Source organism: Planococcus notacanthi (assembly GCF_030407825.1).
Classification (GTDB): Bacteria; Bacillota; Bacilli; order Bacillales_A; family Planococcaceae; genus Planococcus; species Planococcus notacanthi.
Genome location: NZ_JASDCQ010000005.1, coordinates 57,287 through 114,957 on the forward strand (window position 1 = coordinate 57,287; position 57,671 = coordinate 114,957).

Genomic DNA, 57,671 nt, shown 5'->3' on the forward strand with positions numbered 1-57,671 from the left:
GAACTCGCCTGTGCCGTCCACTACTTCGTAACGGCGCGGTGTTTGGAAAATGGTTTTTCCTTCTGTTTCATGGAGCATCAAGGTTGTATTTTCACCTTGCATAAGGACCATCGTTTCTTCGGGGTGCTTGTCACGCATTTTTTTCATGAAATCGTATGTTCCAGTCGTCATATAAAGCTTCATTAAAATCCCTCCTGAAATAAATAATACATTCTTTATATTCTTCCCTTAAGAAAACTAGATGAAACAGGTTTGACGAACAAGTGAAAAGAGAAGCGTCTAATTTATGACAAATGCGCCGGCAATCTATACAATAAAGGGCGGAACGTCTATAGTATAGACGGATATGGGTAGACGAACAGAAAAGCAGAAGATTGAAGGGATGAAAAATTCATGACATTTAACGACACATACCTCCGCGCAGCACGAGGAGAGAAAACAGAACATACACCAGTTTGGTATATGAGACAGGCTGGACGTTCTCAGCCGGAATACCGCAAAATCAAGGAGAAATACTCATTAGAGGAAATCACGCATCAGCCGGAACTATGTGCATACGTGACTAAACTTCCTGTAGATCAGTATAATAACGACGCAGCGATCCTGTATAAAGACATTGTTACGCCATTGCCTGCAATCGGAGTGGATGTAAAAATTAAATCAGGCATCGGTCCCGTTATCGACAACCCGATCCGCAGTATGGCGGATATCGAACGTCTAGGCGAAATCAATCCTGAGCAAGATGTTGATTTTGTACTGGAGACGATCCGCATGCTGACGAAAGATCAATTGAATGTGCCGTTGATCGGTTTTTCAGGCGCACCATTCACATTAGCCAGCTACATGATCGAAGGCGGACCTTCGAAGAGTTACAATAAAACTAAAGCGATGATGGTTTCAGAACCAGCGATGTGGTTTGCTTTGATGGATAAATTGGCAGATACCATTATCCCTTATGTAAAAGCACAAGTCAAAGCGGGTGCCAAAGCGATTCAAATTTTCGATTCGTGGGTCGGTGCGTTAAACGTTGAAGATTACCGCATCTTCATTAAACCGGTCATGGACCGTATTTTTGCTGAGTTGCGTACTGAAGGCGTGCCGTTGACGATCTTTGGTGTCGGTGCAAGCCATTTGGCAAAAGAGTGGCATGAGCTTCCAGTAGACGTAGTCGGCTTGGATTGGCGCCTGCCGATTTCCGAAGCGCGTTCTATGGGCTTGACCAAAGCTCTTCAAGGCAACTTCGATCCGTCTTATTTACTGGCAGACTGGCCGGTAATTGAAGAACGGGCGAAAAAGATTTTGGATATGGGCTTACAGAACGATGGCTATATCTTTAACCTTGGCCACGGCGTATTCCCAGAAGTTAACCCGGATACTTTGAAACGTCTGACAGCATTTGTCCATGAATACAGTGCGGCTTATAAAAGTAATTTAAAATAGAATAAAATTCATTTCGAGGTGATTATGTTGAAGAAGACAATGGGATTATTAGTGATGGCGTATGGAACGCCTTATACAGAAGAAGATATTGAACGTTACTACACACATATCCGACGGGGCCGTAAGCCAAGCGAAGAAAGCTTAGAAGATTTGCGCAGCCGCTACAAAGCGATTGGCGGACTTTCACCGCTTGCAAAAATCACCAAAGATCAAGCACAAGGCTTGTGCGACCGTTTAAATGAAGTACAGGATGAAATTGACTTCAAAGTCTATCTTGGCCTTAAACACATCGAGCCGTTTGTTGAAGACGGTGTGGAAGAAATGAGAAAAGATGGCATCACAGAAGCCGTTTCAATCGTTTTGGCTCCTCATTTCTCTACTTTCTCGGTTAAATCATACAATGGCCGTGCAGCAGAAGCTGCTGAAAAAGCGGGCATTTCATTGACTTCAGTTGAAAGCTGGTACAAAGAACCGAAGTTCATCCAATACTGGAGCGAAAAAGTCAGTGCTGCATTTGCTGAAATGTCAGAAGAAGAACGTGCGAAATCTTGCCTGATTGTTTCGGCGCATTCATTGCCTGAAAAGATCATCGCAAGCGGAGATCCTTACCCCGACCAATTAAAAGAAACAGCTGAGATGATCCAACAAGCTACTGGTGTTGAAAACGTTGAAATCGGTTGGCAGAGTGCCGGACAAACAGGAGAACCTTGGATTGGACCGGACGTTCAGGATTTGACGCGTGATTTGTTTGAACAAAAAGGATACACATCTTTCGTTTACACACCGGTTGGCTTTGTAGCCGACCACTTGGAAGTTCTTTTCGATAACGATTATGAATGTAAAGTTGTTTGCGACGATATTGGTGCAACCTACCGCCGTCCAGAAATGCCAAACGTTCAGCCATTATTCATTGATGGATTGACTGACGTTGTATTGAGAAAACTGGCGGAAAAATAAAGCAATTGAAAGTGAGGATTAAACGTGGCCGAACAAACGCATAAAGTAATCGTCGTGGGCGGGGGCATCACAGGTCTGTCATCGGCATATTACTTACAAAAACTGGCGATAGAACAAGGTTTGGCGATTGATATTACAGTGATTGAAGCAGCCCATCGCCTTGGTGGAAAAATCCAAACCCTTCAAAAAGACGGTTTTGTAATTGAGCGTGGTCCGGATTCGTTTGTCTCACGAAAAAACAGTATCCAGCAATTAGCGAAAGAGTTGGGCATTGAAGACCAATTGATCCAAAGTGCTCCTGGCACCACTAAAGTGGCGGTCGAAAATGAACTTTATTCGATACCGGCAGGGTCTGTTATGGGGGTCCCGACGAATTTTGGGTCATTTCTTGCTTCAGGCATCAGTTCCTGGTCCGGCAAAGCTCGGGCTATGGGAGATTTCTTCCTGCCCACAACAACTTCTGTTGAAGACCAGCCGCTTGGACCTTTCTTGAGACGGAGATTTGGCAATGAGTTGGTCGAAAACTTGATTGAACCGTTGTTTTCAGGTGTATTTGCCGGAGATATCGACCGTTTGAGCATAAAGTCGACTTTTCCTGAATTGCTGGAAGCAGGAGAACAGCAACGAAGCTTGATTCGTGGCTTGAAGAAAAATCAAGTAGCCAATTACCGCGCATTTGATACCGAAAAAACAGGCATCTTTCAAACTTTTTCCAACGGCATTGAAACACTTGTGCAAACCTTGGAAAAAGAGCTGCATACATGCACCATTTTAAAAGGTATCAAAGTTGAAAAGCTGGTGCAAAAAGGCAAACAAGTGGAATTGCGTTTGAACAATGAAGCATCGATGATTGCAGATAGTGTCATTTTCGCTTTGCCGCATGCCAAGTTGATGCCGATTTTTGAACCTTTGGGTTTGCTGAAAGGCTTGAAAGACATGCCCTCCACATCCATTGCGACAGTATCGATTGCATTTCCCGAAGGGGCAGTAAAAAACCCTAAGGATTGTACGGGATTTGTGGTTGCACGAAACAGCGATTTCACCATAACAGCCTGTTCGGCTGCGCACCTGAAATGGCCGACGTTGATTCCGCCGGGCAAAGCTCTTTACCGGTCATTTATCGGGCGTGTCGGGGACGAGGCGGTCGTTGAGTTGTCTGATGGAGAGATTGTTAAAGCCGTATTGGAAGACCTGCACAAATTGATGGATATACAGGAAGAGCCTGAATTTACCATCGTCTCGCGTTGGAAAGAAGCGATGCCGCAATATCTGGTAGGTCATGGAGATCGGATTGCGGCAGCGAAAAAGGAAGTGCAGGACGCTTTGCCGATGGTGCAGATTGCAGGAGGTTCTTTTGAAGGATTTGGATTGCCTGCTTGTGTTGATCAAGGAAAAGCGGCTGCCGAACTATTGCTTGAACGATTTGTTGCTGAGTCACTCAGCATGGAGGGAACTGCAAAATGAAAAAAATGATGTGGCTTGGATTGCCATTTTTATTGTTGGCTGGCTGCGGATCGGAAGAAGCGGATTCTGCAGGCACTGGTGAGATGATTGAAGAAGTGATGGTGGAGTTCAATACCGAACCGCAAGCCGATCCGGCTGAGGAAGTCCTGCTGTCAGTAGCGTTGAGCCAAGGAGACGAAGCTGTGGAAGATGCAAGTGAAGTTGTCTATGAAGTATGGGAGTCGGGCGACCGCAACAACAGCGAGATGATTACTGCTGAACATACGAAAGATGGCATCTACGAAGCGGAAACCAGCTTTGAAGAGGAAGGTCTGTATTACATGCAGGCACATACAACAGCAAGAGGTATGCACGTTATGCCGAAACAGGAAATCACGGTCGGCAACCCAGACCCGGATTCCATTGTTCCGGATGACAGTGACGATTCACAAGGCATGGACAAAATGGACGGCCACTCTGGGCATTGATCCATTATTGAAAAAGCACCGCTTAGGCGGTGCCTTTTTTATGTGGAAAAGAGAAAGAGTAATATTGATAGATTTTAGTGAGGTTCTATAAGTCGCTTCGGCCGCTTTGGAGTGGGTTCCCACAATAAGCCAGGAAACGTAGAGAGGTAATAGTTTTAGTGAAGTTCTAAAAGCAGCTTCGACCGCTCTGGAGAGGACTCCCGCCATAAGCCGGGCATCGCTTCTCTTGCCAGTCCTATGGCTCCGTCCCCTCCTGGACGCGGCTCAGCCCGGGGTGTGGGGGATAAATAGTGAGCCATATTTGCATGGAGTAGTTAGGTAATGTGGAGTTTTGGAAACGCTCGGCAGCGGTAATGCACGCGCCTTCGCTTCGACTGGGTGAGGTTACATGTGGTTTTGTGGTTCTACAGGATAATTTGGTGTTTCTACATGAACTATGCAGGTTTCTACCGGGAGATGTGGCGCTTCTACATGAATTAGCTGCTTCTCTACATGAAGTTTCTGCGCTCCTACACGAATTTCGCGAAAAGTCATGCAAACTAGAATGCTCAATGGGTGAATAATCGATCCTGGTATGTGAGCCAAACTGTAACAGGAAGTGTCGCTGCCTATTCAGGCTGTTCGCACGGCGAACAGCTTCCAGTCCGAGCTTGACCTTTTATGAAACAGATGAAATGCAGGTAAGGATATGGATAGTGCAGGTAAAGGAGCGATTAGTTCAGATAGAAAGATATCATGTTCAGGTAGCTGCCCCAAATATTATGATAGCAAGAAGAGTTACCCAGATAGAAGCAGTTTTTCACCATTTGGATTCAATACAAAAAGAAACAGCGCCAGTAAGCGCTGCTTCGTTTTTTATAAGTATGTTTGCTGAATCTTATAAGTTGTTGCAGGAATCACATTGAGTACCATAACATTCATGCTGCTCTTCCATTTTTTCTCCACAAGATGCGCATTGTTTCGGGGGCAAGTTCTTGAAAAATTCGACTACGTTTTCAATCATAACTTCCATCTCCTTTTTGTTATAGTACTGTTGGTGTTTAGAACAGTGTATTATAACAGTTTAGATTCGTCAACCCTAAACCGTGAATTTATTTGAAAAATCCGTTAAACTAACAAAAGGAACGCAGCCAAAGGAGAGAGATTATGTATTTCGTAGATAATAAAGGCATTACAGACCCACGCATCAACTTGGCAATTGAAGAATACTTATTGAAAACGATGGATGTTGAAAAAGATCCGTTTCTTCTGTTCTATATCAATGAACCTTCTATTATTATCGGCAAAAATCAAAACACAGCTGAAGAAATCAATACTGATTATGTAGATTCAAATGGCATCCACGTCGTACGCCGTTTATCTGGCGGCGGAGCGGTCTATCATGACCTTGGCAATTTGAACTATAGCTTTATTACGGTCGATGACGGAAACAGCTTCCGCAATTTCCGTAAATTCACGGAGCCAGTGGTAAAAGCGCTTCAAAGCCTGGGCGTCAATGCTGAGCTTTCAGGACGCAATGACTTAATGGCAGAAGGCCGGAAAGTATCGGGCAATGCCCAGTTTTCTACAAGAGGCCGTATGTTCAGCCATGGCACGTTAATGTTTGATACAGAAGTGGATGCGGTGGTCTCAGCATTGAAAGTCAGCAAAGAAAAAATTGAATCAAAAGGGATCAAGTCGATCCGCAGCCGGGTGGCAAACATTTCCGAGTTTTTGAAAGAGCCGATGACCGTGACCAAATTCCGCAACGCGATTCTGCACTCGATATTTGAAGGGGAAGAAAATGTCCGCTACTACGAATTGACCGACGAAGATTGGAAGAAAATCCATGAATTATCAAAAGAGCGCTACGGCAATTGGGACTGGAACTACGGCAAATCGCCTAAGTTCAATATTAAGCATTCCCATCGCTTCCCGGTTGGCGGCATTGATGTTCGTCTCCAAGTGGAAAAAGGCATTGTTCAAGATGCCCATATTTACGGTGACTTTTTCGGGGTCGGCGACGTATCTGAAATTGAACAAGCCATCACAGGTACGAAATACGAACGTGCATCTTTAGATAAAGCGATTGCCGGAATTGATATCCCGAAACTTCTCGGAGGCATCACGACGGAGGAATTTTTGAAATTAATTTATTAAGAATTTCCGGGAGCCTGCTTTTATGCAGGCTCTTTTGTTAAAATGGAAAGAAAAAGGAAAGGGGGAATCATTGTGGCTGTTCAACGGATCTTCATTGTAGAAGATGATTTGAAAATAGCGGAGTTGTTGGCAGAAACCTTACGGAAATACCATTACGAAGTGGAGACCGCAAAAGATTTTGATCAAATCATCGAAGAATTCGAAGCTTTTGATCCCCATTTGATTTTACTCGATATTAATTTGCCTTCTTATGATGGTTATTATTGGTGCCGTCAATTAAGGCAGCAGACCACATGTCCGATATTATTCATTTCTGCCCGTTCTGGAGAAATGGACCAAGTCTTCGCTTTGGAAAATGGTGGAGATGATTTTATTACGAAACCTTTCCATTACGAAATCGTCCTTGCAAAAATAAGAAGCCATCTGCGCAGAGCCTATGGTGAATATGCACCAAAGCAGGAAGAACGATCGGTCAAAGCAGGCCGTATCGTGCTGTTCATGGAGCGCATGGAACTGCATGTCAAAACGGAATCGATTCCGCTGCAGAAAAAGGAATGCACAATAATAGAGCTGTTGCTGTCTCATTACCCGAAAGTGGTATCACGGGAGCAGCTGCTGGAAGAACTATGGGATGATCAGGCATTCGTTGATGAAAATACGCTTAATGTCAATATGACACGCGTCCGGAAAAAGTTGGCTGACTATGGCGTTAAATCGGTCATCGAAACGGTAAGAGGAGCAGGATACCGCCTGTTGTTGCATGAGGAGGAAGCCTGATGCTGCGATTGTTTTTGAAAGAACATGCGGCGTTCATTGTTTTCCAAATTGTGCTTGTGGCGTTTATCATGCTGCTGTATTGGCTGGATGGTTTCCGCAACGTGGATACGGCCATTTATTCCTTTGTGATCAGCAGCGTATTGGTGATTACGTTTCTGACGGCGCGCTTCGTCAAAAGGTATCAATATTATCAGCGGATTTTGGCGAAACCGCAAAGCATGGAGCATGCTTTGCAGCGGGAAGGGAAATCACCTGAACAGGTTCAGACAGAAATCTATCTTCAGGAGTTGTACCGGCTGTATCAGCACGAAGTGCAAACATTGTATGCCACTCAAAATCGGCACCTGCAATTCATGAACCAGTGGGTGCATCAAATGAAAACGCCGTTATCCGTCATGCATCTGCTGTTGCAGGAAGAACAGGAACTTGATAAGAGCAGCGTCCGTGAAGAAATGGATCGGTTAAAAGCAGGCTTGGATACAGTGTTGATGAATGCGCGTTTGGATACATTTGAACAGGACATGCAGATTGAACAAGTATCGCTGCGGTCGTTGGTCAGCGAAGTCACCAATGAAAACAAACGGTTGTTCATATCAAAGCGCGTCTATCCGGAGATTTCAATTGGAGAAGAGCATATCGTTGCGACCGACCAGAAATGGATGAAATTTATCATCGGCCAATTTTTGACGAATGCAGTCAAATACACCTTTGAAGCCAATAAAAAAGTGTTTATTGCTGCAGAATGTACAAATGGCAATACTTTGCTGACCATACGGGATGAAGGGATTGGCATTCCTTCATCTGATCTGCCGCGCATCACTAAGGCATTTTTCACCGGAGAAAACGGACGGAAGACTGGAGAATCTACCGGCATGGGCCTGTATCTGGCAAAAGAAGTTTGCCGCAAGCTGGGCCATGAATTGGAGATTTCTTCGGTTCAAGGAGAAGGGACGACCATCTCTGTTCTGTTCTTCAACCAAGATCTTGCAACACAGGAGGAAAACGATGACAGTAGTAAAAATCGACGAAGTGACAAAAGTATACGAGGGGAAAGTGGCACACCGGGCAGTCAACCAGCTGAGCTTCACAGTGGAAAAAGGTGAATTCCTGGCAGTGATGGGACCCTCAGGCAGCGGCAAAACGACGTTGTTGAACTTGATTTCAACCATTGACTCGTTGACTTCGGGAGAGATTTTGATTGATGGCATCAACCCGCATTTATTGGGTAAAAATGAGTTGGCCCTGTTCCGCAGAAGGGAATTGGGTTTTGTATTTCAGGACTTCAATTTGCTGCAGATGCTGACCGTTGAGGAAAATCTTGTGTTGCCGTTAACGCTCGATTATGTACCAATCGATGAAATGGCGCGCCGTGTACTGGTCATTGCCAAACGGCTGGGACTGACATCCATCCTTCATAAACGGCCAAACGAAATTTCTGGAGGAGAAGCACAGCGTACTGCAATCGGACGGGCGCTTATTCATCAGCCGGCATTGATACTGGCTGATGAGCCAACAGGAAACTTGGACTCAAAGTCTTCACGTGACGTGCTGGAGATCTTATCCAATGTGGCCAATGACAGTGAAACAACCATCATCATGGTGACGCACGATCCGATTGCTGCAAGTTACTGTGACCGTGTGCTGTTCATCAAAGACGGTGAATATTTCAATGAAATCTATGGAGACGACCGGCGCCAGACATTTTATCAGCGAATTTTGAATGTCTTGTCTTTGCTAGGAGGATCCGTGAATGACCTTTCGGCAACTCGCTTACCATAACGTTGTCCGCAATCGCAGAAATTATGCGGCTTTCTTTTTAGCCAGTGTTTTTTCAGTCATGGTATTCTTCGTCTACTCGATGTTCATTTTTCATCCGGCATTTGAAGAAGAAGGTCTGCGGCTATTGGCAATCCGCGGAATGCTGATTGCCGAAGTCGTTCTGTACATTTTCACTTTGTTTTTCCTGTTCTATTCCATGAGCGCCTTTTTACAGGCAAGGTCAAAGGAATTCGGGGTCTTGATGCATCTAGGAATGACGAAAAAGCAATTGAATAAATTGATTTTCTTTGAAATGCTGATCCTTGGGACGGTATCAACCGTAACGGGCATCGCTTTCGGCTTTGCTTTTTCGAAATTCTTTTTCATGGTCGGCCGTGAAATCATGGATCTTGATAGCTTGCCGCTGTATGTCTCCTGGGAACCTTTCCTGTTGACGATTGCAGCGTTTGCCAGTTTGTTCGTTATCATCTCTTTCATCAGCGTAGGCTTTATCCGTACGAAGCAAGTTGTCGATTTGCTGCAGGGATTTTGGAAAGTGGAAGAAGAGTCGAAATCGTCAACCGTGCTTTCTGTTATGGGCATTGTCTTTTTGGCTATAGCCTATACATTTGCTGCGAATGTTTCAGACCGTACTGTATACCAGATGATTTTCATTGTTCCGCCACTTGCCACATTCGGCACGTATTTGTTTTTCACCCATACGCTGCATTCATTATTGCGTTTATACAAGCGCAAAAAAAATGTCTATTGGGAAAAGACGAGGCTGGTGTCTTTAGCGGAAGCTTCAGTCAAACTGAAAGACAGTGCCCAGATGTTCTTTATCGTCACAATCGTGTCGACTGTTGCATTTTTGACAGTGGGTACACTGGCGTCTTTCATGTCGTATACAGGAGATTTCCGCGAATCAAATCCATTGGGGCTCGTTTATATTTCATTTAATGGCAACGAGCAGGAAACAGAGCATATCGAACGCCTTACCCGCCAATTGGAAAATGAACAATTGGCTTACGATATGGTGGAATTGACGGTCAAACGGCAAACTTCCGGTGCCACTGGAAACGATGTCGATATCTTAGCACTGTCTGAGTTTAATCGCTTGGCAGCCAGCCTCGGCTTTCAAGCGGCAGAATTGCAGCAGGGAGAAGGCATGTTTGTTCCATTTTCGTTGGATGCCTTAAAAGAGCTGGAGGAAACCAGTGTTGAAACGGTGCTGTTTGAAAGTGATGTTGGCTTATCGATTGAGTCGACGTATCCACATGTCGTCTTCCCGATCCATACTTTGAACATCAATACGATTGTTGTGAGCGACGCTGATTATGAAGCAATTGATGAACCCTTATTGGGATATGAACCCGGTGCGTCTGATTTCTCCTACTATGCTTTTGATGTATTGAATTGGACGGAAACAGTGAATGTTGGGAATCGATTAACGGAAACCGTCAACAACGCAGTGGAAAACGCTGATTTTAATGGAGTCAATTTCTTTTTTGAAAATCCAGGCGATGATTACCGTTGGTTTAAATCTTCATTCGCTTTGCTGTTGTTTATCGGGGTCATGGTAGCGGCCGTGTTCTTGCTGGCAGCAGGCAGCTTTATTTACTTTAAATTGTATACAGGACTTGAACGGGACCGGAAGCAATACAAGCTGCTGATCCGCATGGGCATGACCGACAAAGAACTGGGCAAAATCGTGAATCGCCAATTGATACCTCAATTCTTTTTGCCATGGGGCCTTGCTTTGCTGCACAGTGCATTTGCTTTTATCTCGCTGCAAGTCGTCTGGGAAGAATTTGCCGAGCTGTCAATCCTCATCGAGATGGCCATTGTGCTTGGCGGCTTTACCGTTGCCCAAATCTTATATTTCTTTTTGATCAGATGGCGTTATATAGCTCATCTTCAGGCACCGTAATTTTACGGTGCCTGTTGTATTGTCTGAAGATTTATTTTATAATGAAAACAGGGTAAAATATGAATGAGTATTCATTCAACACGAAAGAGGGATGGAAATGGATTTAATGTCACGTGTTCATGAAATTGCTGAACAGGATTCTTCCAGAATTGCGTACAGCTTTATGGGGAAAGATACGAGTTACGGCGAATTCGATCAGTCGATTGCAGTTTTTGCTGGAGCTTTAAAAGGTTTAGGCGTGGAAAAAGGGGACCACGTCGCATTTCTTTTGGGCAACACACCACATTTTCTGATTTCGTTGTATGCGACGATGCGTTTAGGCGCAACAGCAGTTCCGATCAATCCAATCTACAGCCCGGATGAAATCGCTTACATATTGAATAATAGCGATGCCAAAGTGGTTGTGGCACTTGATTTGCTTCTGCCGCTGGTTGAAAAAGCACATAAAGCGCTGCCAGCTGTTGAATCCTATATTATTTGTGAAACAGATCCGTCTACGCCGGAAAAAATGGCACAACTGCCTGAAGAAGTAGAAGGGAAAGTCCATTCATTCACTGGCCTGCTGGGCAAGTCAGCGCCTCATGCCGAATTTGCGCAAGTAGAAGCCACCGACAACGCCGTCATTTTGTATACGTCCGGAACAACCGGTAAACCAAAAGGCGCCATGCTGACACACGAAAATCTATACTCGAACGCACGGGATGTTGGGGAATACCTGCAGATTGGCGCAAACGACCGCGTAGTTGCAACGTTGCCGGTATTTCACGTGTTTGCTTTGACAGTTGTAGTGAATGCACCTCTATTGCAGGGGGCGACGATTATTTTGGTACCGCGTTTCAATCCGAAAGAGGTATTCGATGCTATTAAACATTACAAAGCAAGCGTTTTTGCCGGCGTACCAACGATGTTCAATTTCATGAATCAATTACCGGATGTCGATCCGGCGGATTTCGCATCTGTCCGATTGGCTGTTTCCGGTGGTTCGGCCATGCCGGTAGCTTTGTTGCACAGTTTTGAAGAAAAATTCAATGTCCGCATTTCAGAAGGATATGGCCTGTCGGAAGCTTCACCGGTTACTTGCTTTAATCCAATTGATCGGGAGCGAAAAGCCGGTTCGATCGGCACGTCCATTATCAATGTGGAAAACAAGGTCGTCAACGAATTGGGCGAAGAAGTGGCAGCCAATGAAGTCGGCGAACTGATCGTTCGTGGACCGAACGTTATGAAGGGGTATTACAAAATGCCGGAAGAAACAGCTTCGGCAATTCGTGAAGGCTGGTTGTACACAGGCGATTTGGCCCGTGTCGATGAAGAAGGCTACTTCTATATTGTTGACCGCAAGAAAGACATGATCATCGTAGGTGGCTATAACGTTTACCCACGTGAAGTCGAAGAAGTGCTGTTTGCGCATCCAGCGGTTTTAGAAGCTGCTGTAGTCGGCTTGCCGGACCCGGATTTCGGTGAAGAGGTCAATGCATATGTGGTACTGACCGATTCTTCTGTTACAGTAGAAGAATTAAAAGCTTACTGTGCAGAACATTTAGCGAAATACAAGGTGCCAAGACAGTTTGAAATTCTGCAAGAATTGCCGAAGAACACTACAGGGAAAATCCTGCGGCGGTCGTTGAAAGACCAGGCGATGCAGAAATAACCTGTTACATGTTTAGATCTTATGAATGATTGGAGAACTCTGGATGATTATTCCAGAGTTTTCTTTTGATTTGATTGAAAAAACTGACATTTTTTATTATAGTTAAGGAGCAGTATTACGATTTACGAAATAGTTGAATCCGAGGAGGAAGTAGTATGGTGAAAAAAGCAATGGAAATTAAGGATTTAACGAAGTTGGTATCAGTGACGGATCCCCGGATTTCACCGGATGGAACAAGAGCGGTGTTTATCCATACACAAATCGATGAAGAAGAAAATACATACAGAGCCCATCTTTACCACATCAACCTGGAAACGGGAGAACAAACCCAATGGACGTATGGCAAAGAACGCGTAAGTTCACCACGGTGGTCGGCTGATGGAACGGCAGTGGCTTTCTTATCGGATCGCAACGAGAAGAACCAATTGTTCGTTATGCCAGCCTTTGGAGGAGAAGCACGCTCATTGACTGATTTTGAAAAAGGAGTCAATGGGTTTGAATGGGCGCCTTGCGGAACAAAGATCTGGTTTAATGCCTTGGCCAAAGAAGGAAAAACCTTCACCGACAAGGAAGAAAAAGAAGAAAAGAAACAGCCTGAGCCCTACCATGTCGACAAAATGAAATACAAGATGGATGGAATGGGCCTGTTGCCGAAAGAGTTCCATCGCCACATTGGATCAGTGGATCTCAATACGAAAAAAGTAGAACAGCTGACAGAAGGAAATTATCATTACAGCCTGGAAACCGTCTCACATGACGGAACAAAATTGATCTATGGCGTGACGCGAGAAGAAAACTTGGATTTTGTATTCCGCCAGCCTCTTTATCTAATGGATCTCGAGACGAAAGAAGAATCCGTATTAATTGAAGAAGAAGGATACTTTGGCGGCGCTGCTTTCTCTCATGACGATACAAAAGTGGCTTTTGTCGGCAGCATGCGGCAATTTGAAAATGCCACACACACAGAAGTGTATGTGGCGGATTTAAAGGCGCATACTCGGATTTCCCTGACAGAAGGCTTGGACGTACCGGTGGGTGATTATGTCGTAGCTGATCATCAACAAGGAGCAGTTGCACCGGATGTGGTATGGACAAAAGATGATCATTTGTATTTTCAAGTTTCGACCATGGGTGATGTACGCCTGTACTTTGCTTCTCTTGATGGCATGATTTTCCCGGCGTCTCCAGACTTGGAGCATGTTTATGGATACGATGTTTCACGGAGCGGCGAATTCGCAGTGGCAGCCATCAGCAACCCAGTGAGCCCAGGCGAGTTGTATTTGCTGACGATTTCGACTGGCGAACGCCAGGCATTAACTTCATTTAATGAAGAATTCCTCAAACAGACGGAATTGGTTGAAGCACAGCCGATCATCACAAAAGGATCGAAAGACTGGGCTGTCCATGGTTGGCTGATGAAGCCTTATGGTTATCAGGAAGGCCAGAAGTATCCTTTGGTCGTCAATATTCACGGCGGTCCCCATGCGATGTATGCCAATACGTTTGTCCACGAAATGCAATTGCTGGCAGCCCGCGGTTTCGGCGTATTATACGTCAATCCGCGCGGCAGCCATGGCTACAGCCAGGAGTTTGTAGACGCGGTACGCGGTGATTACGGTGGGGGTGATTACGAGGACATCATGAATTCGGTCGAACAGATTGTGGAATCCAACGCCTGGATCGATACAGATCGTTTGGGCGTCACCGGAGGCAGTTACGGCGGATTCATGACGAATTGGATCGTCGGCCATTCAGATCGCTTTAAAGCAGCAGTGACGCAGCGCTCCATTTCCAACTGGATCTCATTCTTCGGTGTCTCGGATATCGGCTATTATTTCAGTGACTGGCAAATTGGCGCGGATATGACAGATGTTGACAAGCTATGGAAGCATTCGCCATTGAAGTACGCAAAAAATGTTGAGACCCCATTGCTGATTCTTCATTCTGAAAATGATTACCGCTGCCCGATCGAGCAGTCGGAACAATTGTATGTCACATTAAAAAGTATGGGCAAAACAACAGAGTTTGTCCGTTTCCCAGAAGCCGACCACAACCTGTCGCGAACAGGCAAACCGAATCTTCGCTTTGCACGTCTGGAACAGATTACAGGCTGGATGGAAAAATACCTGTAAACAGGAAAAACGGAGCAGCTATATCAGCTGCTCCGTTTCAGCCTGTAGACAAAAGAATATTTATGTCGTTCAAAGGGTGAATATGCAATTTATTGTCTTGCTATTGGATCCTGCACTCCAGGCGGACGCTTTCCTGCGGGCTTGCGCCGAACTAACTCGGACTGGCGCCCGAGTGGATTTCGGCACTTCGCTATCCCGCAGGAAGCGAGTCGGGCTGTGCCTGACTCGTTTGCGACGAAGCTAGCGAAGCGATGCAGGAGCATATCTTTGCCCTTCGCCGCCTTGCGCTACGGATCTTTGTATGAAGGAGTTACCAAGTTTATTGGGACGATGGTTTCTGGATCCTGACTAGCAGGTTATTTCCTTTGGTTGAAGCTACACGCCCCCGATCGGGCCGGCCACGGAGACTCCTGTGGGACAGCGAAAGCTGAAGACCCCGCAGGAACGCAGTGACGAGGAGACTGAAGCTGAGCCCACGGAACGCGAAGTGGCCGGACCGGTTGGGGTATGCACTGCTATTCATTTTGGAAAGACTTTGTCTATAGTCTGAACCGGAGCAGCTATATCAGCTGCTCCGTTTTTTTACTTCCCTTTAAATACAGGTTTCCGTTTTTCGCCGAAAGCAGCCAGGGCTTCGACTCGGTCTTCTGTTGGAATCGTGATTTCATAGGCTTTGCGCTCAATCTGCAAACCTGTCTGCAAATCGGTATTCATGCCATTCTTGATGGCGAATTTTGCTTGTTGGAGAGCGATTGGGCCGTTGGCGAGAATTGAATCGGCAAAAGCACCGGCCACATCAGCCAATTGCTCACGCGTTGCAAGGCGTGTCACCAAACCGTATTCGAGTGCTTCGGCTGATGTCAGGCGGCGGGCAGTCAAAATCAGTTCCATGGCTTTGGCTTCACCGATCAGGCGCGGCAGCCGTTGCGTGCCGCCTGCTCCAGGAATGATTCCCAGGCTGGTTTCCGTCAAGCCGAGCAAGGTGTCGTCTGCAGCAATCCGGAAATCACAAGCAAGCGCCAGTTCCATTCCGCCCCCAAAAGCAAAACCGTTCATCATGGCGATGGTGGGCTGGGGCAGATTTTCGATGGTCGAAAACACTTCACCGATTTTAAAAATATTGCGTTTGACGAGGTCATCGGTCATGGTTTTGCGTTCTTTTAAATCCGCTCCCACACTAAATGCCTTTTCGCCAGCGCCAGTAAAGACCACAACGCGGATATCCGGGTTAATGCGGATTGCTTCGGCCACCTGTCCAAGCTCAAGAAGCATATCATAATTGAAGGCATTCATTGCTTCTGGCCGGTTTAACGTAATAAAGGCTAAATTGTTTCGTTGTTCATAATGAATTGTGTCCATTTTCATCCCCCTTGTGTCATTCCATCCGTAAAAAACATACCACTTTTTGGACTATTTCGCCATCTGTCTCTATAATGAATTCCATGGGAGGGACCGCACTTATGAATCAAATTACATTTATCCGCATCTTCCGGATTGTCTGGCTGGCAGTCAAAATCTTTTTGCAGGTGACGTTCTTCCAAAGAAGAAATCGTGGAAATTGGAGCCCGCTGGTTGAAAAGAGATGGAATGACATGATAACCAAGCAAGCGAAAGAGTATAAGAACCTGGCATTAAAACTGGGTGGCTTGATGATCAAACTTGGCCAATTCTTGTCGACGCGCGCTGACATCATGCCGCCGACATTTCTTGCCGAACTGGAAGGGTTGACTGACCGTGTCCCTTCGGTACCACGGAAAAGCATCGTTTCGGTATTGGAGCAGGAGTGGAATACGCCTCATACAAATTACCTGGATCAATTATCGGATTCAGCAGTAGCATCCGCTTCTATTGGGGAAGTGTATAAAGCGGTATTGAAAAACGGCATGGAAGTAGCCGTTAAAGTCCAACGGCCGGGTACAGACCGCATTTTGCGTGCGGACTTCAAAGCCATCCGCATCGTTATCTGGATGGCCGAAAAATTCACGCCATTCGCGAAGCAAATCGACTTTAAATTACTGTATGTGGAAATGACAGAAACCATCGGCGCTGAATTGAATTTCCTCAAAGAACTTCAAAATGGCCGCGCCTTTGCTGATCGTTTCGATTCGATGGAAGGTGTGCGCATCCCGCTGTATTTCGATGAATTCACGACGCGCCGTGTACTGGTCATGGAATGGATCGAAGGCGCACGCATCACAGATTTAGCCTTTATTGAAAAGAATGAACTGGATCGCCATGAAATTTCCGAGCGGCTATTTATTTTATTCCTGGAGCAGGTATTGTACGGCGGCCAGTTCCATGCAGATCCGCACGGCGGGAATATCCTATTGGAACCGGATGGCGGAATCGTCCTGATCGATTTCGGGATGATCGGCACCATCACACAAAAAGACTCCCAGGCGGTGTTAAGAGCGGCGGAAGGCGTCATTTTTAAGAATTACGATCAAGTGTTGGATTCGCTTGAAGAGCTGCGGTTTCTTTTGCCGCAGGCGGACCGTAAAATTCTAGGAGATGCTATTTCACGGCTCGTCACAGCCTATGAATCCAATGAGCTGTCACAGATGGACAGTTTTGTTGTGGAACGCCTGCTCAACGACATGCAGGAAATCGTTCGGACCCAACCGGTTCAATTGCCCGCGGAATTTGCCTTTTTTGGCAGAGCGGCCTCGATATTCGTCGGCGTTCTTCATGTTTTGGATCCCAATGTGGATCTGTTGGCGCTTGCCCGTCCACGAATCCTGGAATGGGCTTCTTCACAAAAAGAAGGCAAAGGCCTCTTTGGCAAAGAAGATGTCCTTCGTTGGGTGTTGAATGCCACGGGTCCGTTGCGGGTATTGCCGCAGAAAGTCATCAACTATTTGGAAGAGCCTGAACGGATGCGCCATTACCTTGAAAATCGGGACGGCCGGGAACGGGAGCACCGCAGAAATCTGCAATCCCGGATGTTTGCTGGAATATTCACCATTCTATCGTTTTCGGGGATGTCCATTTCAATCTGGTTCTGGAACGAACCTTACCTTTGGGTTTCGTCGGTATTTTTCGTCGGCTCCTTATGGGTGTACCGGTCGATCAAATAAGGTCAACATAATAGTTAAATTTTTTCTAGAGATGCATGAAACAATAAAGAGTTGCCGCCTGCCTTCACATTTAGTGACTGCAGGCGGCAACTCTTTTCAGTTAATTCGCTGATGATCTGGAGCTAGTGGATGGAGCGGAAATACGTCTTGTGAAAAAGCTGGAGAAAGCGAAGGTCCATATGCATAAGGTGGGATATGGAGGCGTTGCGCAGCAAGGGAGTTTTGTATTTACTGAAAGAGAGTGCAATCTTGGAAAGGCAGTCAATCCCGCGGCTGTTCTTTACGTGGAGCAAACGTCCGTTTTGTCACATAAGCCATCGGATGGTTATGGACTCGTTGAGCTTTTTTGAAATACCGGCGCAGGGATCCGGCAAATGAATGCTGATTTCGCAAAGCGATAGGCGAGACATCCAAATATACGGTTTCACCATTGCTTAAGTAGATAATGCTGCCTTTGCCGCTGCTGTCACTTTCAATGAGGTCAATGGCGTCATAATTGAACCAGACGCATTCCTTATTCTTTGGAGAGTGTGTCGGGAAGAAAATAAGCGGATTGCCATAATACTCACCAATGATGATGGGTGGCTTATGTTTTACGCCGACCGCTTTTTGGGCATAAAGAGTGGCGCTTTCAAGAGAGGCACGGTAGAACCGGCAGGAAGTGGTCACTGTTTTATAAACCGTTTCTTCAACCACAAATTCATTACGGTCTTCGATTACGCGCAGACAGGTGCGATGTCCATCCGTATAGGGTAAAAGGGCATACGTATTTGCGCAGATTGTATAAGAAAGCGGCCTGTGATTCTTTTTGCTCATGAAGAATAACCCCCTAAATTTACTTTACATACCTTATTATAATGAAAAATGGAAATTGCACAATGCACATTAGATTGAAAATAAAATATTTTCTATTTGGTTGGAATTTTCAAATAAATCTTGATTTTTTCTATTTGCTTCATGTATACTAATGAAAAGCATTCGGGGTGAAGAAGAATGGAAAACTATTATTCTTATGCTGATTTCATGAAAGCGATGGCTCAAACAAAAAAAATCACGGAAGCGGAAAAACTGCTGAACGACATCTATTTGGATCTGTTCTTGAAACATGTGCACCGCTCCCAACAAGAAGCACAGCTTATGGCCCTAATCGACGAAGCCCTGGATAACAAAGATCAAAAAGCATTTACTATATATACTGCTCAATTACAGACATTGCAGCATGAAGAAACAGAATAAATGGCTGTAAAAAAGCCATAAAAAAGGAAGCGGGAATCCAACCGGCTTCCTTTTTTGTTTTCAAAAATAGAAAGTGGCGAGAGAAGAGGTTGTTTATGCTTTATGTCTGTGGACTGTCTTTTTTTTGCGGATTTCCTTATAAAAAACATACGTTCGCTTTTTGTTAGTGGTTTTTTAGGGCATATGTTAAAGTAGAAGTAACGAAATAAGGGAAGGACGTCTTATCATGAAACAGGAATTCAATCTTCAAGCTCCCTATGAACCGGCCGGCGATCAACCGCAGGCGATTGCCGAATTGACGCAAGGCATCATCAACGGCAAGCGTTGTCAGACTTTATTGGGAGCGACAGGAACAGGTAAGACCTATACGATGTCGAATGTCATTCAGCAGGTCAAAAAGCCGACGCTGGTCATGGCCCACAATAAAACATTGGCAGGTCAGCTCTACAGCGAATTCAAGGAATTTTTTCCTGATAACGCAGTAGAGTATTTTGTCAGTTATTACGATTATTATCAGCCGGAAGCGTATGTTCCTCAGTCGGATACGTTCATTGAAAAAGATGCCAGCATCAATGACGAAATCGACAAGCTGCGCCACTCAGCGACAAGCTCCTTATTTGAGCGGGACGATGTCATCGTCATTGCATCGGTATCCTGTATTTACGGCCTTGGTTCACCGAAGGAATACCGCGAATTGGTCGTTTCTTTGCGTAAAGGAATGGAAATCGAACGCAACCAGTTGTTGCGGAAGCTAGTGGATGTTCAATATGAGCGCAACGACATTAATTTTATTCGCGGAACTTTCCGCGTTCGTGGAGATGTTGTTGAAATCTTCCCGGCCTCACGTGACGAAAGATGTTTGCGCGTCGAATTTTTTGGTGATGAAATTGACCGGATTCGTGAAGTTGATGCATTAACGGGTGAAATTATTGGCGAACGCGACCATGTTGCCATTTTCCCGGCATCCCACTTCGTAACACGTGAAGACAAAATGATTAAAGCGATAGCAAACATAGAAGAGGAATTGGAAGCGCGCCTGAAAGAAATGCGCGCCGAAGACAAATTGCTGGAAGCGCAGCGCTTAGAACAGCGTACGCGCTATGACTTGGAAATGATGCGTGAGATGGGCTTCTGCTCCGGCATTGAAAACTACTCCCGCCATTTGACGCTTCGCCCACCAGGCGCACAGCCTTATACATTGATTGATTATTTCCCAGAGGACTTTCTATTGGTCGTGGATGAGAGCCATGTAACGCTGCCGCAAGTACGCGGAATGTTCAATGGTGACCAGGCACGGAAAAAAGTATTGGTTGATTATGGTTTCCGTCTGCCTTCAGCAATGGATAATCGTCCATTGACGTTCGATGAATTCGAAGAGCATATTAACCAAGCAGTTTTTGTATCGGCAACGCCAGGCCCTTACGAAATGGAACATACTCCGGAAATGGTTGAACAGATTATCCGTCCGACCGGATTGCTTGACCCGACCATCGAAATCCGTCCGATTGAAGGGCAGATAGATGACTTGATGTATGAAATTCGCCAGCGTGCAGAGAATAATGAGCGCGTACTGGTAACGACATTGACCAAGAAAATGTCCGAAGATTTAACAGCCTATTTGAAAGATGCCGGCATCAAAGTCAATTACCTGCATTCTGAGATCAAAACGCTTGAGCGGATCGAAATCATAAGAGAACTGCGGATGGGCGTTTACGATGTGCTCGTCGGGATTAACCTGTTGCGTGAAGGATTGGATATCCCGGAAGTATCTTTAGTGACCATTTTGGATGCTGATAAAGAAGGGTTCCTTCGTTCGGAACGCTCCCTTATCCAAACAATGGGACGGGCGGCACGAAATGCACATGGACACGTCATTATGTACGCGGACAGAGTGACGGATTCCATGCAAAAGGCGATGGATGAAACCACCCGCCGCCGTACGATTCAAGCTGCATATAATGAAAAACATGGCATTACGCCAGTCACCATACAGAAGAAAATCCGTGATGTCATCCGTGCCACTGTTGCAGCGGAAGAGTCCGAGGAATATGTTTCAAAAGCGGTTTCGGGCAAAAAGCTCAACAAAGAAGATCGCATGAAGCTGATTACGCTGCTTGAAACAGAGATGAAAGAAGCGGCAAAAGCGCTTGATTTCGAACGGGCTGCAGAGCTGCGCGATACAGTGCTTGAATTGAAAGCGGAAGGGTGATGAAACTTGAAAAATCAGGAAATACGGATACAAGGCGCACGTGCGCACAATTTAAAAAATATAGACGTTGTCATTCCGCGCGATAAACTTGTGGTCATGACCGGGCTTTCGGGCTCAGGCAAATCATCATTAGCATTTGATACGATTTATGCTGAAGGACAACGGCGTTATGTAGAATCTTTGTCTTCTTATGCCCGCCAATTCTTAGGACAGATGGATAAGCCGGATGTCGATTTGATCGAAGGCTTGTCACCGGCCATTTCCATCGATCAGAAGACCACCAGCAAGAATCCGCGTTCCACAGTAGCGACGGTAACGGAAATATATGATTACATGCGTTTAATGTATGCACGGATCGGCAAACCGATCTGCCCCAATCATGGCATCGAAATTTCATCTCAAACAATTGAAGAGATGGTCGATCGTTTGGTTGTCTATCCGGATCGTACAAAAATGCAGATTTTGGCACCGATTGTTTCGGGCCGAAAAGGAACGCATGTCAAGCTGCTGGAAGACGTTAAAAAACAAGGCTATGTCCGGGTTCGTGTCAATGGGGAATTGATTGATCTGGATGATGACATCACGCTTGATAAAAATAAAAAACATTCGATTGAAGTGGTCATCGACCGCATCGTCATGAAAGAGAACATTGCGCCGCGGCTCAGCGATTCATTGGAATCCGCTTTGCGTTTGGGAGAAGGACGGGTACTGATTGATGTTATGGGAGAGGAAGAATTGCTTTTCAGCGAACATCATGCCTGCCCGATCTGTGGATTCTCAATCGGTGAATTGGAACCGAAAATGTTTTCATTCAACTCGCCTTTCGGAGCCTGTCCTGAATGTGACGGCCTCGGCATGAAGCTGGAAGTTGACCCCGAACTGGTCATCCCTGATTGGAGCGTATCTTTGAATAAAGGTGCGATCGTGCCTTGGCAGCCGACCAGTTCCCAATATTATCCGCAGTTGCTGAAAGCGATTTGCCAGCATTATAAGATTGATATGGATGTTCCTGTCAGCGAGCTGCCGGAAGAACATATCAACGTGATTATGCGCGGCTCAGGAAATGACAAGATCCGTTTCCGCTATGAAAATGATTACGGACAGATCCGGGATAACCACATCTATTTTGAAGGCGTGCTATCCAACGTCGATCGCCGTTACCGGGAAACGTCCTCAGATTATATCCGTGATCAGATGGAGAAATACATGGGTGAACAGCCATGCACCGTTTGTGAAGGCTACCGGTTGAAACCGGAGACGTTGGCCGTTAAGGTCAATGACGTGCACATCGGTAAAGTAACCGAGTTTTCGATCATTGAAGCCAATGAATTTTTTGATGGATTGGTCCTGTCTGAAAAAGACGCTCAAATCGCCAAATTGATCATTCGGGAAATTCAGGAGCGCATTGGATTCCTGATCAATGTTGGTCTTGATTACCTGACCTTGAACCGGGCATCCGGCACTTTGTCCGGAGGGGAAGCACAGCGTATCCGCCTGGCAACCCAAATCGGTTCAAGGCTGACCGGTGTTTTATACATTTTGGATGAACCCTCAATCGGCCTGCACCAACGCGATAATGACCGGCTGATTGAAACCTTGAAAAGCATGCGGGACATCGGCAATACATTGATTGTCGTTGAGCATGATGAAGATACTATGCTGGCCGCTGACTACCTGATCGATGTCGGGCCGGGAGCAGGTGTCCATGGCGGTGAAATCATTGCTGCCGGAACTCCTGAAAAGGTCATGAAAAACAAAAAGTCGTTGACAGGCCAATACTTAAGCGGCAAGAAATTTATTCCATTGCCGGCTGAAAGAAGAATGCCGGACGACCGTAAAATTACGATACGCGGGGCCAACCAAAACAACTTGAAAAAGGTGGATGTTGATATTCCGCTTGGTTTGTTCACTGCCGTAACCGGCGTTTCAGGTTCAGGAAAAAGTACACTCATCAATGAAATTCTATACAAAACACTGGCCCATCGCTTGAACCGGGCCAAAGCCAAACCGGGCCATTTTGATTCAATTGAAGGCACTGAAGGGCTTGAACGGGTCATTGATATCAACCAGTCTCCAATCGGCCGGACGCCACGGTCAAACCCAGCAACCTATACCGGCGTTTTCGATGACATCCGTGATGTCTACGCTACGACCAATGAAGCTAAAGTCCGCGGCTATAAAAAAGGCCGTTTCAGCTTTAATGTCAAGGGCGGTCGCTGTGAAGCTTGCCGCGGAGATGGTATTATAAAAATAGAAATGCATTTCCTTCCGGATGTCTATGTGCCTTGCGAAATTTGCCATGGCAAACGCTATAACCGGGAAACCTTGGAAGTGAAGTACAAAAACAAAAACATTTCCGATATCCTGGACATGACAGCAGAAGACGCTGCTGTATTTTTCGAGAATATCCCGAAAATCAGCCGTAAATTGAAGACGGTTGTAGACGTGGGACTTGGCTATCTGACACTTGGGCAACCTGCAACGACTCTGTCCGGAGGCGAAGCGCAGCGCGTCAAGCTGGCATCCGAGCTGCATAAGCGTTCGAATGGCAAGTCCTTTTATATTCTGGATGAACCGACGACGGGGTTACATGCAGACGATATTTCACGTTTGCTGTTGGTTCTGCAGCGTCTTGTGGATAATGGCGATACCGTTTTGACGATTGAGCACAATTTGGACGTCATCAAGACGGCGGACCATATCATTGACTTGGGGCCTGAAGGTGGAGACAACGGTGGAACCATCTTAGCGACAGGCACACCGGAAGAGATTGCGGCTGTCGAAAGCTCTTATACCGGGAAGTACTTGAAACCGATTCTTGAACGGGATCGGGCGCGTATGGATGCTAAGGTTAAAGGAGCAAGCCGCAGGAAAAAAGTAGTTAAGTGAAACTTTTCGGGCTGCCAAACGTATCATTTAGAAGAAAAGATCTGCTTGTTCAGGTAAGCATCTGCTTGCCTGCAACCAGACAATGAGGAGGCCACAATACATGCAAAGCGAAAAAGAACGCATTTTGGACATGGTTGAGAACGGTACAATTTCAGCGCGGGAAGCCGTTGAGTTGCTGCGCGCTATAGATGGCAGCAGTTCTTCAAATGAGCCGGATTACGGCCGCAACAACCAGAGAGAAAAATCAGGGAAACGCGGATTTTTCAGACCTGAAGATATTATGAAGAAAGTATCGAAAGACTTTTCGAAAAATGTCTCAAAAAATGTCTCGAAAAATGTTTCCCGCGATTTCAACGATTTAGGTGGCCGCATGATGGACTTCATGCAAACATCTGTCGGCAAGTTAAAAACGATGGAATTCGATTCTCCATTTGGTGAAGCAGTTCAATTCACCCACACCTTTAGTGAAGAAATAACAGACCTCAATACAATCATTGCGGATATCGCAAACGGCCAATTGGAAATATTCCCGTCGCAGGACGGGTTGCTGCGTGCAGAATGCAGCGTTAAAGCATATCGCTCAGAATCGCCGGCTCAGGCTAAAGCAGATTTTCTTGATAAGTTCGTCTTTATAGCTGATGACCACAAGTTGCGCATCATCAGTGACTTGAAGACTACTCAAGTGAATGTTGTATTGTACGTGCCGGAAGCTTCTTACGAGCACATCACTGCTCGCTTGTTCAATGGTGGTTTTGCAATGAAACGCGTCGATGCTGCTCTGATCAAAGTGAAAACAGCAAATGGCAAAGTCGATTTGAAGCATGTGGAGTTTGACGATGCTGAACTGGAAACGGCCAATGGTGCTATCCATGTACAGGAAACAAAAGGAAAAGTACTGGAAGCCGAAACCTTGAATGGCCGTATCTACATCGATGGCGATATTCAAACAATCGTTTCCAAATCGTTGAACGGCAATATTGTTGCCACTACAAGATGCAAAGAAGCGCGCAAGTTGGAAACAAAAACTTTGGCTGGCAATGTCGAGCTTTACATCCCTTCTCATTTGCCGCTGAAAGGTGAAGTTTCTTCGAACTTGGGCAAAATGGATGTACTGCTGTCGGACATCGACAGCACCCATGAACAAGGACAGTTTATGCAGAAATCCATTCGTTTCTCCAAACAGGGAACGGAACCAGCTGCGGCTCCTTTATTGGTCTATGGCGAAACGAAAACAGGCTCAGTCCTGCTCCGCTATTTAACCATTGAATAACCATTATCTCGAAACCGGCTCAGATATTCTAAGCCGGTTCTTTTTTATTGTGCATCAAAGCTTCCTCAGATAAGTAGAATTGAAAAAGTCCGGACGGCCTATAAAGGCCATCCGGACTTTTTAATGTGCATCAGGATAAAGTTCCTGCAGAAAATCAATCGACTGTTTAATCAATTGCTTTAGAGTTTCGAGATCGATATCCTCTGTTTTATTAATATAAACACAGGCTTTGCCGCTGGTATGCTTGCCTAATTTCTCGAGAAGCGTTTCGCGTTTCTCGTCTCCAGTTGCAAAATAGAGGCTAATCTTCGCTTTGCGAGGAGAAAAACCGACTAATGGAGCATCTCCTTGATGGCCAGTTTTGTACACGTAATGATAAGAACCAAAGCCGATGATGCTCGATCCCCACATTTTGGCTGGAAATCCGCTTGCCTGTTCAAATAGTTCCAGCAGCTTGTATGCATCCTGCCGCTTTTTAGGATTTTCGACCGCTTCGATGAATTCAATGACGTCGGCGTCGTTTTCTTTTGTTTTTGGTTCATACATGGCCCATCCCTCTTTTCTGTCGGATGTGGTCTTACAGACAATGCATAGCCTGTTCAGCTTCATCCCATGGCACTTTATAGCCTTGGCCTTTCGCACAAAAGATGGAAGTGGAAGTGTAGAGGGGATCTGCGTTTTTGTCATACCCAATCCGGGCAATCACTTCATCTTCATTATGACAGAAATCATACCCGTCGAACAGCAGGCTGAGCGCTCCTTTGCCATGAGTAAATGCTGCGAATTCCGAACTGTAATTCATGAATGTAGCAACGGGAACACGGCCGGTAATCATCGTTTTCCGGCCTGTTGTTTCAGGCGCTGAAAAGCTGCCATAAGCCTGTTGAATGTCAGACAGCACTTTCCCCATCTGGTCAGTATTGACTTTGATTTTGAAATGATACACCGGTTCGAGCAACCGATTTTGTGCTTGTTCCAAGCCTTGCCGAAGTGCGCGGAATGCAGCTTCCCGAAAATCGCCGCCAGCCGTGTGCTGGTTATGCCCGCGACCGGTCACTAAAGTCGCTTTGACATCGGTTACCGGAGAACCAGTCAATAAACCGTGGTGTGCACGTTCATTCAAATGATGAAGAACCAGGTTTTGGTGGCCGACAGATAAAGCATCCGCATGGCAGGTGTTGTCTAATTGAAAGCCGCTGCCGCGCTCTCCCGGTTCCAACTTCAGATGAACTTCCGCATAATGCCGCAGTGGTTCAAAATGTCCGTAACCCATGACGGAAGACGCAATGGTTTCTTTGTAAAGAATTTCTGGATTACCGAACCCGACACGATAACCAAATCGTTCCAGCACAACTTGTTCAAGAACTTCCAATTGAATGGTTCCCATCACTTGAATCTGGATTTGTTGAAAATACTCATCCCAAAAAACAGACAGGGAAGGATCTTCGGCACCCAGCATCCGAAAGCTGGTTAACACTTCTTTAGGAGAAAGGGAGGCATCAAAAAGGACTGTTGATTTCAAGGTGGGAACCAAACCGAAATCAGCTTTCTCCTGTAGGGCGCCCACCGAATCGCCAACGGACGCTTCGGTTAATCCGGAGACAGCAAACAGTTCTCCTGCCTGTACTTGGTCTGCTGTCAGGAATTTCTGTCCGTTGTATAGGCGGATTTGTGTGACTTTTTCTTCAAGACGCTTGGTCCCATATATCAGTTTATCGCGGACTTGAAGCGTTCCGCTGAATGCTTTGAGAAAACTGAGGCGATTGCCGTTTTCATCATGCCGGATTTTGTAGATTAACGCACCGAATTCCTCGCTTTCGGAATAGGAACCGACCGTCAACAGGTCCAATTGCATGAGGAATTCGCGGATGCCAGTGTCCTGCAAAGCAGAACCGCTGGCAGCTGGAAAGAGTCGCTTGTCCGCGATCATCTGTTGGAAAGCCTCCAACCAAAGAGTCTCTTCGTATCCGGATTCCAGATAATGGGTCAACAAGGCTTCGTCCCGTTCAGCAATGAATTCTATCAGCTCTTCAGTCATAGTTCCGTTATGAAAAGAGCTTGTCAGATCGAAAGCATCATCGGTGAAGTTCAAGCGGATCTCATCGAGTACGGCGGAAGGGTCTGCGCCTTCACGATCTACTTTGTTAATAAAGAAAAAGACCGGTACTTTATATTTTTGCAGCAACTGCCAGACGGTTTCAGTATGCCCTTCAATGCCATCGACTGCACTGATGATGACAATAGCGTAATCCATAACTTGAATCGAACGTTCCATCTCTGGGGAAAAATCGACATGTCCGGGTGTATCTATCAGAAAGTAAGTTGAATTGTTGAAGGAAAAATGGGCTTGGTCAGCAAAAATAGTGATGCCACGGCTTTTTTCAATGGCGTGGCTATCGAGAAAAGCATTTTGGTGATCAACCCGCCCACGCTCACGGATGCTTTTTGTGTGGTACAGCAATTGTTCTGAGAACGTAGTCTTGCCGGCATCAACATGCGCAAGAATACCAATGGTTTTGTTCATAAGATCACCTCTTTAATTTCAGTTTAGCAGAATCTATCGCCCCTAATACGAAAAAAAGCGAAAGCCGCTTTGGCTTTCGCGTTCCAATAAGTCAAACTCACTTCGATAAGGGCAAACGGTTTGCTTCAAAACAGGCAATTCCGAAACAGATCCCTTGGGCACAGCTTTTCCGGTATGCGGCTGATTTAAGCAGTTCAACTTCCTGCTTATGGGTCATAAAGCCACATTCCACTAAAATGGCCGGCATGTGCGTATCCCGCAGCACAGCGAAATCAGCTTGTTTGACGCCGCGGTCTTTTCGTCCAGTCGCCAACACCAGTGAGTTCTGGATAAACTGAGCCAATTGGCGGGTGGCTGTTTGCGGCTGAGTGTAAGTGAAAGTTTCGAGTCCATTGGCAGAATTGAATGTTTGGCCCATGGCATTGGCATGGATGGAAACGAACAAGTCCACTTTCAAGCGATTGGCCAGACTGACACGCTCGTGCAAAGGAACATCCACATTCGCCTGATGGCTGAAAAAAACAGTATGGCCGTCTAAAAATAAACGCTTTTTGACTTCTTCCGCCACTGCAGAATTGAAATGGAATTCCCTTAGTCTGCCATCCGGTGAACGCTTGCCTGGCGTCTCAGGGCCGTGTCCGGCATCAATCATAATCTTCATGATGAAAACCCTCCTTTTGCCGGATATATAGCTCGGTAAAGGAGGAAAGGGGACAAAAATCTTCAAATTTGTTTTATCCATGTTAAAATAAAAGCAAACCGCATGGGAATAAAACAACTTCGATGAAAATTCGAAATAATATGTGGATAAGGAATGAGGGGTAATAAATGGGACAAGTAACAACAAAACAAGTGATGGAAACGTTCGAGCTGGATTTGATCAGCGGAGAAGAAGGCATCGGCCGCCATATTCCCATCAGTGATATTTCAAGACCCGGTTTGGAAATGGCCGGCTATTTCACTCATTATCCAGCAAACCGTGTACAATTGCTCGGCAAAACCGAGCTTTCTTTTTTTGCCATGCTGACACCGAAAGAACGGTTGGACCGCATGATGAAACTGTGCACGGACGATACGCCGGCTATTATCGTGTCACATGGCGTTCCGGTTCCGGAAGAATTGGTTATCGCGTCTAGCAATCGGCATGTTCCGGTGATGACTACGACCATGTCGACCACACGTTTCTCCAGTTTGTTGACGAATTTCCTGGAAAGCCAATTGGCTCCGACTACAGCCATTCATGGTGTCTTGGTTGATATTTATGGGGTAGGCGTCTTGCTGACAGGAAAAAGTGGCGTCGGAAAAAGTGAGACGGCGCTTGAGTTGGTCAAAAAAGGCCATCGCCTGGTAGCGGATGATTGCGTAGAAATCCACCAAGAAGGGGAAAATACTCTGGTTGGCCATCCGCCTAAACTGATTGAACACCTTCTCGAAATCCGTGGAGTCGGCATCATCGATATTATGACTTTATTTGGAGCGAGCGCTGTCCGTACCTTTAAACGAATTTCCCTGGTCATTGACCTGGAACTGTGGGATCCGGATAAGACCTATGACCGCCTTGGACTGGAAGAGGAAAAGATGAAAATCATCGACACGCACTTAACGAAACTGACAATTCCTGTTCGTCCCGGACGGAACTTATCCGTCATTATCGAAGTGGCAGCGATGAACTACCGCCTCAAACGGATGGGCGTCAATGCCGCTGAAGAATTTTCTAAGCGTTTGGATGACGTCATTGCTCAAGATACAAACTAAGCGAATGGGTAGGTGCACAGGATGTTTTCAATATTAGCTTCAATAGACCCGGTCGCGTTTTCACTCGGTCCGATTTCGGTCCGGTGGTACGGCGTCATCATCGCAACAGGCATTGTCATTGCCTTTCTGGTGGGGCAGCGTGAAATGGTCAAGCGGGGATTGCACCCTGAATATTTAACGGATCTATTGATTTGGGCGGTGCCGTTGGCTATCGTCGGTGCCCGGATTTACTATGTAGCATTTGAATGGGAACATTACAAAGACAATCCTGGTGAAATCATTGCCATCTGGAATGGCGGAATCGCCATCCATGGTGCTTTGATTGCATCGGTGATTGTGGCTTATCTGTTCACCAAAAAGCGCAATACCTCCTTTTTGAAAGTAGCAGATATCTTAGCACCCAGTATTCTGATCGGCCAGGCAATTGGCCGATGGGGCAATTTCATCAACCAGGAAGCGCATGGCGGAGAAGTGTCACGGACGTTTCTGGAAAACCTGTTCATTCCGGATTGGATCATCAATCATATGTACATAGATGGAGCTTACTACCACCCGACGTTCCTGTATGAATCCATGTGGAGCCTGGTGGGCATCATCATTTTGCTGTTGCTGCGTAAAGTGAATTTGGTGCGTGGCGAAATGTTTTTCTTCTATATGATTTGGTATTCTGTGGGCCGCTTCTTTATCGAAGGAATGCGGACAGACAGCCTCTATGTGGTCGGTGAACTTCGTGCCGCACAATTGGTCTCGGTTATTGCCGTTGTTATCGCTGTGGTGCTTATCATATACCGCAGAGTAGCAATCAAAAATCCGCCGCATTATAAAGACAAATAACCTGGAAAGAAGCGATCAGATGTCAACGTTGAAAAATGGATTGAAAGCAGGATTGAAGACGACTTGGTCATTGGGGAAGATCATTTTCCCGATTACCCTCCTCGTCACCATGCTTCAATATACACCGGTTCTGCCTTTTATCATTGATTTAGTAGCGCCGATTATGGGCTTGTTCGGTTTAAGTGGAGATGCCGCCATTCCGCTGGTTCTGGGGAACGCGCTGAATCTGTATGCCGGTATCGCCGGTATCCTGTCATTGGAACTGACGGTCAAGGAAGTGTTTATTCTGGCCGTCATGCTGTCATTCTCACATAATATTTTCATTGAGACGGGCGTAGCGCTGAAAGTAGGCGTCAAACTGTGGGTAGTGCTGGTGGTCCGTTTCGGTCTTGCTGGACTGTCCGCTATCCTGATCAATTTATTTTGGAAAGGCGGCGGCGAAATAGCACAGTATGGCTTTGCTCCTGAAGCTGCTGCTGTGCCAGAAAGCTGGCTGGCGATTTTCCTGATCGGGCTTGAGAAAGCATCGTTTGGCGTTCTGCAATTGGCAATGATCGTCATTCCCTTGATGCTCATGATTCAAATTTTGAAAGACAAGCAGTATCTTCAGAAAATATCCTCTATGCTGGGGCCGTTGACACGCCTGCTGGGGGTAGAAAAAAACGCTTCCCTGACACTTGCTTCCGGACTGATATTTGGGCTGGCCATGGGAGCGGGTGTGATGATTCAAGCAGTGCAGGAAGACGGCGTCAGCAAAAAAGATGCGACTTTGGTCTTCATCTTCCTGGTTGCCTGCCATGCCATCGTGGAAGATACGCTGATTTTTATTCCACTCGGCATCCCGATATGGCCGCTGCTGGCGATTCGCGTCGTCACCGCCTTGGCCTTAACGATTTTCGTTTCCTATATGTGGCGTAAAGCGGAAGAAAAAGAGAAGGGTGTGGTTTCCACGTGACGACGAAAAAAATCAATACGTTATTGTTCGATTTTGATGGCACTTTGCTGGATACCAATGAATTGATTATCCAGACCTTTCTGGCAGTATTGGATGAACATTATCCTGGCCGTTTTGGCCGTGAAGAAGTGCTGCATTTTATCGGTCCGTCGCTGAAACAGACATTTACAGCGATTGATCCGGAGCGTGTGGAAGAGTTGACGGAACAATACCGCGCCTTGAACCGGACAATGCACGATGAATTGGTGGAAGAATACGACGGTGTGGCGGAAACGCTGCGACTGCTGAAAGCACAAGGGCTGAAAATGGCGATCGTCTCGACTAAAAGAAGCGATACAATCCGTCATGGACTAAACCTGATGGGCGTCAGTGATGTTTTCGATGTGCTGATTGGCCTGGATCATGTCAGCAATCCAAAACCAGACCCGGAACCCTTGCATCTGGCTTTGGAACAATTAGCTGCATCTCATGATGAAGCTTTGATGATCGGCGATAATTCGCATGATATTGAAGGCGGCAAAAATGCCGGAGTCCGGACGGCTGGCGTTGCCTGGTCAGCAAAAGGCGAAGACTACCTGGCTAGTTTCAATCCCGATTATATGCTTCAGCACATCAGTGATTTATTGGAGCTGACAAAAGAGGCAGTGAAATGAGAAATACACAACGGCATTTTGTCGATGGCCCCAACTCGCTTTGGCATATTTACAAAACGGTTCCTTTCTGGAAGGTGGCTAAAAATTTTATGGTGATCCAAACCGCCAGATATACGCCGTTTTTGCCGATGAAAAATTGGATGTACAAGACTTTTCTTAAAATGAAAATTGGTGAACATTCCTCTTTTGCATTAATGGTCATGCCGGATGTTATGTTTCCGGAGCGGATTACGGTCGGCAAAAATTCAGTGATCGGCTATAACACGACGATTTTGGCACATGAATATTTAATAGATGAATACCGGCTCGGCGACGTAGTCATTGGAGACCGCGTCATGATCGGAGCAAATACCACGATTTTGCCCGGCATCACCATCGGAAACGGCGCGATTGTTTCCGCTGCCACGCTCGTCCATAAAGATGTGCCAGCTGGAGCTTTTGTCGGGGGAAATCCGATGAACATCATCTATACAGCTGAACAAATGGCGGAGCGCCAAGCAAAATCCTGAAAGCATCTTGTGCTTTCAGGATTTTTTTCGAGGTTATCCCTTGACGATGGATGGAAAAATGCGCTAAAATAATATTACTTCACCACATTAGCGAACTAAAGTAAAATAACCAATATTAGGGAGTTTTATGAATGACTATACAAATGTTTGAAAAACCATTAGGCATGAGAGACGATTTTCCATTCATCGCTAAAAAGAAAGCGGAGCTCCGTTCGAATGGAACCGCCATTATCCAGCAAGCAGGCTATGACCTGTTGCAAACACCAACACTTGAATACTATGAAACCATAGGCAAAATTTCTGCCATTGCAGATAATGCCTTATTCAAATTATTGGACAGCCAAGGTGAAACTTTGGTTTTGCGTCCGGACATGACGTCACCGATTGCACGGGTTGCCGCTTCAAAATTATTGAAAGAAAAAATGCCGGTGCGGCTTGGCTATTATTCAAACGTCTTCCGTGCCCAGAAGCGTGAAGGCGGACGCCCCGCAGAATTTGAACAAATGGGCGTAGAACTGATCGGCGATGATTCCTTGTATGCGGATGCTGAGGTGATCATTCTCGCGTGGAACGTCCTAAAGAACCTGGATATTAAATCCAGCCGTTTTGTTATTGGCCATACACAATTGCTGCAGCTGATCCTTGAAGATTTTGGTTTGGATCAGGAACAAATTGAGAAAGTGCATAGCGCTTTCGTTTCCAAGAACAGCGTCGGTTTTGAAAGTTTGGCCAAGCAGTTGCCGATCGAGCCTTCCAGACTGGAATCGTTTGTCGGCTTGATGTCAACGTCAACTGTCGAAGAATGGCAGCAATGGATCGATCCGGCCAATACCAAGCAGACTTCGTTATTCGAAGACATGAAAAAGTTGAAGAACATATTGGAGCGCAGCGGTTTGGCCGATGCGGTTACATATGACTTATCGTTTAACAGCCACATGACCTATTACACCGGTTTGGTGTTTGAAGTATATGGAGCAGGCAGCGGATTTCCGCTCGGCAACGGAGGACGCTATGACGGCTTGATGAAGCAATTCGGGCTTCAGGTCGGCGCAACCGGTTTTGGACTGCGTGTCGACCGCCTGTTGGAAATCATTTCTGCCGATGCCGAACAGGAAAACCATACCTTGATTCTTTTTGATGAACCCAATGAAGAACGGGCGTTTGACAAAGCGCAGAAGCTTCGCGGCGAAGGCGTACGGGTTACGCTGCAATTCGCGCCAGCAGTTCTGGCTATAGATGAATTCAGCGCTTTGTTCAGTGATGTCCTACGAATGGAAGGTGCCAATTGATGGATGCATTAACGATTGCAATGCCTAAAGGCCGTATATTTGAAGAAGCATACGAATTATTGGTGAAGGCAGGCTATGATTTGCCGAAAGAACTCGACGATTCGCGGAAATTGATTGTTGAAGCGCCAAATGAGAACATCCGCTTTATCCTTTCCAAGCCGATGGACGTTCCTGCCTATGTGGAACACGGAGTCGCGGATATCGGCATTGCCGGGAAAGACGTCATGCTCGAGCATGACCGGGATGTCTATGAATTATTGGATCTTGGCATCAGCCGTTGCTATATCGCGACTGCCGGTATGCCCGATACACCGATGAATGAAGTGACGCCGCGGGTAGCGACCAAATATCCGAAAGTGGCTTCACAATATTATAGAGGAAAAGGCGAACAAGTCGAAATCATCGAATTGAACGGTTCGATTGAATTGGCGCCGATGATCGGCTTGGCAGACCGCATTGTGGATATCGTCTCGACCGGCAAAACCTTGAAGGAAAACGGGTTGGTAGAATACGAGAAAATCGTCGACATCACATCGCGTTTAATTGCCAATCCGGTCAGTTACCGTTTGAAGCAGAAGCGCATTACCGAACTTGTGGAGAACTTGAGAAAGCAGGCAAGCTTATGAAAATAACTCGTTTGTCAGCAGGAATTTCCATCAGAAGAACAATTGCAGAAGGAACCGGCCAGCAGGTTGCGGCGGTAAAAGATATTATCCAGGACGTTCGGGAAAATGGTGATCAGGCGATGTTCCGTTACGCTGAAAAATGGGACGGTGCTAACCTATCATCCTTGCGTGTAACAGAAGTAGAAATTGAACAAGCAGTCGCGCGTTTTGACCGCCAACTGCTGGAGGATCTGACGGAAGCAGCGACGAATATCCGCAAATACCATGAAAGCCAGCAACAGCAGGGATACAGGCTGGACAACGAGGACGGTTCGTATGTTGCCCAGCGTGTCACCGCCATCGAATCTGCGGGGCTTTATGTACCAGGCGGAACTGCTGCTTATCCTTCATCCGTGTTGATGAACGTCATTCCTGCACAGGTAGCGGGCGTTTCCCGCATCGTTTTGATTTCGCCTCCAGGCAAAGACGGCACCTTGTCCGACGGAGTGTTGGCAGCGGCCCATATCCTGGGCATTTCGGAAGTCTATAAGTCAGGCGGTGCCCAAGCCATTGCGGCACTGGCTTACGGCACACAGTCCATTGCTCCGGTCGATAAAATTACCGGTCCCGGCAATATCTTTGTCGCGTTGGCGAAACGGGAAGTCAACGGCGATGTCGCCATCGATATGATTGCAGGGCCGAGTGAAATTGCTGTAATCGCTGACGACACGGCTTATGCCGATGAAGTCGCAGCAGATCTATTGTCACAGGCAGAACACGATCCGATGGCCAGTGCGGTACTGTTGACGATAAGCGAAAGCTTAGCCGATGCGGTTTCCAAAGAAGTGGACCGGCAACTGGCTCTTTTGCCACGTGAAGCCATCGCCAGCCCTGCGATTGCAGATCATGGCATGATTTACCTGGGAGAGACGATGGAAGAGCTGGTTGCAGCTGCGAATCAATTGGCTCCTGAACACTTGGAAATCATGACGGAGGATGCAGAAGCGGTGGCAGACAAAATCCACCACGCCGGTGCCATTTTTATCGGACGCTATTCATCCGAGCCGATCGGCGATTATTTTGCGGGAACCAACCATGTATTGCCGACCAACAGCACGGCTCGTTTCTCGAGCGCATTATCTGTTTATGATTTTATTAAACGAACCAGCATTGTCCGCTACAGCGAGCAAGCTTGGCAAACAAATAAAGATAAAATCGCCCGTCTGGCGCGCCTTGAAGGATTGGAAGGCCATGCGCGTGCAGTCGAATCGCGGTCGTGGGAAAAGGGGAATGAACAATGAGACAAGCTGAAATCAAACGCAATACCAATGAAACCAAAGTAGCCATCAACTTTTCATTGGATGGAGAAGGCAAATCAACCATCGATACAGGCGTTCCATTCATGGACCATATGCTGGACCTGTTCATCAAGCACGGCTTGTTCAATGGCGATATTAAAGCGGATGGGGACACCCATATCGATGATCACCACACAACAGAAGACATCGGCATCGTGCTTGGCCAGGCTGTTAAAGAAGCTCTTGGCGATAAAAAAGGCATCCGCCGTTACGGCAATGCATTTGTGCCGATGGATGACGCGCTGGCACAAGTGGTCATCGACTGTTCCAACCGGCCGCATCTGGAGTTCCGCTGCGAACTTCCAAATGAAAAAGTGGGGACATTCGATACGGAGCTGGTGCAGGAATTCCTGTGGAAATTCGCGCTGGAATCACGTATGAATGTCCATGTCATCGTCCACTACGGAAAAAATACACACCACATCATCGAAGCAGTGTTCAAGGCATTGGCACGGGCACTGGATGAAGCGACAAGCATTGACCCGCGTGTCAAAGGAGTTCCGTCCACAAAGGGGCTGTTGACATGATCATCGGCATCATCGATTACGGCATGGGCAATTTGTTCAGCGTCGAACAGGCTTTGAAAAAACTGGATTGCACGGTGATCGTTTCGGATGATCCGGCTGTACTGCTGGAAGCGGAAGGGATTCTGCTGCCGGGAGTCGGTGCATTTCCGGATGCAATGGAGCTTCTGAACCAAAAAGGCCTTTCAGCCTTCATCCAATCGCTGCCGGAGAAAAACATTCCGCTACTTGGAATCTGCCTCGGCATGCAATTATTATATGAAGACAGTTCTGAAGTAAAACCGACCAAAGGACTGGGCTTGCTGACGGGACAAATCCGCCGTTTTGAAAAAGGCACCTACCGGATTCCGCATATGGGCTGGAACCGCCTCGAATTTTCACGTGTACCTTATTGGCTGGATGAAGTCTTGAGCGATACCCATGTCTATTTTGTCCATTCTTTTTTGGCGGTCAATACAGATGAACAGGAAATTTGGGCAACTGCAAGTTACGGGAACCATGACGTGCCGGGAGTGGTCGGCAATGGGTTGATTACAGGCATGCAGTTTCATCCGGAAAAATCCGGCGACTTCGGCCATTATTTATTGGAACAGTGGATCGCAAATGTCAGGAGGAACCTAAATGACTAACTTTCAAATCTATCCTGCAATCGATTTGCGGGATGGCAAATGTGTACGTCTTTTCCAGGGGGATTATGCCCAGGAAACCATCTACGGCGATTCGCCTGTGGATATGGCGAAAAAATTCGTAGAAGCAGGCGCACAGTGGATACATATGGTCGATTTGGACGGAGCCAAAGACGGCGTCCGGATCAACGACCAAGTCGTGATCGAAGCAGCCAAACTGGGAGCTAAAGTGCAGGTGGGCGGAGGTATCCGGACACGTGAAGACATCCAGCATTATTTATCGAATGGGGTAGCGCGTGTCATTATCGGAAGCCTTGCCATCCGCAACCCGGAACTTGCAGTGTCGTTCATCGAGGAGTTCGGTGCTGACCGCATCGTCATCGGCATTGATGCTAAAAATGGCATGGCTGCTACAGAAGGATGGATTGAAACATCCGGACAGGCTGCGACGGAAGTGGCGAATTATTTCGCTTCAAAAGGCGCTAAGCATTTCATCTACACGGATATTGCAACAGACGGCACGCTGGCCGGACCGAATATCAAAGCCAATCAAGCGTTGGTTGAAGCTGAAGACGCACAAGTGATTGTCTCCGGCGGCATCGGTTCACTGGAAGATATCCGCAACGTCAAGCAAGCATCTAGTGACAGCAACATCGCAGGTGTGATTATCGGAAAAGCCTTATATGAAAACCGTTTTACATTGGAGGAGGCTTTGTCATGCTGACAAAACGCATTATTCCGTGCCTGGATGTCAAAGAAGGGCGCGTCGTCAAAGGCGTCAGCTTCGTTTCATTGCGTGACGCAGGAGATCCTGTTGAACTGGCACGTTTCTACGATAAGCAAGGAGCGGACGAACTGGTGTTTCTTGATATCTCTGCTTCTCATGAGGGGAAAGAAACTATGGTGGAAGTAGTCAAAATTGTTGCGACCGAGCTTTCCATTCCGTTTACGGTAGGCGGCGGCATCCGCAGCCTTGAGGACATGAAACGTATGCTGCGTGCAGGTGCTGACAAAGTATCCTTGAACACAGCGGCTTTGGACCGTCCGGAGTTAATCAAAGAAGGTGCTGATTTCTTCGGTTCCCAGTGCATCGTCGTCGCCATTGATGCCAAGAAAAACGGCGACAGCTGGGACGTCTATACACATGGCGGCCGCAATAAAACCGAATGGAATGCCATTGAATGGGCAAAAAAGAGCGTGGAACTCGGAGCCGGCGAACTGCTGTTGACGAGCATGGACAAAGACGGATCGAAAGACGGTTTTGACCTGGAATTGACGCAGGCTGTGCGCGAAGCGGTCGAAGTGCCGGTTATTGCGAGCGGCGGTGCAGGAAATAAAGAGCATTTCAGCGAAGTATTTAAAGCGGTGGATGCCGATGCCGCATTGGCTGCATCCATTTTCCATTACAAAGAAACCAGCGTGGCTGAAGTCAAAGAATATCTACGGAAAGAGGGAGTGAATGTCCGATGACAACGATTCAATATGACCAAGACGGGCTGATTCCCGTTATTATCCAGAACGCAGAAACAAAAGAAGTACTGACTTTGGCATATGCCAATGAAGAAGCAGTCCAAAAAACCATGGATACCAATGAAACGTGGCTTTATTCAAGAAGCCGCAAGGAATTATGGAACAAAGGCGCAACCAGCGGAAACACACAACAAGTGACAGCGGTGCGTTTGGACTGTGACGGCGATTCACTGATCTATGAAGTGATTCCAAATGGTCCTGCTTGCCATACAGGCAAAGACAGCTGTTTCTTTGAAACAATCCACGGAGAACGCAATGAATCTCCAGGGGATATTTTCGCCCAATTGACATCGTTAATTAAAACGCGTGAAGAAGAAATGCCTGAAGGCGCCTATACCACCTATCTGTTTGAAGAAGGGGTAGACAAAATCTGTAAAAAAGTGGGCGAAGAAGCGGCTGAAGTAATCATTGCAGCCAAGAATCGTGATGCACAGGAGCTGTCGATGGAAACCGCTGATTTGTTCTATCATGTGTTGGTTCTGCTGCAAGAGCAAAAAGTGGGAATCAGCCAGGTGGTTGACGTACTAAAAGAGCGCCACGCTGTAAAAACGACAAGTAAATAACACGGAAATATGCTATAATTACAGCACATTTGAGTATAGGGACGATTCTGATCGTTCCTTTTACTTTTTCGGAGGCATATTTTGGAGAATAAAAAAACAAACTATAAAAACGTGCTGTCTTTTATACCGACAGGAGAATTCTACTACAAAAAAGGGTTGAAAGAGCTTCAGCGTGAAAATTATCCAAAAGCCCATAAATATTTGCGCCGTGCTTCAGAGCTGAGCCCGAAAGATCCGCTCATCTTGTCGCAATACGGTATTGTGCTGATGGAAATGCAGGAGTTTGAACAGGCTATGGATATGCTGCATGCTGCCCATGAACTGGATCCGAAAGAACCTGAAATCCTATTCTTTCTTGCAGAAGTCCATGCGCATATGGGCTTGTTTTGGGATGCGCGAAAATACGCCAAAAAATACCTGGTCTATGAGACGCAAGGGAAATATACAGCCGAAGCCATGGAAATTGTGGATTTCGCAGAACAGGAAGACTGGCAGTTGTTTGACGATGACGGGGAAGCGCAGGACAGCGAATATTATTACCGTCAGGAAAAAGCCCGCCGGATGATGGAGCAAGGCGATTTTACCGGAGCCATTGAGCTGTTGGAAAAGCTGGTTGAGGAAAAGGCTGACTTTTGGGGCGCCTATAACAACCTTGCTTTGGCTTACTTTTATATCGGGGAAGCCGAAATGGCGAAAGCGCTGCTCCATGATGTACTGCGCAGAAACACAGGGAATCTCCACGCCCTCTGTAACTTGGCAGTCTTCCACTACTACGAAAAAAATGCGGAGTTGGATGATGTCCTTGAGCTGTTGAAGAAAATCCAGCCTTACGTATTCGAGCATCGCTACAAACTGGGAGCGACGTTTGCACTGGTCGGCAAATACAAGGAAGCTTATCGTTGGCTGAAAAGCTTGCAGAAACGCGGCTTTGACGGAGACCCTGCTTTCTATTTCTGGTTATCGCATGCCGCATACCATTCGGGGCATGAAGAAGCATCCCGCCAAGCGTGGGAGCAATTGAAGAAAATGGATCCAGGCAAAGATGGCTACGAGCCATGGAATGAGCATGCCGCGATGCCGCATGCAGATGCACTGGAGCATGACCGTGATTACTTGACGAAGAAGTTGGATCATGCCAAAAAAAGTGAGCGGCTCTTAGGTTTGTTCCTGCTCGGCAAATCGTCCCATAAACAGGAAATTATTTCACATCCAAATTGGCTGGAATCCACTCAGCCATCGGCATTGGAAACGTTTGTGCTCGGATATGCGCTTGGCCATCCATTCAAAGAGTCTGTTCCGGAAGAACGGGCATTCATGCGTGCAATGGAAACTGCAGAGCTCCTCTACGCAAAGCAAGAAATGGTCACGAAGCAGCAGGAAGACCTTTTTCAAATGTGGTTCTTGTTAGTTGAAAAAGCATTCCTGCGCAACTATGCGTTTAAGAATCCGGCAGCATTGGCGGCAGCTGTTGACTATATGGTCAGTTCATCCAAAAATGAAAAGCTGACAAAAAAAGAAGTGGCTGACCAGTTCAGTGTTTCGGTCGCTACATTGACGAAATACATGAAAGAACTCATTGCTTACCTCCCGGAATAGGAGCATAGGCATAAAAGTTGAAGGTTTTCCCAGAATCTTATACGATTTAGCTACTGAGAAATAGGAGGTCTATTGTTATGACTGAAACGAATACAATCTATGATGTAATTATTATTGGAGCAGGACCAGCAGGCATGACTGCCGCTGTTTACACTTCCCGTGCGAATCTATCGACATTGATGCTTGAACGCGGCATTCCAGGTGGCCAAATGGCCAATACGGAAGAAATTGAAAACTATCCAGGGTTTGACCATATCCTTGGACCGGATTTATCTACAAAAATGTTTGAACACGCGAAGAAATTCGGTGCTGAATACGCTTATGGTGATGTTACCGAAATTATTGACGGCGAGGAATACAAAACCATCAAAGCTGGATCAAAAGAGTACAAAACACGTGCGATTATCGTAACAACAGGAGCCGAGTACAAGAAAATGGGCATTCCAGGAGAAACTGAACTTGGCGGCCGCGGCGTGAGCTATTGCGCGGTTTGTGATGGAGCTTTCTTTAAACAAAAGGAATTAGTGGTTGTCGGCGGCGGAGATTCAGCAGTCGAGGAAGGCGTTTATTTGACTCGTTTTGCGGATAAAGTAACCATCGTCCACAGACGCGACGAACTTCGTGCCCAAAAAATCCTTCAAGACCGTGCATTCGCCAATGACAAGATCGACTTTATCTGGAGCAACACGGTCAAAGAAATCCACGATGATGGAAACGGCAAAGTTGGAGGCGTGACATTGGTATCGACGGATGATGGGACTGAAAAAGAATTTAAAGCAGACGGCGTCTTCATCTACATCGGCATGTTGCCTTTAACAAAGCCATTTACTGAACTGGGGATTTTAAATGATGAAGGATATGTGGTGACCAATGAGAAGATGGAAACCAAAGTTCCAGGAATCTTTGCAGCCGGAGATGTTCGTGAAAAAACTTTGCGCCAAGTAGTTACAGCAACTGGTGATGGCAGTATTGCAGCACAGGCAGCTCAACATTATATTGAAGAGCTTATCGAGAAAATGGCAATGAAAACTCAAGCTTAATTTTTTCTTAATCTGTTTGTAACAGCTTTGTCATGTATAAGAGGTATAGTTAAGAAAGTAAATTGACCCCCTTTTTATAAAGAATTTGGATAGGCCGTTTTCCGGGCAACCCGGTAAACGGCCTCTTTTTTTGCATTCTTTTGCATGACACACCAGGATACATGTATAATGAAGTAAGTTTACAATAGATGCGGAGTGTCGAATGTGCAGCGAATCGCGAATTTATTAGTTATCCAAAATGGACAAGTATTATTATTGAAGAAACCGCGCCGTGACTGGTATGTGGCACCTGGCGGAAAGATGGAGCCCGGTGAGTCGATTTTCGAGGCGGCCGTTCGAGAGTTTAAAGAAGAAACGAATGCGACTCCGGTTGGAACTCATTTAAAAGGCATATACACGATGATGATCCAGGAAAATGGACAAAATGTGGACGAGTGGATGCTCTTCACATTTGCAGCCCGTGGACTGACCGGAAAAGTGTTTGAAGAAACACGAGAAGGCTTATTGGAATGGCATCCGGTTGAGGATCTGGCGTTTTTGCCGATGGCAGAAGGCGACCGGACCAACCTGCAATTTGCGGCCAGCCAGCAAGGAATCCAGTATGGGACATTCCATTACACACCGGACTTCCAGTTAATCAAAGAAACCATCCAAACATCAATAGAAGAGGTGAACCACCAAAATGGATAACCGCCAAGAAGAAACAGAGTTAATCATCATTACAGGCATGTCAGGAGCAGGAAAAACTGTGGCAATCCAAAGTTTTGAAGATTTGGGCTTTTTTACGATTGATAATTTGCCTCCTGCCCTTTTGCCTACTTTTATCAAGTTGATGAGAGATTCAGGGAAATCGATGAAACGTGTGGCAGCAGTCATGGATTTACGAGGCGGCGACTTTTTTGACAGCCTTGTAGAATCGATCGACCATTTATCGCAGGAACCGAATGTCTCCATCACAGTTCTGTTTCTGGATGCGGAAAACCAAACATTGGTGAGCCGATACAAAGAAACCAGAAGATCTCACCCGTTATCGCCAGGCGGACTGGTTTTGGGCGGCATTAAAAAAGAACGTGACATGTTAAGTGATCTTCAGGGAAGAGCGCAGTTTAAATACAATACATCCAATATGTCGCCACGTGAGCTGAAGGAGAAAATCATCGCGGACTTTTCTTCTAAGACCAGCAATGTGTTCACAGTGAATGTGATGTCTTTCGGGTTTAAGCACGGCATGCCGATCGATGCCGACCTGGTCTTCGATGTCCGCTTTTTGCCGAATCCTTACTATATTGAAGAGTTGAATCCTTTGTCGGGATTGGATGAACGGGTTTCCAGCTACGTGCTGAAATGGCAGGAAACACAGACGCTAATCGAGAAATTGACGGATCTTCTGCAGTTTATGATTCCGCAATACAAAAATGAAGGAAAAGCCCAATTGGTCATTGCATTTGGCTGTACAGGCGGACAGCACCGTTCTGTGACCTTGGCTGAGTACTACGGAAAACTTCTCGCTGAGAACAATAAAGTCATCATCACCCACAGAGACGTCAAAATAAGAAAGGATTGAGTGCATGGAACGCAACCAACACCGGAAACGCATTGTTATTTTAGGCGGTGGCACTGGCCTTTCCACACTTTTGCGGGGATTGAAGCTGTATCCGCTGGATTTGACGGCTATCGTTACTGTGGCAGATGACGGGGGAAGTTCAGGGCGTTTGCGAAATGACTTGGACATCCCGCCACCAGGAGATATCCGAAATGTGCTGGCTGCATTATCGGATACAGAACCATTGGTAGCGGAAATGTTCCAGTACCGCTTCAAACATTCCTTGGATTTGGATGGCCATTCCTTGGGTAATTTGATGCTTGCGGCTTTGACGGATATTACCGGTGATTTTTCTCATGCCGTCCATGAAATGAGCCGTGTATTGAGTGTCAATGGCACCGTTTTGCCTGCGGCCAATCAAATTGTAACGCTCAATGCAGAGTTGGAAGACGGCACGATCATCAAAGGCGAATCCAAGATTCCTGCATATTTGCAGCCGATTAAACGGGTGTTCATCGAACCCCGTGATGTAAAAGCACTGCCTGCTGCGATAGCGGCCATTGAAAACGCCGATGTAATCGTGGTCGGACCGGGTTCTTTGTACACCAGTATTTTGCCGAATCTACTCGTGAAAGATATTAAAAAAGCAGTTCTTGCGGCAAAAGCGAAGAAGATTTATATCTGTAATTTAATGACACAAGCGGGCGAAACCTATGAATATACAGCCTCTGACCACGTACAGGCACTTTATGACCATGTCGGCGAAAGATTTTTGGATGCGATTCTGCTAGATAAAGTCCAAGTGCCGCCGGTTGTTGCCGAACGCTACAAAAAAGAAAAAGCATGGCCGGTGGAATATGACGAAGAGAAGCTGAAAGAGATGGGCCTCGAAGTCCACCGAAAAGACATCGCCAATATCTTTGGGGAAATAGTGCGGCATGAGCCGATGAAAGTGGCAGAATGGTTATTTGAATATGCTGGGGGCCGTGCCAGTGAAGATTCAAAGCAGCTTTACTTCTAGTGCTTTGAAAGGGGGAACGAATTTTGTCTTTTGCATCGGAAACAAAAAAAGAAATGACACAGATAGAAGTGGATGATTGTTGTGGAAAGGCAGAACTTTCCGCTATGATCCGGATGAACGGCACATTGTCGTTTTCCAATCGGCAATTAAGCCTGGATATCCAGACTGAAAATGCGGCAATTGCCCGCCGTATCTATACCTTATTGAAACGTTTCTACAAGCCGTATCCTGTCGAATTGCTCGTCAGAAAAAAGATGCGTTTAAAAAAGAACAATATCTATATTTGCAGAATTCGGGAAGGTGCCAAGCATATCCTGGAAGACCTGGAGATATTGACAGAAGGGTTTCAATTCCAGCACCAAATCGTTAAAACATTGATTGAAAAAAACTGCTGCAAACGCTCTTACTTGCGGGGGGCCTTCTTGGCTGGCGGATCTGTCAACAATCCTGAAACATCCTCCTACCATTTGGAAATCTACTCTCTTTATAAAGACCATGCAGATTCTTTGGTTGATCTAATGAACGAATTCCATTTGAACAGCAAAATGATCGAACGGAAAAAAGGGTTTGTGACGTACTTGAAAGAAGCGGAGAAAATATCGGACTTTCTGAGCATCACTGGCGCGCATTCCGCTTTATTGAAATTTGAAGATGTCCGAATCATTCGGGACATGCGCAACAGCGTGAACCGTTTAGTAAATTGCGAAACGGCAAACTTGAACAAAACCATCGACGCCGCATTGCGTCAAGTGGAGAACATCCGTTTTATCGATGAAGCAATTGGAATCGATCAATTGCCTGAACGATTGCGTGAAATTGCCCGACTTCGGGTAGAGTATCAAGACGTCACCTTGAAAGAGTTGGGTGAAATGGTGTCTGGTGGAACAGTCAGTAAGTCAGGTGTCAATCACCGGCTGCGGAAAATCGATGAAATCGCTGCATCGTTGAGAAATGGAGAAATGATCGGCCGCTAAATGCCGGCTGTTCTTTCATATATAAGAGAGTGAAGTTTTAGAGGAGGATAAGTATGGTTGAAAAACAGGTGAAAGTATTATTGAAATCAGGTCTTCAAGCAAGACAGGCTGCTTTATTTGTTCAAGAAGCGAACAGATACACAGCGGATATCTACTTGGAAAAAGACAATAAAAAAGTAAACGCTAAAAGCATCATGGGAATCATGAGCTTAGCTATCAGCAAAGGCACACTCATCACGATTTCAGCAGACGGCTTGGACGAGGAGAAAGCGGTTCAGTCGCTTTCTGGAATTATCGAGCAGGAAGCTTAATCACCTCTGATTAGAGCAAATAAAAACCTCACAGCCATTGGGCTGTGAGGTTTTTATTTTAGATATCTTTTTTGTGGTTTTCAGGCAATTTGCTGCGTGTGATGACTTGGTCGATCAAGCCATATTCAAGCGCGCGTTCTGCTGTCATGAAGTTATCGCGGTCCGTATCTTTGGAAATGACTTCGATTGGTTGTCCTGTGCGTTCAGACAAGATCTGGTTCAATTTCTCGCGAAGATGAAGAATGCGTTTCGCTGCAATTTCAATTTCAGTCGCTTGGCCTTGAGCACCACCAAGAGGCTGGTGAATCATGACTTCGGCATTCGGCAATGCAAGGCGTTTGCCTTTTGTTCCAGCTGCCAATAGGAATGCGCCCATTGAAGCTGCCATACCGATACAAATTGTCTGTACGTCTGGACGGATAAACTGCATTGTATCGTAAATTGCCATACCGGCTGTGATGCTGCCGCCTGGGCTGTTGATGTAAATGGAAATGTCTTTGTCCGGATCTTCCGCTTCAAGGAACAGAAGCTGCGCGACGATTGAATTCGCAACATTATCATCAATTCCGCTGCCCAGCATAATAACACGGTCTTTCAACAAACGTGAATAAATATCATAAGCACGTTCGCCTCGGCTTGTTTGTTCGATTACTGTAGGAATTAAGTTCATAGAATAGTTCCTCCTCGATTAAGTGGTGTGCAAACAATGCTGAAAGTTCTCTCAGCTGTACTATTATCATACACATGATGGTCAATGAAGGTCAAATCTAACGAATTAAAAAAATGGACTTGATTAAGTCGGAATGGTTTTGTATAATAGAAAAGTCGCTAATAGCGAATACGCCCTCGTAGTGTAATGGATCACACGTAAGATTCCGGTTCTTGAGATGGGGGTTCGATTCCCTCCGAGGGCATCAATAAACAGGAAAGTCCGTTTTGCCGTTTAATCGGCGATGCGGGCTTTTTTTTGTTGCCATATGCAAAGATGCAAAAATTCGCTTATGGATGGAATCTTCTGTTAAGCGGTTAAATAAGCTATACTACGAAAGATATGTAAAAAGTTTACATTCATAATTATAACGAAATATTATTACATAGTATCGAAAAGAGGAAAGCTGGGTGAAGAAATTAGTGATTTCCAATCTAAGCGTAACTTTATGGATTAGAGGTGGATTCGGTTTGAATAGAGAAAAGTATATTGAAGCAAATCCGGGTGTTTCTGAAGTGTTTGCCATCAAATTCGGAATGGATAATGAAAAATGAAGAAAAAAATTATCCTTTTGAGTGCATTAGGGATCTTCCTGGTGGCTGCTCCTGTCAACGCAATCGATTTCCCCGAACTAACCAAGGATATTTATGTACAGGACATTTCTGGTGTTCTATCCGATGAAGCTGAAGAAGAATTGCGCCTTTTAGGTAAAAACTTAGAAGATGCGACGACTGCCCAGATTGCTGTGATGGCCATTCCTTCGCTGGAAGGAGAGGCTATTGAAAGTTATGCTTTAGAAGCTCTTCGCCATTACGAAATTGGTTCTGAAGATGAGAATAACGGTGTTCTAATGGTAGTTTCGACAGGCGACCGTGAAATCTATATCGCTACGGGCTACGGTCTGGAAGGCGTTTTGCCGGATGCTAAGGTGGGGCGGATATTGGATGATTACGCCGTGCCGTATTTGAAGAAAGATCAATTCGACCAAGGCATTAGGAATACCTATACAGCGCTTTATCATGAAGTGACAGCAGAATATAGCCAAAATGCTGAAGCTGCAGCTCCCCAGACTGGAGCATCCCAAGTTCCTGCTTATGAGCCCCGTGAAAAATGGCCGCTTCATCGTGTTATTATAGCCATCGTCATTGGCATTTGGATTGTTGTGGCCTTATTTGGAGATGGTGCAGGAAGAGGCAATGGCAAAAAATCCAGAAGTGGCGGGTTGAGAAGCCAATCACGGAGCAGCAGTGCCAGAAAAAGCTCTGGAGGCAGCAGACCCCGCAGAGGTGGAGGAGGTTCTGGTGGGGGCGGCGGTGCAAAACGGAAATTTTAACTAATGGTGATGTGATAAGTTGAAAGTTGGCCAGATGAAATGATTTGAAATGCTAGGGATTTTCCAGTTCATTCTGCCTGAATAGATTAGAGGGCGAGTCTTATTTTTCAATTTAGAGAAATTGCCTTCTAAAGGAATGGCGCAGCTGGCATCTGTCTACTCCTTCTTTTCAGGCCTATTCCGAAAAGAAACGTTTAAAAAGTCGTGTGGTAAGGGAAATGATTACTAATACATACTAGTTAAAGAGGTGGAGCATTTGAGGAAATTGTTGATTCCTATTATTATTGTAATTGCATTAATTGCCATTGTGGCAGCCATTCTTGTGCCAAGCTACAACGGATTTGTCCAGCTTGAAGAGGACGTCAACCAGTCTTACGCCCAAATTGAAAACCAGCTGCAGCGCAGACTGGATTTGATCCCGAACCTGGTGGAAACGGTGAAAGGCTTCGCTGACCAGGAACAGGATGTCATTGACAGTGTAACGGAAGCCCGTTCAAACTTGGCCGGTGCGGAAGGCGTCAGTGAACAGGCGGAAGCGGATGCTGAATTGAGCGGGGCGTTGAGCCGTTTGCTCGTAGTAGTGGAAAATTATCCGGAGATCCGCTCCAGCGAAAATTTCCAGCAGCTGTCGGATGAATTGGCCGGGACAGAAAACCGGATCGCCGTAGCCCGTCAGGATTATAACGGAACAGTATCAGAATTTAACCGCAAAGCCAGAAGTTTTCCGGGGAATATGATTGCTGGTATTTTCGGATTTGATGAAAAAGAATACTTCGAAGCAGATCCGGATGCATCCGAAGCACCTGAAGTCGATTTTGGAACAGATGAGGATGAACAATGAGACGCAGAATAGCGCTCCTATGCTTCCTGCTGCTGATGGTCAGCGGGCAAGGTGTTGCAGCTGACTTTCCGGAATTGACGAATGATATTTACGTTCAGGATGAAGTCGGTATTTTGTCAGAACAGCAAAAAGAGGAGCTGCGCCAATTAGGTCGTGGTCTGGAAGATGCGACTAGTGCCCAGATCATGGTACTGGTAATTCCCACGCTTGAAGGTGAACCGATTGAAAGTTACGCCAATCAGGCGTTCCGCCATTATGGCGTCGGTTCGGAAGAAGAAAACAACGGAATTCTGGTAGTTCTGTCACTGGATGAACCGAATGACCGGGAAATTTATGTGGAAATCGGTTACGGTCTGGAAGGCGCATTGCCGGATGGGAAAGTCGGCCGGATTTTGGATGAATACGCTATTCCTTATTTGAGCCAGGGCAATTACAGTGAAGGCGTCATCAATTTGTATGAAGTCCTGTATCAGGAAGTAGCCGCTGAATATCAATGGAACGGGGAACCTGTAGAACCGCAGGCAGCTGCTTCCCAACAGCAGCAGGAAGGACTTCCTCCGTTCATGACCATTCTGATTGTCTCGGCTATTCTCATCCTTATTACCGGAGGTGGCGGCGGCAAAGGCGGTGGTCGCCGTCGGGGCAGAGGCGGCAGAACAATTTACATGGGCCCAGGAAGCTTTGGCGGCGGTTTTGGTGGCGGCGGTGGTTTCCGTGGAGGCGGAGGCGGCATGTCTGGAGGCGGCGGTGCCGGGCGAGGCTTCTAAAAGTATAAGCTAATGCCTTTTAGAGAAAGAAGGAATCCAATGTTTACCCTGTATACGCGCGCCAATTGTCCACTTTGTGATGAAGCTAAGTTGATGATTCAATTGGTAAATGAAGACTTTCCATTGTCGTACAAAGAAATCGATATCGAAAGTGATGATGAATTGCATGAAAAATACATGCTGATGATTCCGGTTTTGGAAAAAGACAATAAGGTTTTGCTGTACGGCAATATCGGTTATGTAGATTTATTGGAAGCGTTAGAAAGTTAACGCTTCTTTTTGTTTGCAATTGATAGAAAGATTCGGTAGAATGAATTTAGTGGGACACAAAATTATTCAATGGGACAAAAAACGTCCAACTGGAATGGAGTGAACAAATGGATGCTTTATCTGCTGCTCAGCAAAAGCTGATGCCAGAAATGTCCGAACTCCTGAAAAAACGGTACCAGATTTTACAGACCATCAATTTGGAACAACCGATCGGCAGGCGAACGTTAAGTGAAGTTGCCGGAGCTACAGAGCGTGAAATTAGGAAAGAAACCGATCTGCTGCGCAATCAGCAGTTGATTGAAATGAAAACGGCGGGCATGACGGTTACTTCGCAAGGATTGGAAGTACTGGAAGAGCTGAAAGTTTTCGTGCGTGAACTGTCCGGGCTGACTGATATGGAAATTCAGCTGCAGTCGATATTAGGAATTTCAAAAGTGGTGATTTTGCCACAAGACAGTGATGAAATTCCAGCAGTAAAATCCCATATTGGCAAAGAAGCTGCCCGGCTTTTGGAAGCATTATTCGGACGCTGTAAGAAAATAGCCGTTACCGGGGGCAGCACGATGGCAGCCATCTCGAAAGAATTATCCATCGGCAAGCCGGATCGGACGCTTCAATTTATTGCAGCCCGCGGTGGGCTTGGAGAAGATGTCCTTCATCAGGCAAACACCATTGCCGCCGCTTTTGCGGAAAAAACAGGCGGTTCGTTCAAAACTCTTTATTTGCCTGATCACTTAAGCGCTGAAGCATTTGCAATGATGATGAAAGAGCCAGTGATCAAGGAAATGATGGACTTGTATGATCAGACGGATGTAGTGGTCCATGGCATAGGCAATGCGGAAGAGATGGCGGTACGCCGGCACTCTTCTTTGGAAGAAGTAGAAAAGATACGGTCTGGCGGAGCAGTCAGTGAGGCTTTTGGCTATTATTTCGACAAAGATGGAAAAATTGTTTATCGGATCCGCACAGCGGGGATTCAATTGGAGCAGGTACAAAAAGCTTCAACAATTTTGGCAGTTGCTGGTGGAGGTTCCAAGGCAAGGGCAATCTTATCTTATTTCAACAATGCACCGACGCCGACAGTGTTAATCACTGACGAAGGAGCAGCACGAAAAATACTTGAATTGACTAAAAAATTGGAGGAATAGTAAATGACTTTAAAATTAGCAATTAACGGATTTGGACGTATTGGACGCATCGTATTTCGTGGGGCAATGGCAAACGAAGAAGTGGAAGTTGTAGCAGTAAATGACTTGACTGACGCAAAAATGCTGGCTCACCTTCTAAAATATGATTCAATTCACGGAACATTGGATGCTGAAGTTTCAGCAGAAGGCGATAACATTGTCGTAAACGGCAAAACAATCCGCGTATTCTCTGAAAAAGATCCTTCAAACCTTCCATGGGGAGAGCTTGGCGTAGATATCGTTGTTGAATCTACTGGATTCTTCACAGATACAGCTTCTGCTTCAAAACACATCGAAGCCGGCGCGAAAAAAGTTATTGTTTCAGCACCAGGCAAAAACGGCATGAAGACACTTGTTATGGGTGTTAACCATGAAACGTACAACCCTGAAGAGCATGATGTTGTATCGAATGCATCTTGTACAACAAACGGCCTTGCTGGAATGTCAAAAGTGTTGAACGATCGTTTCGGCATCAAGCATGCAATGATGACAACAATCCATTCATACACAAATGACCAGATCCTATTGGATTCTCCGCACAAAGATTTCCGCCGTGCACGTGCAGCAGCTGAATCCATGATTCCAACAACTACTGGTGCAGCTACTGCAGTGGCTAAAGTATTGCCTGAATTGGAAGGCAAAATTGATGGAATGGCAATCCGCGTTCCGACACCAAACGTTTCATTGATCGACTTGGTTGCACATCTTGAAAAAGATGTAACTGTTGAAGAGGTCAACAATGCATTGAAAGAAGCATCTGAAAACGAATTGAAAGGTTTCCTGGAATACAGCGAATTACCACTTGTTTCTAGAGACTACAATGGCAACACTGCATCATCTACTGTCGATGGCCTTTCAACTATGGTCATCGGGGATAACATGGTCAAAGTCCTTGCTTGGTATGATAACGAATCCGGCTACTCAGGACGTTGTATCGACCTTGCATTGCACATGTACAAAAAAGGATTGTAATCCCAAAATCATAGCTTAATTACCAATGAACCTCTATAATAAAAGAGGGTAAAAGGGGCGGGGACTTACCCCGCTCCTTATTTTTTTGAATACAAATAGGAGGTATTTTCATGCAGCAGAAAATGACCATGAAAGATTTGGATTTGAAAGGAAAACGTGTATTTTGCCGTGTCGATTTCAACGTGCCGATGGAAGATGGCAAAGTGACGGATGATACAAGAATCCGTGCAGCTGTACCAACCATCGAATACTTGGTTGAGCAAGGCGCAAAAGTGATTTTGGCCAGTCACCTTGGCCGTCCTAAGGGTGAAGTCAACGAAGATATGAGACTTGCTGCAACAGGCGTCCGGTTGGGTGAATTGTTACATAAAGAAGTAAAAAGCCTGGACGAATCAATCGGCGAAAAAGTTGAACAGGAGATTTCAGCCATGCAAGAAGGCGATATCGTCCTGCTTGAAAATGTCCGGTTCCATCCGGGTGAAGAAAAGAATGACGAAGAACTCGCTAAAGCATTTGCTGCACTGGCAGACGTATTCGTCAATGATGCTTTTGGTGCAGCGCACCGTGCACATGCTTCAACAGCAGGCATTGCCAGCTATTTGACGTCCGTATCGGGCTTGCTGCTGGAAAAAGAGCTTGAAGTTTTGGGCAAAGCGCTGTCTGAACCGGATCGTCCATTTACAGCCATCATCGGTGGCGCAAAAGTAAAAGATAAAATTGGTGTAATCGATCATCTATTGGATAAAGTGGACAATCTATTGATTGGCGGAGGACTTTCCTATACCTTCATCAAAGCTCAAGGATATGAAATCGGGAACTCCTTAGTGGAAGAAGACAAATTGGAATTGGCACAATCCTTTATCGAAAAAGCCAAACAAAAAGGCGTCAAATTTTATTTGCCGGTTGATGCAACAGTTGCCAGCGAGTTTTCCAAAGATGCAGACACGAAAAGTGTGAAAATCGAGGAAATACCGGCAGACTGGATGGGTCTGGATATCGGACCTGAAACAGCGGCGTTGTATGCAGATGTCATCAAAAACTCGAAATTGATCATCTGGAACGGGCCTATGGGCGTGTTCGAAATGCCGGCTTTTGAAAATGGAACGAAATCAGTAGCTCAGGCCATGGCTGAAACACCAGGCTACACAGTCATCGGCGGCGGAGATTCTGCGGCAGCTGTGGAGAAATTCCATGTAGCTGATAAGATGGATCACATTTCTACAGGCGGTGGCGCTTCACTGGAGTTTATGGAAGGCAAGGACTTGCCGGGCGTCAGTGCATTGACAGACAAGTAAACCGAATGACTGGAAAGGGAGTGCTTTTGTGAGAAAACCAATTATTGCAGGAAACTGGAAAATGTATAAAACAGCTTCAGAGGCAAAACAATTTATTGAAGAAGTAAACGGTTTGGTACCGGACTCTGACAAAATGGATGCAGTTATTTGCGCACCGGCATTATTTTTGCCACAGCTGGTCATTTCTGCAGAAGGCAGCGCGCTTCAAATCGGTGCGCAAACCATGTCAGAAGAAGACGAAGGTGCGTTTACTGGAGAAATCAGCCCTGTCCAATTAGCGGATGTCGGCGTGAAATACGTCATTATCGGCCATTCAGAGCGCCGCCAGTATTTCAATGAAACCGATGAGTCAGCCAACAAAAAAGTGAAAGCGGCTTTCAATCATGGTTTGATTCCGATACTTTGTGTCGGTGAAACATTGGAACAGCGTGAAAACGGCGAAACAGGTTCTGTAGTCGAAGCGCAAGTGGAAAAAGGCATTGCGGGATTAACAGAAGAGCAAATTTCCCGTCTTGTCATTGCCTATGAACCAATTTGGGCTATCGGTACAGGCAAAACAGCTACAGCTGAAGATGCCAACGAAGTTTGTGGAATTGTCCGCAAAAAAGTTGCGTCATTGTACAACGAACAGGCTGCTGACGAACTGCGTATACAATATGGCGGCAGTGTTAAACCGGCCACAATTGATGAATTGATGAGTATGGAGCATATTGACGGAGCATTGGTTGGCGGCGCAAGCCTGGAAACCGAGTCGTTCGTCAAATTGCTGGAGGCTGGTTCACATGCGTAAAACCGAACACCCAGCAGCTCTTATCATCTTAGATGGATTCGGCTGCCGTGAAGAGACTTTTGGCAATGCAGTAGCGCAAGCGAACAAACCGAATTTCGATCGCTTATGGAAAAGTTATCCGCATGAACTGCTGACGGCTTCTGGAGAAGCTGTCGGTTTGCCGGATGGCCAAATGGGCAATTCTGAAGTAGGCCATTTGAATATTGGGGCTGGACGGATTGTCTACCAGAATTTGACGCGCATCAACAAGTCGATTCGCGATGGCGATTTTTATGAAAATGCCGCTTTTCTGGAAGCAGTCAGCAATGCTAAAAACAACGGGAAAGCTCTTCACATTCTAGGTTTATTATCCGATGGTGGAGTACACAGCCATTATGAGCACCTTTTTGCATTGTTGAAACTGGCGAAGCAGCAAGGATTGACCGAGGTTTATGTTCACGGTTTCCTTGACGGCCGTGATGTAGGGCCCCGCACCGCGCTTAAATATGTTGAACAGGCTGAACAGCAAATGGAAGAAATCGGTGTCGGGAAATTTGCATCGATCAGTGGGCGCTATTATGCGATGGACCGCGACCAGCGTTGGGAACGTGCCGATTTGGCATACCGGGTTCTGGTTGATGGTATCGGCAAAACGGCGCCATCGGCAAATGCTGGGATCACCCATTCCTATGATCAGGACATTTCAGATGAGTTTATCGTGCCATTTGCCATTGTCGAAGACGGCAAGCCGGTTGCAACCATCGATTCCGGGGATTCCCTGATTTTCTTCAACTTCCGACCGGACCGTTCGATCCAATTGACATCGGCATTTATTCGTGAAGATTTTACTGGGTTTCCGTTAAGTGCGAAGCACCCGAGAGACTTGGTTTATATCACGTTTACTTCTTATAGTGAGGACTTGCCAACTCGTGTGGCGTTTGAAACACTGAACCTGGAAAATACAATTGGGGAAGTGGTCTCAGCGAACGGCCTGACTCAGCTGCGGATTGCGGAAACCGAAAAATATCCGCATGTGACGTTCTTCATGAGCGGCGGACGCGAAGGCGTCTTTCCAGGGGAAGACCGCATTCTCGTAGCTTCTCCAAAGGTTGCGACATACGATTTGCAGCCTGAAATGAGTGCATACGAAGTGACCGATCGCCTGGTGGAACAAATCGAGGCCGGTGCGCATGATGCCATTATCCTGAACTTTGCAAACCCGGATATGGTTGGCCATAGCGGCTTGCTGGAACCGACAATCCGTGCCATTGAAGTGGTCGATGAATGCTTAGGCCGCATAGTTGATGCTTTGCATGCCCAAGGCGGTTCGGCATTGATTACTGCAGACCATGGTAACGCTGACGAAGTGCGGACGATTGAAGGTATGCCAATGACGGCACACACGACCAATAAAGTACCGGTGATCTTGACAAAATCCGGATATGTTTTACGTGAAGGCGGCATTCTGGCCGACTTGGCACCAACCATTTTAAAAATGCTGGACATCGAACAACCGATCGAAATGACTGGAAAACCATTATATTAAAAGGGAGCTGTTTTAATTGCCAATTATTACAAACATTCAAGCACGTGAGATTTTAGATTCAAGAGGGAACCCGACAATCGAAGTTGAGGTATTCACAGAAAGCGGCGCATTCGGCCGCGCTATCGTACCTTCAGGTGCCTCTACAGGCGAACACGAAGCAGTGGAATTGCGTGATGGCGATAAGAGCCGCTACCTTGGCAAAGGTGTTTTGAAAGCTGTTGAGCATGTCGACACTGAAATTGCTGAAGCATTGGAAGAAAAATATTCAGTCCTTGACCAGGTATCAATCGACAAAGCATTGATCGAATTGGACGGCACAGAAAACAAAGGGCGCTTAGGTGCCAACGCGATTCTTGGAGTTTCTTTAGCTGTTGCACACGCTGCAGCCAACTATTTGGATCTTCCGCTTTACCAGTACTTGGGCGGTTTCAACGCGAAACAATTGCCGGTACCGATGATGAACATCTTGAACGGCGGCGAACATGCTGACAACAACGTGGATATCCAGGAGTTCATGGTTATGCCGGTTGGGGCAAAATCATTCCGTGAAGCAGTTCAGATGGGTGCAGAGATCTTCCATAACTTGAAAGCAGTATTAAAAGAAAAAGGCTACAACACTTCTGTTGGAGACGAAGGCGGATTTGCACCGAACTTAGGGTCAAACGAAGAAGCCTTAACAACAATCATGGAAGCAATTGAAAAAGCCGGCTACAAGCCTGGAACTGATGTACTATTGGCAATGGATGTCGCTTCTTCTGAAATCTATGACAAAGAAAAAGGCGTATACAACCTGCCAGGCGACAACACAGTGAAAACATCTGCAGAGATGGTTGACTGGTACGAAGAGCTTTGCAATAAATACCCAATCATTTCAATTGAAGATGGATTGGATGAAAACGACTGGGCTGGACATAAATTATTGACTGAACGAATCGGTGACAGAGTGCAATTGGTTGGAGACGATCTTTTCGTTACCAACACGAAAAAATTGGCTCAAGGAATCGAAGAAGGCATCGGCAACTCAATCCTGATCAAAGTTAACCAAATCGGTACATTGACAGAAACTTTCGATGCAATTGAAATGGCGAAACGTGCCGGCTACACAGCTGTCATCAGCCACCGTTCAGGCGAATCTGAAGATGTTACGATTGCAGACATCGCAGTAGCAACAAATGCTGGACAAATCAAAACGGGTGCTCCATCACGTACGGACCGTGTTGCGAAATACAACCAGTTGTTGCGCATCGAAGATCAGTTATTTGAAACAGGTCAATACCTGGGCTTGAAAACGTTCTACAACTTAAAAAAATAAAATAGAGGCATTTGCCTCTATTTTCTATTGCTATTGTCACAGGTCACAATTTTTGGTAAACTTAGTTTTGTTGTGAACGTTCTTTTCAGGAGGTGGAATTTATGCATACGTTGTTAATGACATTACTCGTCATCGTATCGCTCGCATTAATCGTTGTCGTTTTATTGCAATCTGGAAAAAGTGCAGGTCTTTCAGGAGCCATCTCCGGTGGAGCAGAGCAACTTTTCGGCAAGCAAAAAGCTCGTGGTTTGGACTTGGTCCTGCACCGGGTTACGATTGTACTTGCTGCCTTATTCTTTATTCTGGCTGTTGCCGTAACGAAAGTTTAATGTAGATGATTAAATCGCCTGACCATACATGGTTGGGCGTTTTCTTTTAGTATTGGAATTGGAGGGATTATAATGCGGATTTCGCAACCAAAACCATTTTTCTTTAAAACAGGCCCTCGGGCAGTGCTTCTATTACACGGCTTTACAGGAAATTCCGCAGACGTCCGCATGCTGGGCCGTTTTTTGGAGACCAAAGGCTACACAAGCATCGCCCCGCATTATGCAGGTCATGGTGTAGCGCCTGAAGAGTTAGTGGGCACCGGTCCAGCCGACTGGTGGAAAGACGTGGAAAAAGCATATGAGACATTGCTGGAAGAGGGATATACTGAAATTGCGGTGGCTGGACTGTCATTGGGCGGCGTATTCAGCCTGAAATTAGGGTATACAAAACCTATCAAGGGAATTGTCACCATGTGCGCTCCGATGTATATGAAAACCACTGACCTCATGTATGAGGGTGTCTTAAAATATGCGCGTGAATACAAGAAATATGAAGGAAAAAGCGATGAAGATATCGAAAAAGAAATGAAGGCTTTCCAAGAACGGCCAATGGAATCGCTGGCCGATTTGCGTGCCTTGATCGCAGAAGTCAAAGAACAAGTGGATCATGTTTATGCGCCGCTGTTCGTTGTTCAGGGCAGGCTGGATGATGTCATCAATACGGATTCAGCCAACGTCATTTATGACACCGCTGAATCGACCGACAAACACATCAAGTGGTACGAAAATTCGGGC

The 57,671-nt window shown here is 46.1% G+C and carries 57 protein-coding genes and 1 tRNA gene (2 of these 58 running past the window's edge); 50 read left to right on the forward strand and 8 right to left on the reverse strand.

Annotated elements, in window-relative coordinates; all coding sequences use genetic code 11:
- Positions 1-183, reverse strand: the beginning of a protein-coding gene (locus QMA01_RS15695; RefSeq protein ID WP_191716595.1) for an antibiotic biosynthesis monooxygenase family protein. The gene continues 330 nt to the left of window position 1, outside the view; only the first 183 of its 513 coding nucleotides appear in the window; its start codon is at positions 181-183; its stop codon lies off the left edge, out of view.
- Positions 184-393: 210 nt separating this feature from the next.
- Here QMA01_RS15695 and hemE point away from each other — a divergent pair, with 210 nt between their 5' ends.
- Genes hemE through QMA01_RS15715 form a run of 4 tightly spaced genes read left to right on the forward strand, consistent with a single transcriptional unit; the run spans position 394 to position 4,328 of the window.
- On the forward strand, positions 394-1,440 hold the full coding sequence (gene hemE / locus QMA01_RS15700; protein ID WP_191716594.1) for a uroporphyrinogen decarboxylase: 1,047 nt from the start codon (positions 394-396) through the stop codon (positions 1,438-1,440).
- Positions 1,441-1,464: 24 nt separating this feature from the next.
- A complete protein-coding gene (gene hemH / locus QMA01_RS15705) occupies positions 1,465-2,397 on the forward strand; it encodes a ferrochelatase (protein ID WP_203340968.1) in 933 nt (310 codons plus the stop codon).
- Positions 2,398-2,421: 24 nt separating this feature from the next.
- Complete coding sequence (gene hemY / locus QMA01_RS15710) at positions 2,422-3,861, forward strand: protoporphyrinogen oxidase (RefSeq protein WP_290215461.1); 1,440 nt, start codon at positions 2,422-2,424, stop codon at positions 3,859-3,861.
- Positions 3,858-4,328 carry a FixH family protein gene (locus QMA01_RS15715; RefSeq protein WP_191716591.1) on the forward strand — a complete coding sequence of 157 codons (471 nt, stop codon included), beginning with the start codon at positions 3,858-3,860 and terminating at the stop codon, positions 4,326-4,328. The genes hemY and QMA01_RS15715 overlap by 4 nt, the downstream gene beginning before the upstream one ends.
- Positions 4,329-5,205: 877 nt before the next feature.
- On the opposite strand, the gene yhfH is transcribed toward QMA01_RS15715, so the two are convergent.
- Positions 5,206-5,331, reverse strand: a complete 126-nt coding sequence (gene yhfH, locus QMA01_RS15720) for a protein YhfH (protein WP_008430608.1) — start codon at positions 5,329-5,331, stop codon at positions 5,206-5,208.
- A gap of 143 nt (positions 5,332-5,474) precedes the next feature.
- Between yhfH and QMA01_RS15725 the strand changes: the two genes are divergently transcribed.
- The 7 genes from QMA01_RS15725 to QMA01_RS15755 all read left to right on the forward strand — a co-directional run bounded on the left by QMA01_RS15725 (position 5,475) and on the right by QMA01_RS15755 (position 14,715).
- The gene (locus QMA01_RS15725) at positions 5,475-6,467 is read left to right on the forward strand and encodes a lipoate--protein ligase (protein WP_290215462.1); all 993 of its coding nucleotides are present in this window, start codon (positions 5,475-5,477) and stop codon (positions 6,465-6,467) included.
- Between the two features lie 72 nt (positions 6,468-6,539).
- Positions 6,540-7,244, forward strand: a complete 705-nt coding sequence (locus QMA01_RS15730) for a response regulator transcription factor (protein WP_290215463.1) — start codon at positions 6,540-6,542, stop codon at positions 7,242-7,244.
- Entirely contained in the window at positions 7,244-8,347 is a 1,104-nt protein-coding gene (locus QMA01_RS15735; RefSeq protein WP_191716588.1) for a sensor histidine kinase, read from the forward strand. The genes QMA01_RS15730 and QMA01_RS15735 overlap by 1 nt, the downstream gene beginning before the upstream one ends.
- Positions 8,250-9,023 carry an ABC transporter ATP-binding protein gene (locus tag QMA01_RS15740; RefSeq protein WP_191716587.1) on the forward strand — a complete coding sequence of 258 codons (774 nt, stop codon included), beginning with the start codon at positions 8,250-8,252 and terminating at the stop codon, positions 9,021-9,023. The genes QMA01_RS15735 and QMA01_RS15740 overlap by 98 nt, the downstream gene beginning before the upstream one ends.
- Positions 8,995-10,932, forward strand: coding sequence for an ABC transporter permease (locus QMA01_RS15745; protein WP_191716586.1), 1,938 nt, complete (start codon positions 8,995-8,997; stop codon positions 10,930-10,932). Before QMA01_RS15740 ends, QMA01_RS15745 begins: the two co-directional genes overlap by 29 nt.
- A gap of 97 nt (positions 10,933-11,029) precedes the next feature.
- The gene (locus tag QMA01_RS15750; RefSeq protein WP_203340970.1) at positions 11,030-12,583 is read left to right on the forward strand and encodes a fatty acid--CoA ligase family protein; all 1,554 of its coding nucleotides are present in this window, start codon (positions 11,030-11,032) and stop codon (positions 12,581-12,583) included.
- 155 nt (positions 12,584-12,738) lie between these two features.
- Positions 12,739-14,715: a S9 family peptidase gene (locus QMA01_RS15755; protein ID WP_290215464.1), complete on the forward strand. Its 1,977-nt coding sequence runs from the start codon at positions 12,739-12,741 to the stop codon at positions 14,713-14,715.
- A 582-nt stretch (positions 14,716-15,297) separates the two neighbouring features.
- On the opposite strand, the gene QMA01_RS15760 is transcribed toward QMA01_RS15755, so the two are convergent.
- Positions 15,298-16,074: an enoyl-CoA hydratase-related protein gene (locus tag QMA01_RS15760; protein WP_191716583.1), complete on the reverse strand. Its 777-nt coding sequence runs from the start codon at positions 16,072-16,074 to the stop codon at positions 15,298-15,300.
- 101 nt (positions 16,075-16,175) lie between these two features.
- Here QMA01_RS15760 and QMA01_RS15765 point away from each other — a divergent pair, with 101 nt between their 5' ends.
- The gene (locus tag QMA01_RS15765; protein WP_191716582.1) at positions 16,176-17,792 is read left to right on the forward strand and encodes an ABC1 kinase family protein; all 1,617 of its coding nucleotides are present in this window, start codon (positions 16,176-16,178) and stop codon (positions 17,790-17,792) included.
- A 261-nt stretch (positions 17,793-18,053) separates the two neighbouring features.
- Here QMA01_RS15765 and QMA01_RS15770 read toward each other — a convergent pair whose 3' ends face one another.
- On the reverse strand, positions 18,054-18,608 hold the full coding sequence (locus QMA01_RS15770; protein WP_191716581.1) for a competence protein ComK: 555 nt from the start codon (positions 18,606-18,608) through the stop codon (positions 18,054-18,056).
- Between the two features lie 177 nt (positions 18,609-18,785).
- Here QMA01_RS15770 and QMA01_RS15775 point away from each other — a divergent pair, with 177 nt between their 5' ends.
- From QMA01_RS15775 to QMA01_RS15790, 4 genes are all read left to right on the forward strand, one after another.
- Positions 18,786-19,028: an IDEAL domain-containing protein gene (locus QMA01_RS15775; protein WP_191716580.1), complete on the forward strand. Its 243-nt coding sequence runs from the start codon at positions 18,786-18,788 to the stop codon at positions 19,026-19,028.
- Positions 19,029-19,254: 226 nt separating this feature from the next.
- On the forward strand, positions 19,255-21,237 hold the full coding sequence (uvrB, locus tag QMA01_RS15780) for an excinuclease ABC subunit UvrB (protein WP_290215465.1): 1,983 nt from the start codon (positions 19,255-19,257) through the stop codon (positions 21,235-21,237).
- 6 nt (positions 21,238-21,243) lie between these two features.
- Complete coding sequence (gene uvrA, locus QMA01_RS15785; RefSeq protein ID WP_290215466.1) at positions 21,244-24,126, forward strand: excinuclease ABC subunit UvrA; 2,883 nt, start codon at positions 21,244-21,246, stop codon at positions 24,124-24,126.
- A 100-nt stretch (positions 24,127-24,226) separates the two neighbouring features.
- The gene (locus QMA01_RS15790; RefSeq protein ID WP_191716577.1) at positions 24,227-25,396 is read left to right on the forward strand and encodes a DUF4097 family beta strand repeat-containing protein; all 1,170 of its coding nucleotides are present in this window, start codon (positions 24,227-24,229) and stop codon (positions 25,394-25,396) included.
- 120 nt (positions 25,397-25,516) lie between these two features.
- Here the strand turns inward: QMA01_RS15790 and QMA01_RS15795 are convergent, their stop codons facing one another.
- The 3 genes from QMA01_RS15795 to QMA01_RS15805 all read right to left on the reverse strand — a co-directional run bounded on the left by QMA01_RS15795 (position 25,517) and on the right by QMA01_RS15805 (position 28,581).
- The gene (locus QMA01_RS15795) at positions 25,517-25,942 is read right to left on the reverse strand and encodes a DUF1801 domain-containing protein (RefSeq protein WP_290215467.1); all 426 of its coding nucleotides are present in this window, start codon (positions 25,940-25,942) and stop codon (positions 25,517-25,519) included.
- Positions 25,943-25,973: 31 nt separating this feature from the next.
- On the reverse strand, positions 25,974-27,920 hold the full coding sequence (locus QMA01_RS15800; protein ID WP_290215468.1) for an elongation factor G: 1,947 nt from the start codon (positions 27,918-27,920) through the stop codon (positions 25,974-25,976).
- Positions 27,921-28,017: 97 nt separating this feature from the next.
- Complete coding sequence (locus QMA01_RS15805; RefSeq protein ID WP_191716574.1) at positions 28,018-28,581, reverse strand: N-acetylmuramoyl-L-alanine amidase family protein; 564 nt, start codon at positions 28,579-28,581, stop codon at positions 28,018-28,020.
- A gap of 167 nt (positions 28,582-28,748) precedes the next feature.
- Here QMA01_RS15805 and hprK point away from each other — a divergent pair, with 167 nt between their 5' ends.
- The 20 genes from hprK (at position 28,749) to QMA01_RS15905 (ending at position 45,606) form a co-directional block, all read left to right on the forward strand.
- Positions 28,749-29,675, forward strand: a complete 927-nt coding sequence (gene hprK / locus QMA01_RS15810) for an HPr(Ser) kinase/phosphatase (protein ID WP_191716573.1) — start codon at positions 28,749-28,751, stop codon at positions 29,673-29,675.
- Positions 29,676-29,696: 21 nt separating this feature from the next.
- The gene (lgt, locus tag QMA01_RS15815; protein ID WP_191716572.1) at positions 29,697-30,509 is read left to right on the forward strand and encodes a prolipoprotein diacylglyceryl transferase; all 813 of its coding nucleotides are present in this window, start codon (positions 29,697-29,699) and stop codon (positions 30,507-30,509) included.
- Between the two features lie 19 nt (positions 30,510-30,528).
- Complete coding sequence (locus QMA01_RS15820; protein ID WP_191716571.1) at positions 30,529-31,464, forward strand: nucleoside recognition domain-containing protein; 936 nt, start codon at positions 30,529-30,531, stop codon at positions 31,462-31,464.
- Positions 31,461-32,117, forward strand: coding sequence for a pyrophosphatase PpaX (gene ppaX, locus QMA01_RS15825; protein WP_191716570.1), 657 nt, complete (start codon positions 31,461-31,463; stop codon positions 32,115-32,117). Before QMA01_RS15820 ends, ppaX begins: the two co-directional genes overlap by 4 nt.
- Entirely contained in the window at positions 32,114-32,626 is a 513-nt protein-coding gene (locus QMA01_RS15830; RefSeq protein ID WP_191716569.1) for an acyltransferase, read from the forward strand. Before ppaX ends, QMA01_RS15830 begins: the two co-directional genes overlap by 4 nt.
- A gap of 131 nt (positions 32,627-32,757) precedes the next feature.
- A complete protein-coding gene (gene hisZ, locus QMA01_RS15835) occupies positions 32,758-33,915 on the forward strand; it encodes an ATP phosphoribosyltransferase regulatory subunit (protein ID WP_290215469.1) in 1,158 nt (385 codons plus the stop codon).
- The gene (gene hisG, locus QMA01_RS15840; RefSeq protein WP_191716567.1) at positions 33,915-34,541 is read left to right on the forward strand and encodes an ATP phosphoribosyltransferase; all 627 of its coding nucleotides are present in this window, start codon (positions 33,915-33,917) and stop codon (positions 34,539-34,541) included. Before hisZ ends, hisG begins: the two co-directional genes overlap by 1 nt.
- Complete coding sequence (gene hisD / locus QMA01_RS15845; RefSeq protein WP_290215470.1) at positions 34,538-35,821, forward strand: histidinol dehydrogenase; 1,284 nt, start codon at positions 34,538-34,540, stop codon at positions 35,819-35,821. The genes hisG and hisD overlap by 4 nt, the downstream gene beginning before the upstream one ends.
- Entirely contained in the window at positions 35,818-36,405 is a 588-nt protein-coding gene (gene hisB, locus QMA01_RS15850; protein WP_191716565.1) for an imidazoleglycerol-phosphate dehydratase HisB, read from the forward strand. Before hisD ends, hisB begins: the two co-directional genes overlap by 4 nt.
- Entirely contained in the window at positions 36,402-37,031 is a 630-nt protein-coding gene (hisH, locus tag QMA01_RS15855; protein WP_191716564.1) for an imidazole glycerol phosphate synthase subunit HisH, read from the forward strand. Before hisB ends, hisH begins: the two co-directional genes overlap by 4 nt.
- Positions 37,024-37,752 (forward strand): 1-(5-phosphoribosyl)-5-[(5-phosphoribosylamino)methylideneamino]imidazole-4-carboxamide isomerase, encoded by a 729-nt coding sequence (gene hisA / locus QMA01_RS15860; RefSeq protein WP_290186615.1) that lies wholly within the window; start codon positions 37,024-37,026, stop codon positions 37,750-37,752. Before hisH ends, hisA begins: the two co-directional genes overlap by 8 nt.
- The gene (gene hisF, locus QMA01_RS15865; protein ID WP_203340988.1) at positions 37,746-38,498 is read left to right on the forward strand and encodes an imidazole glycerol phosphate synthase subunit HisF; all 753 of its coding nucleotides are present in this window, start codon (positions 37,746-37,748) and stop codon (positions 38,496-38,498) included. The genes hisA and hisF overlap by 7 nt, the downstream gene beginning before the upstream one ends.
- Positions 38,495-39,121: a bifunctional phosphoribosyl-AMP cyclohydrolase/phosphoribosyl-ATP diphosphatase HisIE gene (hisIE, locus tag QMA01_RS15870; protein ID WP_290215471.1), complete on the forward strand. Its 627-nt coding sequence runs from the start codon at positions 38,495-38,497 to the stop codon at positions 39,119-39,121. Before hisF ends, hisIE begins: the two co-directional genes overlap by 4 nt.
- An 81-nt stretch (positions 39,122-39,202) precedes the next feature.
- Positions 39,203-40,717: a tetratricopeptide repeat protein gene (locus tag QMA01_RS15875; RefSeq protein WP_290215472.1), complete on the forward strand. Its 1,515-nt coding sequence runs from the start codon at positions 39,203-39,205 to the stop codon at positions 40,715-40,717.
- A gap of 77 nt (positions 40,718-40,794) precedes the next feature.
- The gene (gene trxB, locus QMA01_RS15880; protein ID WP_203340990.1) at positions 40,795-41,757 is read left to right on the forward strand and encodes a thioredoxin-disulfide reductase; all 963 of its coding nucleotides are present in this window, start codon (positions 40,795-40,797) and stop codon (positions 41,755-41,757) included.
- Between the two features lie 204 nt (positions 41,758-41,961).
- Positions 41,962-42,447: an NUDIX domain-containing protein gene (locus QMA01_RS15885; protein ID WP_191716558.1), complete on the forward strand. Its 486-nt coding sequence runs from the start codon at positions 41,962-41,964 to the stop codon at positions 42,445-42,447.
- Entirely contained in the window at positions 42,440-43,321 is an 882-nt protein-coding gene (gene rapZ / locus QMA01_RS15890) for an RNase adapter RapZ (protein ID WP_191716557.1), read from the forward strand. Before QMA01_RS15885 ends, rapZ begins: the two co-directional genes overlap by 8 nt.
- A 4-nt stretch (positions 43,322-43,325) precedes the next feature.
- Positions 43,326-44,321 (forward strand): gluconeogenesis factor YvcK family protein, encoded by a 996-nt coding sequence (locus QMA01_RS15895; protein ID WP_191716556.1) that lies wholly within the window; start codon positions 43,326-43,328, stop codon positions 44,319-44,321.
- 23 nt (positions 44,322-44,344) lie between these two features.
- Positions 44,345-45,295, forward strand: coding sequence for a DNA-binding protein WhiA (gene whiA / locus QMA01_RS15900; RefSeq protein WP_191716555.1), 951 nt, complete (start codon positions 44,345-44,347; stop codon positions 45,293-45,295).
- 53 nt (positions 45,296-45,348) lie between these two features.
- The gene (locus QMA01_RS15905; protein ID WP_191716554.1) at positions 45,349-45,606 is read left to right on the forward strand and encodes an HPr family phosphocarrier protein; all 258 of its coding nucleotides are present in this window, start codon (positions 45,349-45,351) and stop codon (positions 45,604-45,606) included.
- A gap of 58 nt (positions 45,607-45,664) precedes the next feature.
- Here the strand turns inward: QMA01_RS15905 and clpP are convergent, their stop codons facing one another.
- Positions 45,665-46,276: an ATP-dependent Clp endopeptidase proteolytic subunit ClpP gene (gene clpP, locus QMA01_RS15910; RefSeq protein ID WP_191716553.1), complete on the reverse strand. Its 612-nt coding sequence runs from the start codon at positions 46,274-46,276 to the stop codon at positions 45,665-45,667.
- A gap of 172 nt (positions 46,277-46,448) precedes the next feature.
- On the opposite strand from clpP, the gene QMA01_RS15915 reads away from it, so the two are divergent.
- The 14 genes from QMA01_RS15915 to QMA01_RS15980 all read left to right on the forward strand — a co-directional run.
- Positions 46,449-46,520, forward strand: a tRNA-Arg gene (locus QMA01_RS15915).
- Positions 46,521-46,725: 205 nt separating this feature from the next.
- Complete coding sequence (locus QMA01_RS15920; RefSeq protein WP_191716552.1) at positions 46,726-46,869, forward strand: hypothetical protein; 144 nt, start codon at positions 46,726-46,728, stop codon at positions 46,867-46,869.
- On the forward strand, positions 46,866-47,648 hold the full coding sequence (locus QMA01_RS15925) for a TPM domain-containing protein (RefSeq protein ID WP_290215473.1): 783 nt from the start codon (positions 46,866-46,868) through the stop codon (positions 47,646-47,648). The genes QMA01_RS15920 and QMA01_RS15925 overlap by 4 nt, the downstream gene beginning before the upstream one ends.
- 256 nt (positions 47,649-47,904) lie before the next feature.
- Positions 47,905-48,489 (forward strand): LemA family protein, encoded by a 585-nt coding sequence (locus QMA01_RS15930; RefSeq protein ID WP_290215474.1) that lies wholly within the window; start codon positions 47,905-47,907, stop codon positions 48,487-48,489.
- Positions 48,486-49,256, forward strand: a complete 771-nt coding sequence (locus tag QMA01_RS15935; protein WP_290215475.1) for a TPM domain-containing protein — start codon at positions 48,486-48,488, stop codon at positions 49,254-49,256. The genes QMA01_RS15930 and QMA01_RS15935 overlap by 4 nt, the downstream gene beginning before the upstream one ends.
- Positions 49,257-49,295: 39 nt before the next feature.
- A complete protein-coding gene (locus QMA01_RS15940; protein ID WP_191716548.1) occupies positions 49,296-49,526 on the forward strand; it encodes a glutaredoxin family protein in 231 nt (76 codons plus the stop codon).
- A gap of 107 nt (positions 49,527-49,633) precedes the next feature.
- Complete coding sequence (locus QMA01_RS15945) at positions 49,634-50,674, forward strand: sugar-binding transcriptional regulator (protein WP_191716547.1); 1,041 nt, start codon at positions 49,634-49,636, stop codon at positions 50,672-50,674.
- 3 nt (positions 50,675-50,677) lie between these two features.
- Positions 50,678-51,685: a type I glyceraldehyde-3-phosphate dehydrogenase gene (gene gap / locus QMA01_RS15950; RefSeq protein WP_191716546.1), complete on the forward strand. Its 1,008-nt coding sequence runs from the start codon at positions 50,678-50,680 to the stop codon at positions 51,683-51,685.
- A gap of 110 nt (positions 51,686-51,795) precedes the next feature.
- A complete protein-coding gene (locus tag QMA01_RS15955; RefSeq protein WP_290215476.1) occupies positions 51,796-52,980 on the forward strand; it encodes a phosphoglycerate kinase in 1,185 nt (394 codons plus the stop codon).
- A gap of 28 nt (positions 52,981-53,008) precedes the next feature.
- Entirely contained in the window at positions 53,009-53,770 is a 762-nt protein-coding gene (tpiA, locus tag QMA01_RS15960) for a triose-phosphate isomerase (protein WP_290215477.1), read from the forward strand.
- Positions 53,763-55,295: a 2,3-bisphosphoglycerate-independent phosphoglycerate mutase gene (gene gpmI / locus QMA01_RS15965; RefSeq protein WP_290215478.1), complete on the forward strand. Its 1,533-nt coding sequence runs from the start codon at positions 53,763-53,765 to the stop codon at positions 55,293-55,295. Before tpiA ends, gpmI begins: the two co-directional genes overlap by 8 nt.
- 16 nt (positions 55,296-55,311) lie before the next feature.
- Complete coding sequence (gene eno, locus QMA01_RS15970; RefSeq protein WP_191716542.1) at positions 55,312-56,607, forward strand: phosphopyruvate hydratase; 1,296 nt, start codon at positions 55,312-55,314, stop codon at positions 56,605-56,607.
- A gap of 101 nt (positions 56,608-56,708) precedes the next feature.
- Positions 56,709-56,936 (forward strand): preprotein translocase subunit SecG, encoded by a 228-nt coding sequence (gene secG / locus QMA01_RS15975; RefSeq protein ID WP_049694326.1) that lies wholly within the window; start codon positions 56,709-56,711, stop codon positions 56,934-56,936.
- A gap of 72 nt (positions 56,937-57,008) precedes the next feature.
- A protein-coding gene (locus QMA01_RS15980; RefSeq protein WP_191716541.1) for an alpha/beta hydrolase crosses the window boundary here: on the forward strand, positions 57,009-57,671 show its 5' portion. The gene runs 84 nt beyond the window's last position; the window shows 663 of its 747 coding nt (coding positions 1-663); its start codon is at positions 57,009-57,011; its stop codon lies beyond the right edge, outside the window.

Bases quoted from the DNA above. Each gene is read 5' to 3' on its own strand.
- hemE (WP_191716594.1), top strand. From the start codon at position 394: ATGACATTTAACGACACATACCTCCGCGCAGCACGAGGAGAGAAAACA.
- hemH (WP_203340968.1), top strand. From the start codon at position 1,465: ATGTTGAAGAAGACAATGGGATTATTAGTGATGGCGTATGGAACGCCT.
- QMA01_RS15715 (WP_191716591.1), top strand. From the start codon at position 3,858: ATGAAAAAAATGATGTGGCTTGGATTGCCATTTTTATTGTTGGCTGGC.
- yhfH (WP_008430608.1), bottom strand. From the start codon at position 5,331: ATGATTGAAAACGTAGTCGAATTTTTCAAGAACTTGCCCCCGAAACAA.
- QMA01_RS15725 (WP_290215462.1), top strand. From the start codon at position 5,475: ATGTATTTCGTAGATAATAAAGGCATTACAGACCCACGCATCAACTTG.
- QMA01_RS15735 (WP_191716588.1), top strand. From the start codon at position 7,244: ATGCTGCGATTGTTTTTGAAAGAACATGCGGCGTTCATTGTTTTCCAA.
- QMA01_RS15740 (WP_191716587.1), top strand. From the start codon at position 8,250: ATGACAGTAGTAAAAATCGACGAAGTGACAAAAGTATACGAGGGGAAA.
- QMA01_RS15745 (WP_191716586.1), top strand. From the start codon at position 8,995: ATGACCTTTCGGCAACTCGCTTACCATAACGTTGTCCGCAATCGCAGA.
- QMA01_RS15750 (WP_203340970.1), top strand. From the start codon at position 11,030: ATGGATTTAATGTCACGTGTTCATGAAATTGCTGAACAGGATTCTTCC.
- QMA01_RS15755 (WP_290215464.1), top strand. From the start codon at position 12,739: ATGGTGAAAAAAGCAATGGAAATTAAGGATTTAACGAAGTTGGTATCA.
- QMA01_RS15760 (WP_191716583.1), bottom strand. From the start codon at position 16,074: ATGGACACAATTCATTATGAACAACGAAACAATTTAGCCTTTATTACG.
- QMA01_RS15765 (WP_191716582.1), top strand. From the start codon at position 16,176: ATGAATCAAATTACATTTATCCGCATCTTCCGGATTGTCTGGCTGGCA.
- QMA01_RS15770 (WP_191716581.1), bottom strand. From the start codon at position 18,608: ATGAGCAAAAAGAATCACAGGCCGCTTTCTTATACAATCTGCGCAAAT.
- QMA01_RS15775 (WP_191716580.1), top strand. From the start codon at position 18,786: ATGGAAAACTATTATTCTTATGCTGATTTCATGAAAGCGATGGCTCAA.
- uvrB (WP_290215465.1), top strand. From the start codon at position 19,255: ATGAAACAGGAATTCAATCTTCAAGCTCCCTATGAACCGGCCGGCGAT.
- QMA01_RS15790 (WP_191716577.1), top strand. From the start codon at position 24,227: ATGCAAAGCGAAAAAGAACGCATTTTGGACATGGTTGAGAACGGTACA.
- QMA01_RS15795 (WP_290215467.1), bottom strand. From the start codon at position 25,942: ATGTATGAACCAAAAACAAAAGAAAACGACGCCGACGTCATTGAATTC.
- QMA01_RS15800 (WP_290215468.1), bottom strand. From the start codon at position 27,920: ATGAACAAAACCATTGGTATTCTTGCGCATGTTGATGCCGGCAAGACT.
- QMA01_RS15805 (WP_191716574.1), bottom strand. From the start codon at position 28,581: ATGAAGATTATGATTGATGCCGGACACGGCCCTGAGACGCCAGGCAAG.
- hprK (WP_191716573.1), top strand. From the start codon at position 28,749: ATGGGACAAGTAACAACAAAACAAGTGATGGAAACGTTCGAGCTGGAT.
- lgt (WP_191716572.1), top strand. From the start codon at position 29,697: ATGTTTTCAATATTAGCTTCAATAGACCCGGTCGCGTTTTCACTCGGT.
- QMA01_RS15820 (WP_191716571.1), top strand. From the start codon at position 30,529: ATGTCAACGTTGAAAAATGGATTGAAAGCAGGATTGAAGACGACTTGG.
- QMA01_RS15830 (WP_191716569.1), top strand. From the start codon at position 32,114: ATGAGAAATACACAACGGCATTTTGTCGATGGCCCCAACTCGCTTTGG.
- hisZ (WP_290215469.1), top strand. From the start codon at position 32,758: ATGACTATACAAATGTTTGAAAAACCATTAGGCATGAGAGACGATTTT.
- hisG (WP_191716567.1), top strand. From the start codon at position 33,915: ATGGATGCATTAACGATTGCAATGCCTAAAGGCCGTATATTTGAAGAA.
- hisD (WP_290215470.1), top strand. From the start codon at position 34,538: ATGAAAATAACTCGTTTGTCAGCAGGAATTTCCATCAGAAGAACAATT.
- hisB (WP_191716565.1), top strand. From the start codon at position 35,818: ATGAGACAAGCTGAAATCAAACGCAATACCAATGAAACCAAAGTAGCC.
- hisH (WP_191716564.1), top strand. From the start codon at position 36,402: ATGATCATCGGCATCATCGATTACGGCATGGGCAATTTGTTCAGCGTC.
- hisA (WP_290186615.1), top strand. From the start codon at position 37,024: ATGACTAACTTTCAAATCTATCCTGCAATCGATTTGCGGGATGGCAAA.
- hisF (WP_203340988.1), top strand. From the start codon at position 37,746: ATGCTGACAAAACGCATTATTCCGTGCCTGGATGTCAAAGAAGGGCGC.
- hisIE (WP_290215471.1), top strand. From the start codon at position 38,495: ATGACAACGATTCAATATGACCAAGACGGGCTGATTCCCGTTATTATC.
- trxB (WP_203340990.1), top strand. From the start codon at position 40,795: ATGACTGAAACGAATACAATCTATGATGTAATTATTATTGGAGCAGGA.
- rapZ (WP_191716557.1), top strand. From the start codon at position 42,440: ATGGATAACCGCCAAGAAGAAACAGAGTTAATCATCATTACAGGCATG.
- QMA01_RS15895 (WP_191716556.1), top strand. From the start codon at position 43,326: ATGGAACGCAACCAACACCGGAAACGCATTGTTATTTTAGGCGGTGGC.
- QMA01_RS15905 (WP_191716554.1), top strand. From the start codon at position 45,349: ATGGTTGAAAAACAGGTGAAAGTATTATTGAAATCAGGTCTTCAAGCA.
- clpP (WP_191716553.1), bottom strand. From the start codon at position 46,276: ATGAACTTAATTCCTACAGTAATCGAACAAACAAGCCGAGGCGAACGT.
- QMA01_RS15925 (WP_290215473.1), top strand. From the start codon at position 46,866: ATGAAGAAAAAAATTATCCTTTTGAGTGCATTAGGGATCTTCCTGGTG.
- QMA01_RS15935 (WP_290215475.1), top strand. From the start codon at position 48,486: ATGAGACGCAGAATAGCGCTCCTATGCTTCCTGCTGCTGATGGTCAGC.
- QMA01_RS15940 (WP_191716548.1), top strand. From the start codon at position 49,296: ATGTTTACCCTGTATACGCGCGCCAATTGTCCACTTTGTGATGAAGCT.
- QMA01_RS15945 (WP_191716547.1), top strand. From the start codon at position 49,634: ATGGATGCTTTATCTGCTGCTCAGCAAAAGCTGATGCCAGAAATGTCC.
- gap (WP_191716546.1), top strand. From the start codon at position 50,678: ATGACTTTAAAATTAGCAATTAACGGATTTGGACGTATTGGACGCATC.
- QMA01_RS15955 (WP_290215476.1), top strand. From the start codon at position 51,796: ATGCAGCAGAAAATGACCATGAAAGATTTGGATTTGAAAGGAAAACGT.
- gpmI (WP_290215478.1), top strand. From the start codon at position 53,763: ATGCGTAAAACCGAACACCCAGCAGCTCTTATCATCTTAGATGGATTC.
- secG (WP_049694326.1), top strand. From the start codon at position 56,709: ATGCATACGTTGTTAATGACATTACTCGTCATCGTATCGCTCGCATTA.